54 protein-coding genes (1 of these 54 cut by a window edge) are annotated in these 56,482 nt (G+C 70.9%); 17 read left to right on the plus strand and 37 right to left on the minus strand.

The annotated features are described in order from the left end of the window. The 6 genes from KCH48_RS20220 to KCH48_RS20245 form a co-directional block, all read right to left on the minus strand. A partial coding sequence (locus KCH48_RS20220) for a lysine N(6)-hydroxylase/L-ornithine N(5)-oxygenase family protein (protein ID WP_210576019.1) occupies window positions 1-1,514 on the minus strand: 1,514 nt, incomplete at its 3' end. Beyond that, window positions 1,511-3,085, minus strand: coding sequence for an aminotransferase class V-fold PLP-dependent enzyme (locus KCH48_RS20225; protein ID WP_246885601.1), 1,575 nt, complete (start codon window positions 3,083-3,085; stop codon window positions 1,511-1,513). The genes KCH48_RS20220 and KCH48_RS20225, both read right to left, overlap by 4 nt. 150 nt (window positions 3,086-3,235) lie before the next feature. Then, window positions 3,236-5,761 carry an aminopeptidase N gene (gene pepN, locus KCH48_RS20230; protein WP_210576022.1) on the minus strand — a complete coding sequence of 842 codons (2,526 nt, stop codon included), beginning with the start codon at window positions 5,759-5,761 and terminating at the stop codon, window positions 3,236-3,238. Between the two features lie 57 nt (window positions 5,762-5,818). Continuing rightward, a complete protein-coding gene (locus KCH48_RS20235) occupies window positions 5,819-6,352 on the minus strand; it encodes a two-component system response regulator (RefSeq protein WP_210576024.1) in 534 nt (177 codons plus the stop codon). Between the two features lie 139 nt (window positions 6,353-6,491). Next, complete coding sequence (locus KCH48_RS20240; RefSeq protein ID WP_210576026.1) at window positions 6,492-6,842, minus strand: chorismate mutase; 351 nt, start codon at window positions 6,840-6,842, stop codon at window positions 6,492-6,494. A gap of 118 nt (window positions 6,843-6,960) precedes the next feature. Further along, window positions 6,961-7,845: an AraC family transcriptional regulator gene (locus tag KCH48_RS20245; protein WP_210576303.1), complete on the minus strand. Its 885-nt coding sequence runs from the start codon at window positions 7,843-7,845 to the stop codon at window positions 6,961-6,963. A gap of 181 nt (window positions 7,846-8,026) precedes the next feature. Between KCH48_RS20245 and KCH48_RS20250 the strand changes: the two genes are divergently transcribed. Both KCH48_RS20250 and KCH48_RS20255 read left to right on the plus strand, forming a co-directional pair. Next, entirely contained in the window at window positions 8,027-9,793 is a 1,767-nt protein-coding gene (locus KCH48_RS20250; protein WP_210576031.1) for a beta-galactosidase family protein, read from the plus strand. Between the two features lie 35 nt (window positions 9,794-9,828). Further along, on the plus strand, window positions 9,829-10,710 hold the full coding sequence (locus KCH48_RS20255) for a hypothetical protein (RefSeq protein WP_210576034.1): 882 nt from the start codon (window positions 9,829-9,831) through the stop codon (window positions 10,708-10,710). Window positions 10,711-10,790: 80 nt separating this feature from the next. Here KCH48_RS20255 and KCH48_RS20260 read toward each other — a convergent pair whose 3' ends face one another. Further along, complete coding sequence (locus tag KCH48_RS20260) at window positions 10,791-11,696, minus strand: SDR family oxidoreductase (protein WP_210576036.1); 906 nt, start codon at window positions 11,694-11,696, stop codon at window positions 10,791-10,793. A 48-nt stretch (window positions 11,697-11,744) separates the two neighbouring features. Then, window positions 11,745-12,512 (minus strand): SDR family oxidoreductase, encoded by a 768-nt coding sequence (locus KCH48_RS20265; RefSeq protein WP_210576037.1) that lies wholly within the window; start codon window positions 12,510-12,512, stop codon window positions 11,745-11,747. 125 nt (window positions 12,513-12,637) lie between these two features. On the opposite strand from KCH48_RS20265, the gene KCH48_RS20270 reads away from it, so the two are divergent. The 4 genes from KCH48_RS20270 to KCH48_RS20285 are packed head-to-tail and all read left to right on the plus strand — an operon-like array spanning window position 12,638 to window position 16,007. Then, window positions 12,638-13,396 carry an enoyl-CoA hydratase family protein gene (locus KCH48_RS20270; RefSeq protein WP_210576038.1) on the plus strand — a complete coding sequence of 253 codons (759 nt, stop codon included), beginning with the start codon at window positions 12,638-12,640 and terminating at the stop codon, window positions 13,394-13,396. Between the two features lie 24 nt (window positions 13,397-13,420). Beyond that, window positions 13,421-14,236, plus strand: coding sequence for a CoA transferase subunit A (locus KCH48_RS20275; protein WP_210576304.1), 816 nt, complete (start codon window positions 13,421-13,423; stop codon window positions 14,234-14,236). Then, a complete protein-coding gene (locus KCH48_RS20280; RefSeq protein ID WP_210576039.1) occupies window positions 14,233-14,961 on the plus strand; it encodes a CoA-transferase subunit beta in 729 nt (242 codons plus the stop codon). Before KCH48_RS20275 ends, KCH48_RS20280 begins: the two co-directional genes overlap by 4 nt. Next, the gene (locus tag KCH48_RS20285) at window positions 14,961-16,007 is read left to right on the plus strand and encodes a nitronate monooxygenase family protein (RefSeq protein WP_210576040.1); all 1,047 of its coding nucleotides are present in this window, start codon (window positions 14,961-14,963) and stop codon (window positions 16,005-16,007) included. Before KCH48_RS20280 ends, KCH48_RS20285 begins: the two co-directional genes overlap by 1 nt. A 98-nt stretch (window positions 16,008-16,105) precedes the next feature. Here the strand turns inward: KCH48_RS20285 and KCH48_RS20290 are convergent, their stop codons facing one another. Genes KCH48_RS20290 through KCH48_RS20300 form a run of 3 tightly spaced genes read right to left on the minus strand, consistent with a single transcriptional unit; the run spans window position 16,106 to window position 18,737 of the window. Continuing rightward, window positions 16,106-17,263, minus strand: a complete 1,158-nt coding sequence (locus KCH48_RS20290) for an acetyl-CoA C-acetyltransferase (RefSeq protein ID WP_210576041.1) — start codon at window positions 17,261-17,263, stop codon at window positions 16,106-16,108. 35 nt (window positions 17,264-17,298) lie between these two features. Continuing rightward, window positions 17,299-17,913 carry a TetR/AcrR family transcriptional regulator gene (locus KCH48_RS20295; protein WP_210576042.1) on the minus strand — a complete coding sequence of 205 codons (615 nt, stop codon included), beginning with the start codon at window positions 17,911-17,913 and terminating at the stop codon, window positions 17,299-17,301. Window positions 17,914-17,948: 35 nt separating this feature from the next. Beyond that, on the minus strand, window positions 17,949-18,737 hold the full coding sequence (locus KCH48_RS20300; protein ID WP_210576044.1) for an SDR family oxidoreductase: 789 nt from the start codon (window positions 18,735-18,737) through the stop codon (window positions 17,949-17,951). A gap of 74 nt (window positions 18,738-18,811) precedes the next feature. Between KCH48_RS20300 and KCH48_RS20305 the strand changes: the two genes are divergently transcribed. Both KCH48_RS20305 and KCH48_RS20310 read left to right on the plus strand, forming a co-directional pair. Further along, window positions 18,812-19,951: an acyl-CoA dehydrogenase family protein gene (locus KCH48_RS20305; RefSeq protein WP_210576046.1), complete on the plus strand. Its 1,140-nt coding sequence runs from the start codon at window positions 18,812-18,814 to the stop codon at window positions 19,949-19,951. A 120-nt stretch (window positions 19,952-20,071) separates the two neighbouring features. After that, the gene (locus tag KCH48_RS20310) at window positions 20,072-21,022 is read left to right on the plus strand and encodes an acyl-CoA dehydrogenase family protein (RefSeq protein ID WP_210576048.1); all 951 of its coding nucleotides are present in this window, start codon (window positions 20,072-20,074) and stop codon (window positions 21,020-21,022) included. Here the strand turns inward: KCH48_RS20310 and KCH48_RS20315 are convergent. The 5 genes from KCH48_RS20315 to KCH48_RS20335 all read right to left on the minus strand — a co-directional run bounded on the left by KCH48_RS20315 (window position 20,997) and on the right by KCH48_RS20335 (window position 30,785). Beyond that, a complete protein-coding gene (locus KCH48_RS20315; protein WP_210576050.1) occupies window positions 20,997-22,652 on the minus strand; it encodes a cytochrome bc complex cytochrome b subunit in 1,656 nt (551 codons plus the stop codon). The two genes, KCH48_RS20310 and KCH48_RS20315, sit on opposite strands and share 26 nt — an antisense overlap. 81 nt (window positions 22,653-22,733) lie before the next feature. Next, entirely contained in the window at window positions 22,734-23,459 is a 726-nt protein-coding gene (locus KCH48_RS20320) for a VWA domain-containing protein (RefSeq protein WP_210576052.1), read from the minus strand. A 169-nt stretch (window positions 23,460-23,628) separates the two neighbouring features. Continuing rightward, entirely contained in the window at window positions 23,629-25,089 is a 1,461-nt protein-coding gene (locus KCH48_RS20325) for a glutamate synthase subunit beta (protein ID WP_210576054.1), read from the minus strand. Next, the gene (gene gltB, locus KCH48_RS20330) at window positions 25,082-29,686 is read right to left on the minus strand and encodes a glutamate synthase large subunit (protein WP_210576056.1); all 4,605 of its coding nucleotides are present in this window, start codon (window positions 29,684-29,686) and stop codon (window positions 25,082-25,084) included. Before gltB ends, KCH48_RS20325 begins: the two co-directional genes overlap by 8 nt. Window positions 29,687-30,053: 367 nt before the next feature. Then, a complete protein-coding gene (locus KCH48_RS20335) occupies window positions 30,054-30,785 on the minus strand; it encodes a VIT1/CCC1 transporter family protein (RefSeq protein ID WP_210576058.1) in 732 nt (243 codons plus the stop codon). Between the two features lie 270 nt (window positions 30,786-31,055). Between KCH48_RS20335 and KCH48_RS20340 the strand changes: the two genes are divergently transcribed. The 7 genes from KCH48_RS20340 to KCH48_RS20370 are packed head-to-tail and all read left to right on the plus strand — an operon-like array spanning window position 31,056 to window position 38,945. Then, window positions 31,056-32,195, plus strand: a complete 1,140-nt coding sequence (locus tag KCH48_RS20340) for an ADP-ribosylglycohydrolase family protein (protein ID WP_210576060.1) — start codon at window positions 31,056-31,058, stop codon at window positions 32,193-32,195. Then, window positions 32,192-33,307, plus strand: coding sequence for an ADP-ribosylglycohydrolase family protein (locus KCH48_RS20345; protein ID WP_210576062.1), 1,116 nt, complete (start codon window positions 32,192-32,194; stop codon window positions 33,305-33,307). The genes KCH48_RS20340 and KCH48_RS20345 overlap by 4 nt, the downstream gene beginning before the upstream one ends. 8 nt (window positions 33,308-33,315) lie before the next feature. Then, window positions 33,316-34,491 (plus strand): ADP-ribosylglycohydrolase family protein, encoded by a 1,176-nt coding sequence (locus KCH48_RS20350; RefSeq protein WP_210576063.1) that lies wholly within the window; start codon window positions 33,316-33,318, stop codon window positions 34,489-34,491. Further along, window positions 34,479-35,972, plus strand: a complete 1,494-nt coding sequence (locus KCH48_RS20355) for an ADP-ribosylglycohydrolase family protein (protein WP_210576064.1) — start codon at window positions 34,479-34,481, stop codon at window positions 35,970-35,972. Before KCH48_RS20350 ends, KCH48_RS20355 begins: the two co-directional genes overlap by 13 nt. Continuing rightward, window positions 35,969-36,862: a ribokinase gene (rbsK, locus tag KCH48_RS20360; protein ID WP_210576065.1), complete on the plus strand. Its 894-nt coding sequence runs from the start codon at window positions 35,969-35,971 to the stop codon at window positions 36,860-36,862. The genes KCH48_RS20355 and rbsK overlap by 4 nt, the downstream gene beginning before the upstream one ends. Next, complete coding sequence (locus KCH48_RS20365) at window positions 36,859-38,136, plus strand: CaiB/BaiF CoA-transferase family protein (RefSeq protein ID WP_210576066.1); 1,278 nt, start codon at window positions 36,859-36,861, stop codon at window positions 38,134-38,136. The genes rbsK and KCH48_RS20365 overlap by 4 nt, the downstream gene beginning before the upstream one ends. Next, window positions 38,133-38,945 (plus strand): CoA ester lyase, encoded by an 813-nt coding sequence (locus tag KCH48_RS20370; RefSeq protein WP_210576067.1) that lies wholly within the window; start codon window positions 38,133-38,135, stop codon window positions 38,943-38,945. Before KCH48_RS20365 ends, KCH48_RS20370 begins: the two co-directional genes overlap by 4 nt. Window positions 38,946-39,021: 76 nt before the next feature. Here the strand turns inward: KCH48_RS20370 and lgt are convergent, their stop codons facing one another. The 11 genes from lgt to hisI all read right to left on the minus strand — a co-directional run bounded on the left by lgt (window position 39,022) and on the right by hisI (window position 47,822). Further along, entirely contained in the window at window positions 39,022-39,957 is a 936-nt protein-coding gene (lgt, locus tag KCH48_RS20375) for a prolipoprotein diacylglyceryl transferase (protein WP_210576068.1), read from the minus strand. 81 nt (window positions 39,958-40,038) lie between these two features. Beyond that, on the minus strand, window positions 40,039-40,812 hold the full coding sequence (locus tag KCH48_RS20380) for a thioredoxin domain-containing protein (RefSeq protein ID WP_210576069.1): 774 nt from the start codon (window positions 40,810-40,812) through the stop codon (window positions 40,039-40,041). A gap of 85 nt (window positions 40,813-40,897) precedes the next feature. Then, on the minus strand, window positions 40,898-41,713 hold the full coding sequence (gene trpA, locus KCH48_RS20385) for a tryptophan synthase subunit alpha (protein WP_210576071.1): 816 nt from the start codon (window positions 41,711-41,713) through the stop codon (window positions 40,898-40,900). Beyond that, window positions 41,710-42,996: a tryptophan synthase subunit beta gene (trpB, locus tag KCH48_RS20390; RefSeq protein ID WP_210576073.1), complete on the minus strand. Its 1,287-nt coding sequence runs from the start codon at window positions 42,994-42,996 to the stop codon at window positions 41,710-41,712. Before trpB ends, trpA begins: the two co-directional genes overlap by 4 nt. Before the next feature lie 59 nt (window positions 42,997-43,055). Further along, entirely contained in the window at window positions 43,056-43,277 is a 222-nt protein-coding gene (trpM, locus tag KCH48_RS43420; protein ID WP_374104696.1) for a tryptophan biosynthesis modulator TrpM, read from the minus strand. Between the two features lie 22 nt (window positions 43,278-43,299). Beyond that, window positions 43,300-44,109, minus strand: a complete 810-nt coding sequence (gene trpC / locus KCH48_RS20395) for an indole-3-glycerol phosphate synthase TrpC (RefSeq protein ID WP_210576075.1) — start codon at window positions 44,107-44,109, stop codon at window positions 43,300-43,302. Window positions 44,110-44,244: 135 nt separating this feature from the next. Then, on the minus strand, window positions 44,245-44,700 hold the full coding sequence (locus KCH48_RS20400) for a DUF2752 domain-containing protein (protein ID WP_210576077.1): 456 nt from the start codon (window positions 44,698-44,700) through the stop codon (window positions 44,245-44,247). An 80-nt stretch (window positions 44,701-44,780) separates the two neighbouring features. Beyond that, window positions 44,781-45,044 (minus strand): HGxxPAAW family protein, encoded by a 264-nt coding sequence (locus tag KCH48_RS20405; RefSeq protein WP_210576079.1) that lies wholly within the window; start codon window positions 45,042-45,044, stop codon window positions 44,781-44,783. A gap of 195 nt (window positions 45,045-45,239) precedes the next feature. Then, a complete protein-coding gene (locus tag KCH48_RS20410) occupies window positions 45,240-45,881 on the minus strand; it encodes a TIGR02234 family membrane protein (RefSeq protein WP_210576081.1) in 642 nt (213 codons plus the stop codon). Window positions 45,882-45,933: 52 nt separating this feature from the next. Further along, window positions 45,934-47,412, minus strand: a complete 1,479-nt coding sequence (locus KCH48_RS20415) for an anthranilate synthase component I (RefSeq protein ID WP_210576083.1) — start codon at window positions 47,410-47,412, stop codon at window positions 45,934-45,936. 11 nt (window positions 47,413-47,423) lie between these two features. Then, the gene (gene hisI / locus KCH48_RS20420; RefSeq protein WP_210576085.1) at window positions 47,424-47,822 is read right to left on the minus strand and encodes a phosphoribosyl-AMP cyclohydrolase; all 399 of its coding nucleotides are present in this window, start codon (window positions 47,820-47,822) and stop codon (window positions 47,424-47,426) included. A 110-nt stretch (window positions 47,823-47,932) separates the two neighbouring features. Here hisI and KCH48_RS20425 point away from each other — a divergent pair, with 110 nt between their 5' ends. Then, a complete protein-coding gene (locus KCH48_RS20425; RefSeq protein WP_210576087.1) occupies window positions 47,933-48,568 on the plus strand; it encodes a TIGR03085 family metal-binding protein in 636 nt (211 codons plus the stop codon). A gap of 4 nt (window positions 48,569-48,572) precedes the next feature. Here the strand turns inward: KCH48_RS20425 and KCH48_RS20430 are convergent, their stop codons facing one another. From KCH48_RS20430 to hisD, 10 genes are all read right to left on the minus strand, one after another. Next, on the minus strand, window positions 48,573-49,817 hold the full coding sequence (locus tag KCH48_RS20430) for an MFS transporter (RefSeq protein WP_210576089.1): 1,245 nt from the start codon (window positions 49,815-49,817) through the stop codon (window positions 48,573-48,575). Between the two features lie 43 nt (window positions 49,818-49,860). Then, the gene (locus KCH48_RS20435) at window positions 49,861-50,445 is read right to left on the minus strand and encodes a transcriptional regulator (RefSeq protein WP_210576091.1); all 585 of its coding nucleotides are present in this window, start codon (window positions 50,443-50,445) and stop codon (window positions 49,861-49,863) included. Between the two features lie 112 nt (window positions 50,446-50,557). Then, window positions 50,558-51,313, minus strand: a complete 756-nt coding sequence (gene hisF, locus KCH48_RS20440; RefSeq protein ID WP_210576093.1) for an imidazole glycerol phosphate synthase subunit HisF — start codon at window positions 51,311-51,313, stop codon at window positions 50,558-50,560. Next, a complete protein-coding gene (locus tag KCH48_RS20445) occupies window positions 51,310-51,705 on the minus strand; it encodes a RidA family protein (RefSeq protein ID WP_210576095.1) in 396 nt (131 codons plus the stop codon). The genes hisF and KCH48_RS20445 overlap by 4 nt, the downstream gene beginning before the upstream one ends. Beyond that, window positions 51,702-52,427 (minus strand): bifunctional 1-(5-phosphoribosyl)-5-((5-phosphoribosylamino)methylideneamino)imidazole-4-carboxamide isomerase/phosphoribosylanthranilate isomerase PriA, encoded by a 726-nt coding sequence (gene priA, locus KCH48_RS20450; RefSeq protein ID WP_210576096.1) that lies wholly within the window; start codon window positions 52,425-52,427, stop codon window positions 51,702-51,704. The genes KCH48_RS20445 and priA overlap by 4 nt, the downstream gene beginning before the upstream one ends. Further along, window positions 52,424-53,065 carry an imidazole glycerol phosphate synthase subunit HisH gene (gene hisH, locus KCH48_RS20455; RefSeq protein ID WP_210576097.1) on the minus strand — a complete coding sequence of 214 codons (642 nt, stop codon included), beginning with the start codon at window positions 53,063-53,065 and terminating at the stop codon, window positions 52,424-52,426. The genes priA and hisH overlap by 4 nt, the downstream gene beginning before the upstream one ends. After that, complete coding sequence (locus tag KCH48_RS20460) at window positions 53,062-53,226, minus strand: hypothetical protein (protein ID WP_210576098.1); 165 nt, start codon at window positions 53,224-53,226, stop codon at window positions 53,062-53,064. The genes hisH and KCH48_RS20460 overlap by 4 nt, the downstream gene beginning before the upstream one ends. Next, entirely contained in the window at window positions 53,223-53,816 is a 594-nt protein-coding gene (gene hisB / locus KCH48_RS20465; protein WP_210576099.1) for an imidazoleglycerol-phosphate dehydratase HisB, read from the minus strand. The genes KCH48_RS20460 and hisB overlap by 4 nt, the downstream gene beginning before the upstream one ends. Next, window positions 53,816-54,919 (minus strand): histidinol-phosphate transaminase, encoded by a 1,104-nt coding sequence (locus tag KCH48_RS20470; RefSeq protein ID WP_210576100.1) that lies wholly within the window; start codon window positions 54,917-54,919, stop codon window positions 53,816-53,818. Before KCH48_RS20470 ends, hisB begins: the two co-directional genes overlap by 1 nt. Then, window positions 54,916-56,241, minus strand: a complete 1,326-nt coding sequence (hisD, locus tag KCH48_RS20475; RefSeq protein ID WP_210576101.1) for a histidinol dehydrogenase — start codon at window positions 56,239-56,241, stop codon at window positions 54,916-54,918. The genes KCH48_RS20470 and hisD overlap by 4 nt, the downstream gene beginning before the upstream one ends. A 158-nt stretch (window positions 56,242-56,399) precedes the next feature. Here hisD and KCH48_RS20480 point away from each other — a divergent pair, with 158 nt between their 5' ends. Continuing rightward, window positions 56,400-56,482, plus strand: the 5' end (the start) of a protein-coding gene (locus KCH48_RS20480) for an oxidoreductase (RefSeq protein ID WP_210576102.1). Its footprint extends 1,495 nt past the window's final position; 83 of the gene's 1,578 nt are visible here — the first part of the coding sequence; the start codon lies at window positions 56,400-56,402; the stop codon falls past the right edge of the window.

Below are 56,482 nucleotides of genomic sequence, written 5' to 3' on the forward strand. Positions count from 1 at the left end.
GCGCGGGGGGGGGGGGGGGGGGGGCGGCGGGGGGGGGGGGGGGGTGGGGGGGGGCGGGGGGCGGGGGCGGGGCGGGGGCGGGGGGGGGGGCGGGGGGGGGGCTGGGGGGGGGGGGGGGGGGGGGGGGGGGGCGGGGGGGCGGATGGGATGTGGGGTTGGGGTTCGAGGCCGAAGGTGGTGAAGGCGGTGCGGCGAGGGAGGGGGTAGGTGTCCTTGCCGGTGAGGGAATTGAGGATGGTGGCGCTGCGCCAGGCGGCGAGGCCGAGGTCGGGGGTGCCTACGCCGTGGGTGTGGTGTTCGGCGTTCTGGATGTAGACGTGGCAGCCGGAGGCGGTGACGGCGGGGTCGAGGACGAGGCGGGAGTGTTCGTCGATGCGGGGGCGTTCGCGGCTGTCGCGGTGCAGGTAGGGGTCGAGGCCGGCGAGGAGGCGGTCGAGGGGGCGTTCGCGGTAGCCGGTGGCGAGGACGACGGCGTCGGTGGTGAGGCGGGAGCGGGTGTTCTGCTGGGTGTGTTCGAGGTGGAGTTCGACTTTGGTGGTGGCGACGCGTCCTGCGGTGCGGACGCGGACGCCGGGGGTGAGGACGGCGTCGGGCCAGCCGCCGTGCAGGGTGCGGCGGTAGAGCTCGTCGTGGATGGCGGCGATGGTGTCGGTGTCGATGCCTTTGTGGAGCTGCCATTGGGAGCTGACGAGGCGGTCGCGGACGGGTTCGGCGAGGGCGTGGAAGTAGCGGGTGTAGTCGGGGGTGAAGTGTTCGAGGCCGAGTTTGGAGTACTCCATGGGGGCGAAGGCTTCGGTGCGGCCGAGCCAGTGGAGTTGTTCGCGGCCGGCGGGGCGGTGGCGGAGCAGGTCGAGGAAGATTTCGGCGCCGGACTGTCCTGAGCCGATGACGGTGACGTGTTCGGCGGCGAGCAGGGTGTCGCGATGGTCGGTGTAGTCGGCGGCGTGGATGACGGGGACGGCGGGTGCGTCGACGAGGGGTTTGAGTGGTTCGGGGATGTGGGGTTCGGTGCCGATGCCGAGGACGATGTTGCGTGTGTAGGTGCGGCCGAGGGCGTCGGCTTCGCCGTCGGCGTCGAGTTTGGTGAAGTCGACTTCGAAGACGTCGCGTTCGGGGTTGAAGCGGACGGCGTCGACTTGGTGGCCGAAGTGGAGTGCGGGGAGGTTGTCGGCGACCCAGCGGCAGTAGGCGTCGTATTCGGCGCGCTGGATGTGGAAGCGCTCGGCGAAGTAGAAGGGGAAGAGCCGGTCGCGGGCCTTGAGGTAGTTGAGGAAGGTCCAGGGGCTGGCGGGGTCGGCGAGGGTCACCAGGTCGGCGAGGAAGGGGACTTGGATGGTGGCGCCGTCGATGAGCAGGCCGGGGTGCCAGGCGAAGGTGGGGCGTTGGTCGTAGAAGACGGTGTCGAGTTCGGCGCGGGGGTGGGCGAGGGCGGCGAGGGAGAGGTTGAAGGGGCCGATGCCGATGCCGACGAGGTCGCGGGTGGTGTCGGGCTCGTGGCGTGGGGGGTTGGTCATCGGGGGGTGGTTCCTTCCACGAGTTTCAGGAGCCCGGCGAGGTCGCTTGGCCGGGTGGCGGGGTTGAGGAGCGTTGCTTTGAGCCACAGTCGGCCGTCGAGGCGTGCTCGGCCGAGGACGGCCAGGCCGTCGGTGAGGAGTTGTCGGCGTACGGCGGCGACGGCGTCGTCGGTGGCTGTGGTGGGCCGGAACAGGACGGTGCTGAGGGTGGGTGTGTCGTAGAGCTCGTAGCCGGGGTGTTCCTGGACGAGTGCGGCGAATTCGCGGGCGCGGTCGCAGATGTGGTCGATGAGTGTGCCGAGTCCGGTGCGGCCGAGGGTTTTGAGGGTGACGGCGATTTTGAGGGCGTCGGGGCGGCGGGTGGTGCGCAGGGAGCGGCCGAGCAGGTCGGGGAGGCCGGCTTCGGTGTCGTCGTCGGCGTTGAGGTAGTCGGCGTGGTGGTGCAGGGCTGCGAGGTCGCGGGTGTCCTTGACGGCGAGGACTCCGGCGGGGACCGGTTGCCAGCCGAGTTTGTGCAGGTCGAGGGTGACGGTGTCGGCGGCTGCCAGTCCGGTGAGTTTGGCGCGGTGGCGGTGGCTGAACAGGAGGGGGCCGCCGTAGGCCGCGTCGATGTGGAGTCGTGCGCCGTGGGTTCGGCAGAGTGCGGCGATGTCCGGGAGGGGGTCGATGAGTCCGGCATCGGTGGTGCCCGCGGTGGCTGCTACGACGATCGGGGCGGGGAGTGCGGTGAGGGCTTGGTCGAGGGCGGCGGGGTCGAGGGTGCCGGCGGGGGCGGGTACGACGACGGGGTCGGGCAGGCCGAGCAGCCAGGCGGCGCGGGGCAGCGTGTGGTGGGCGTTGGCGCCGACGACCAGCCGCACGCTCGGGCCGTGTGCTTCGCGGGCGAGGAGGAGGGCGAGTTGGTTGGATTCGGTGCCGCCGGTGGTGATGAGGGCGTCGGGGTGGTGCTGTGCGGTGTGGGCTGCGGGCCGGTGGGGGCCGTTCGCGCAGTTCCTCGCGTCCGGGTAGACCTCGTTGGCGAGTGCTCGTGTCACCAGTTCCTCCAGCTCCGACGCGGCCGGTGCCTGGTCCCACGAGTCCATCGACGGATTGAGGGCGGACACGGCGAGGTCGGCGGCGGTGGCGACGGCGAGGGGTGGGCAGTGGAGGTGGGCGGCGCACAGGGGGTGCGCGGGGTCGGCGGCTCCTTCGGCGACGGCTTGCACGAGAACGCGCAGGGCGTCCGGGTCGCCCTCGTCGGGCAGTACGTCGCCCACCGCGTCCCGCACGCGCGCGGCGACCGCGTCCGGGCCTCCCGCGGGCAGCGGGCCGCTTCGGGCCCGCTCGCCGGCGTGGAGCGCGTCGAGGACGGTGTCGAGCAGTGGCCGCAGGGCGTGGGGGCCCTCGGGTCCTGAGGCGAGGCGGGTCCGAGGAAGTGGGAGTGCGTTCCCGCGTCGTTCGGTGCGTGCTCTCGGCGTGCCGGGCGAAGGCTCTACTTGGGCCTTTGGCTGGTGCGGCGAGAGTGCGTGCCGGGCGGCGTGGGGGCGTGCTGGCACTTCCTCGGGGTCGCCTTGGGGCAGCAGCGTGCTCATGGGTGTCCTCCGGGCGCCGGGCAGAGGGGGTTCCAGCTTGTACGCGGTTGCGTGGTGGCGCCCGAAAAGCCCAACGATCGGAACCCGTATGGGGGTACTTCCGTGCGGGGAAAACGTGTTGGGTGTGTCGGAGTTGCGAGGTGCGGGTTCCTATGCCTCCCGGACCCGCAAGGCCCGTGCCAGGTCGTCGAGCTGGTCGACCAGTTTGCGGCGCAGGGCGGGGATGGGGTCGCCGTCGCGCAGGCAGGTCTCGCCCAGACGCAGGGTGTCGGCGTCGACGGCGTGGACGGGGAAGGCCCAGCGGCCGGCGGCTTCGGCGATGGCGGGACCGCGGCGGGCGGCCACGGCGACGGCGTCCGCGTAGTAGCGCGGCACGTACTCCCGTACGAGGTCGGCCTGTTCGGGCTGCCAGAAGCCCCGGGCGGTTGCTGTGAAGAGGTAGTTGGAGAGGTCGTCGGTGGCGAACATCGCCTCCCAGGCCGTGCGCTTGGCGTCCGGGTCGGGCAGGGCGGCCCGGCAGCGGGCGGCGCCTTCCTGGCCGGTGGCGCTGGGGTCGCGGTCCAGTTCGGCGGCGATGGCCGATTCGTCGGTGGCGCCGAGGACGGCGAGGCGGGCCAGGACGCGCCAGCGCAGCTCGGGGTCGAGTTCGGGGCCGCCGGGCACGGTGCCGTCGGCGAGCCAGGCGGCGATGGTGTCGGGCTGGGCGGCGACGTCGATGAAGTGGCGTACGGCGATCAGGCGCAGGCCGGGGTGGTCGCCGTCCTCGGTGCGGCGCATCAGGTCGCGGCAGAGGTCGGAGAGGGTGGTCAGCGCGGCGGGCCGCTGCTCGGGGGTGAGGTAGCGGTCGGCGATCTGGCCGGCGGCGAAGGCGAGGACGCCCTGGACGATGGCGAGGTCGGTTTCGTGCGGGAGGTGGGCGCGGGCCGCTTCGAGGTAGGCGGTGGCGGGCTTCGCGGGTTCGGCGGTCTTCCCCGGGTGGGCGCTGACGCCGTCGCGTACGGCGTCCCTGAGGGCGTTCCAGACGACGGCTCGGGTGAGGGGGTCGGGCAGGCCGGACAGGCCGGCGTGCACGGCCTGGAAGGAGTCGGTGTCGAAGCGGACCTTGGCGTAGCTGAGGTCGCCGTCGTTGAGCAGGAGCAGTGCGGGGCGTTTGCCGATGGGCCGGGTGTCGGTCTGCGGGATGTCGAGGTCGAGGCGTTCGCGCAGGGTGAGGCGGCCTTCGTCGGTGAGGTCGAGGTCGTAGAGGCCGACGGCGATGTGGTGGGGGCGGCTGCCGGCGTGGTCGACGGTGAGGGTGCAGGTGCCGTCGTCGCCGGGGGTGATGTGGGGGGTGAGGGTGTCGACGCCGGTGGTGCGCAGCCAGGTGTCGGCCCAGGCGTGGACGTCGCGGTCGGTGGTGGCGGCGAGGGAGTCGATGAAGTCGGCGAGTGCGGCGTTGGCGAACTTGTGGCGGGCGAAGTGGGTGTTGATGCCGGCGAGGAAGTCCTTCTCGCCGAGCCAGGCGACGAGTTGGCGTAGTGCGGAGGCGCCCTTGGCGTAGGAGATGCCGTCGAAGTTGAGGAGGGCGGAGGCGGTGTCGTCGACGGCTTCGGGGGCGACGGGGTGGGTGGAGGGGCGCTGGTCGGCGTCGTAGCCCCAGGCCTTGCGGTTGACGCCGAACTCGACCCAGGTGTCCGTGAATCGGGTTGCTTCGATGAGGGTCTGGTAGCCCATGTACTCGGCGAAGGACTCGTTGAGCCAGATGTCGTCCCACCAGCGGAGGGTGACGAGGTCGCCGAACCACATGTGGGCCATCTCGTGGGCGATGACCATGGCGCGGGTCTGCCGCTCGGTGTCGGTGACGGCGGAGCGGTAGACGAACTCGTCGCGGAAGGTGACCAGTCCGGGGTTCTCCATGGCGCCGGCGTTGAACTCGGGGACGAATGCCTGGTCGTAGGAGTCGAAGGGGTAGGGCTCTTCGAACTTCTCGTGGTAGCGGTCGTAGCACGCGCGCGTGATCTCGAGGAGTTCCTCGGCGTCGGTGTCGAGGTGGGGGGCGAGGGAGCGGCGGCAGTGCAGGCCGAAGGGCAGGCCGCGGTGTTCGGTGCGCACGGAGTGCCAGGGGCCGGCGGCGACGGCGACGAGGTAGGTGGAGATCAGCGGGGTGGGGGCCGCCTTCCACAGGCCGTCGCCCTGGTGCTCGGTGATGCCGTTGGCGAGGACGGTCCAGCCTTCGGGGGCCTTGATCGACAGGTCGAAGACGGCCTTGAGGTCGGGCTGGTCGAAGGCGGCGAAGACGCGCTGGACGTCGTCCATGAACAGCTGGGTGTAGACGTAGGTCTCGCCGTCGGTGGGGTCGGTGAAGCGGTGCATGCCCTCGCCGGTGCGGGAGTAGCGCATGCCGGCGTCGATGTGCAGTACGTGCTCGCCCGGGGTGAGGTCCTTGAGGGGCAGCCGGTTCTCGTCCAGGGTGTCCAGGTCGAGGTGGCGTCCGTCCAGGCGGGCATTGCGCAGCTCAGCGGGCTTGAGCTCGACGAAGGTGTCCGAGGCCTCGAGATCGCTCCGTACCGTGAAGTGGATGACGGTGACGGAGTCGAAGAGCTCCTCGCCTCGCGTCAGATCGAGTTCGATCTGGTAGCGGTGGACGTCGAGAAGCCGGGCACGGGTCTGCGCTTCGTCGCGCGTGAGTACGGACATGCAGGCCATGCTGCCTGATGCCACTGACAACAGACAGGCTCGGATCGGTAACGCGGCCTATGTCCGGTCCTGTTCGAGTTTTCCGGTTTGGGTGCCTGGGGGCCGCTGGTTCGGTACGTGGGCGTCGGGGTGGGGCAGTGCGGGCCGCGGGGGGTGGTCCTGGACGAGGGCGCGCAGTGCGCGGACCTCGCGTTCGAGGGCGAGGTGGCGCTGGTGGGCGTCGTACAGGTAGCGGACCTTGGTGCGCAGGGCCCAGGGGTCGATGGGTTTCATGACGAGGTCGGCGACGCCGAGTCCGAAGGCGGTGGAGGTCAGTTCGTGGTCGGCGTCGAAGCCGGTGAGCAGGATGACGGGGATGTGCTGGGTCTGTTCCACGCGCCGCATGTAGCGGACCACGTCGAGGCCGCTGACGCCGGGCATGCGCACATCGAGCAGGAGGAGGCCGACCCGGCCGCGGAGCACCTGCTTGAGTGCCTCGTCGCCGCTGGTGGCGCGGGCCAGCAGATAGCCCAGCGGCGCCAGGGCGCTCTCCAGTGCGTAGAGCGTGTCCTTGTGATCGTCGACGATGAGGATCTTGGATTCCGACGGCATGGCCCGGCGTCCCTCCCGCGTGGACAACCAGCTTATGTCCGGGCGCTGACGGGGCGTGCTCGTCAGCTGACAAGGAGTGCACAGCGCAGCATGCCGCGCGCGGGCGCGCATGTCACGCCCCGGGGAGCGAAGGGCGAGGTCAATCGGCCGCCGGCGTAGAGCCGTTCACCGTGTCCTCGGCGATGATCTCGTGGTGTCTGATCACTTCGCCGATGATGAAATTGAGGAACTTCTCAGCAAAGGCGGGGTCCAGCTTGGCGCTCTCGGCGAGCGCGCGCAGCCGGGCGATCTGCCGGGCCTCGCGGGCGGGATCGGCGGGCGGCAGCTGGTGGGCGGCTTTGAGGTGGCCGACCTGCTGGGTGCATTTGAAGCGTTCGGCGAGCATGTGGACGACGGCCGCGTCGATGTTGTCGATGCTGTCGCGCAGCCGGGCGAGTTCCTCGCGGACGGCGGGGTCGACGTCACCGGTCGAGGTGTTGCTGGTGGTCATGGGCGAAACCCTACGGGGCACCCGGGCCGCGGCCCGAAGGGGCGCGGGGAACTGCGCGACCAGCCACGACGGCGCCGCAGACGAAAGACGGCCCAACTGCGTGCTTCCAGCGGAGCGCTCAGCGCGGGCGTTCGATGACGGGTGGGTCGTCGGGGTCGGGGATGCGGTCGCTCCAGCCGCCGGGGACGGTGCGGCCCTCCTGGGCGCGGAAGCGGATGGGGGCCATGCCGACGCGGCGGGTGAACAGGCGGGAGAAGTAGGCGGGGTCGTCGTAGCCGACGCGGCGGGCGACGGCGGCGACGGGCAGTTCGGTGGCGGCGAGGAGTTCCTTGGCGCGGCCCAGGCGGATGCCGAGCAGGTAGTCCTTGGGGCTGCAGCCGGCCACGCGGCGGACGGCGGTGCGCAGTTCGGCGGTGGTCATGCCGTGCCGGGCGGCGTGATCGGCGACCGACATCGGCTGACAGGCGTCGCGGGCGAGCGCCTTGAGGACCTGGTTTCCGGCGGGGGTCAGGTCGGCGCGGGCGCGGCGCAGGGCGACGAGGAGTTCGTGGACGGCGGCGCCGGTCTCCACTTCCAGGAGCGGGTTGTCGCGGCGGGCGGCGCGCACGATGCGGGCGATGACGGCGCGCGGTCCGGTGGCGTCCGCGAGGGGCACCACGGGGCGGCCGGGTTCGATGTAGCCGAGTTCGGTGTAGGTGGCGGTGGCGGGCCCGGCGAAGCCGACGAAGCCCTCGTCCCATCCGGTGTCGGGGTCGGGCCCGTAGTGGTGCGGGACGCCGGGTGTGAGCCACAGCAGGGCGGGCGCGGTGACGGTGGTACGGCGGCCGTCGGGTGCGGCGTACCAGCCGCCGCCGGTGCTGATCACGACGGCGACGTGGCTGTCGAGGGTGCGCGGTCCGACGGTGGGCAGGGCGCCGTACTGGAGGCCGACGCCGAGGCAGACCAGGCCGAGCCGGTGGTGGGCAGGGCCGGGCGTGAAGAACCGCATCCAGGTGTGGTACATCCGCGGCCGACTCCGCTCCGTGTCGTGTACGTCCAGGTCGTGTGCGTCCAAGTCGTGTACGTCCAAGTCGTGTGCGTCCAGGTCATTTGTGTCCCGGTCGCTTACGTCCCGGTCGTTTCCGTCCAACCAGCGCCGATCTTTGTCCATGGACGTGATCGCCGCCAGGGGTGAGGGTGACGGCATGAGCGACTTCACGGTGGGGGACACGGATTTCCTGTTGGACGGGCGGCCGGTGCGGTTGCTGTCCGGTGCGCTGCACTACTTCCGCGTGCACGAGGAGCAGTGGGGGCACCGGCTGGCGATGCTGCGGGCGATGGGCCTGAACTGTGTGGAGACATACGTCCCGTGGAATCTGCATGAGCCCGGTCCCGGCCGTTTCCGGGACGTGGGTGCGCTGGGCCGTTTCCTGGACGCGGCGCGGGAGGCGGGCCTGTGGGCGATCGTGCGGCCGGGGCCGTACATCTGCGCCGAGTGGGAGAACGGCGGGCTGCCGCACTGGGCGCCGGGGCATGCACGCACGCGTGACGAGCGTTTTCTGCGTCCCGTGGAGCGCTGGTTCGGCCGGCTGCTTGAGGAGGTCGTGCCCCGGCAGATCGACCGGGGCGGCCCGGTGATCATGGTGCAGGTGGAGAACGAGTACGGCAGCTACGGCTCGGACGCGGAGTATCTGCGCCTGCTCGCCGAGCTGCTGCGGGACCAGGGTGTCACGGTGCCGTTGTTCACCTCGGACGGCCCGGAGGACCACATGCTCTCCGGCGGCTCCGTGCCCGGTGTCCTCGCCACGGTCAATTTCGGCTCCCACGCGCGCGTGGCGTTCGAGACGCTGCGTAGGCACCGCCCCGAGGGTCCGCTGATGTGCATGGAGTTCTGGTGCGGCTGGTTCGACCACTGGGGCGGGCAGCACACCGTGCGCGACGCCCAGAATGTGGCCGAATCCCTGCGCGAGATCCTGGAGTGCGGTGCCTCCGTCAACATCTACATGGCGCACGGCGGCACCAACTTCGCCGGCTGGGCGGGCGCCAACCGGGGCGGCGGCGACATGCACGACGGGCCGCTGGAGCCGGACGTCACCTCCTACGACTACGACGCGCCGATCGACGAGTACGGCCGCCCCACGGAGAAGTTCTGGCGCCTGCGCGAGGTGCTCGCCGAGTACGCCGACGGTCCCCTGCTCGAACCGCCGCCGACGCCTGAGCCGTTGGGCGCCCCGGCCGACGTGGACCTCGCGGGCTGGGCGCCCCTGAGTGCCGTACTGGAGACGCTCGGCGGCCCGGAGACCACCTCTCCCCTCCCGCCGTCCTTCGAGGAGCTGGATGTCGACCGGGGGCTCGTGCGGTACGAGGTCGCCGTGCCGGGGCCGCGGCAGCCGTATCCGTTGATCGCGCGCGGGCTGCGGGATGTGGCGGTGGTGTACGTCGACGGGGAGCGGGCCGGGGTGCTCACCGAGGGCGACGAGCAGCTGAAGGAGCCGGTTGCCGGGCACGCGCGCGTGGAGCTGTGGGTGGAGTCCTTGGGGAGGGTCAATTACGGGCCGCGGTCCGGGGAGCCCAAGGGCATCACCGGGGGCATCCTGCACGAGCGGCAGTTTCTGCACGGGGTACGCGCGCGTGCGCTGCGCCTGGACGCCTTCGACGCGGGCGTGGACGGCGTGCCCTTCGAGCTGCCGTCCGGGGCGGGTGCCCCCGGCCTGTACCGGGGTACCGTCACGGTCCGCGGCGCCGGGGACGCCTGCCTGGAGCTGCCGGGCTGGACGCGCGGGTTCGTGTGGATCAACGGCTTCAACCTCGGGCGTTACTGGTCCGCGGGCCCACAGCACACGCTGTACGTCCCCGGGCCGGTGCTGCGGGAGGGCGGCAACGAGGTGTGGGTGCTGGAGTTCGAGGGGCCGTCGCCGGATGCCGGGCTCCGCCTGATGTCCGACCCGCGAAACCCGCTCAGACCCTCGTAGAGTGGAATCGGGTCAGGGCGTCTTGGGGGTACGGCGTGGCGAACGACGGACCGGTCGAGCACGGCTACCCACACCTGGAGACGGTGCGGGAGTCGATCACCGCGCTCTACAAGCGGCTGTCGTACGACACCATCCAGACGTTCGCGACCAGTGTGGCCCCCGTCGACGTGGCGTTCTGCGACACCGACGACCTGCATCTGGGCGCCCAGCGAGTGGCCCGGGAGCTGGTGCGGCACTACCGGCTCCCGGACGCCCGCGTGATCGTCAGCTTCCGTGAGATGAAGCACGCCGCGAACGTCGAACTCGCCGCGGGCCCGGAGTACTTCGTCGAGCTGAACGACCGCTTCCGCACCCACCGGCGGGACATCGGCGCGGCCCTCGCCCACGAGATCATGCATGTCTATCTGCACCGCCTCGACCTGTCGTTCCCGGGCACCCGCGACAACGAGATCCTCACCGACACCGCGACCACGTATCTGGGCGCCGGCTGGCTGCTCCTCGACGCCTACCGGGAAGACGCGGCATCGTCGCAGAAGCTCGGCTATCTGACACCGGAGGAGTTCGGGTACGTCCTGGCCAAGCGCGCCCTGGTGTTCGGCGAGGATCCGTCCGTGTGGTTCACCAGTCCGCAGGCCTACACCGCGTACACGAAGGGCATGGTCCAGGCCCGCCACGACGAGCAGCAGCCCCCACTGACAGCGGCCGGCTGGGCGGGCCGCCGCCGCTACGCCCGCGACCGCCGCCACGTCCACGGCCCCCAGCCCGGCGTCCCGTACACCTTCAGCCCCGACGGCGGCGGCCACCTCCGCGTCACGTTCCCCTGCCCAACCTGCCACCAGCGGATCAGGGTGCCGGTGCGGGGGCGGATGCGGGCGCGGTGTTCTTTGTGCCGGACGGTGCTGGAGTGCGATACGTGAGCACTGCGCTGGCAGGTTCTTCGTCTGCGGGTCCGTTGAGGCTGGTCGCGCAGTTCCCCGCGCCCCTTCGGGGCGCTGATCTACGCCCCGTATACCGCGCCCGGCCTCTCCGCCCGCGTCAACAGCTTCAGTACCGTCTCCCCCACCTCCCCCGCACCCCACCGCGCCCCCTTGTCGGCGGTCGGTCCCGGGCGCCAGCCCTCCATGACCGTGATCCTGCCGCCCTCCGCCTCGAAGACCCGCCCGGTCACCCCCGCGCTCCCCGCCGAGCCCAGCCAGACCACCAGCGGCGAGACGTTCTCCGGGGCCATCGTGTCGAAGCCGGCGTCCGGTGCCGCCATGGTCTCGGCGAAGGTGCGTTCAGTCATTCGCGTGCGGGCCGCGGGGGCGATCGCGTTGACCTGAACCCCGTAGCGCCCCAGCTCGGCCGCGGCGACCAGTGTCAGACCGACGATTCCGGCCTTCGCCGCGCTGTAGTTGCCCTGTCCGACCGAGCCGAGCAGGCCTGCACCGCTGCTGGTGTTGACGATCCGCGCGTCGGGCAGACGGCCCGCCTTGGCCTCGGCGCGCCAGTGCGCAGCGGCGTGCTTCAGCGGCAGGAAGTGACCCTTGAGGTGGACGCGTACGACGGCGTCCCAGTCGTCCTCGTCCAGGTTGACCAGCATCCGGTCGCGCAGGAAGCCCGCGTTGTTGACGAGGGTGTCGAGCCTGCCGTAGGTCTCCAGGGCGGTCCGGATCAGTGCGGCGGCGCCGTCGGTCGTGGCGATGTCGCCGCCGTGCGCGACCGCCTCGCCGCCCGCCGCGCGGATCTCGTCGACGACCTGGCCGGCGGGGCTGTCGGGGCCCGGTGTGCCGTCCAGGCCGACGCCGAGGTCGTTGACGACGACCCGCGCGCCCTCGGCGGCGAACGCCAGCGCGTGGGCGCGGCCGAGGCCACGGCCCGCGCCGGTGACGATCACGACGCGTCCGTCGCAGATTCCGGTCATGGTGCGTCTCCTTGTCGACTCATCGCTCTTGTCTCCCCGGCGCTCATCTCACGTCTCTTTGTTGGCGGTTGCGGCGTCCAGGAAGGCGGGCCGCTCTCCTCCCCCGTGCACCAGCAGGCTCGCCCCGCTGATGTAGGCGGCAGCGTCGGAAGCGAGGAAGACCGCGGCGGCGCCGACGTCGGCGGGATCGGCGAGGCGGCCGAGCGGGACGGTGCGGCCGACCGCTTCGATGCCGTCGTCGCCGCCGTAGTGCAGGTGGGACAGCTCCGTGCGGACCATGCCGACGACGAGGGTGTTGACGCGGACCTCCGGCGCCCACTCCACGGCCATGGACCGGGCGAGGCTCGCCAGGCCCGCCTTGGCCGCGCCGTACGCCGCCGTGCCGGGTGAGGGGCGGTCGCCGCTGACGCTGCCGATCATGACGACGGCGCCACGGGACCGCTTGAGGTGCCCGTACGCGGCGAGGGAGGCGGTCAGTGGAGCGATCAGGTTCAGCTCGACGACCCGTGCGTGCCGCTCGGCGTCCGCGTCGGCCAGCCGCCGGAAGGGGCTGCCGCCCGCGTTGTTGACCAGTACGTCGAGCCGGGGCAGTCCGCCGAAGAAGGCGCGCACGGCGTCCGGGTCCCGCAGGTCCACGGGCACGAACTCGGTTCCCTCGACGGGGACTTCGGGTGGCCTGCGTGCGCAGGTGACGACCTCCGCGCCCGCCTCGACGAACGCCTTCGCGATGCCCGCGCCGACGCCGCGGGTGCCGCCGGTGACGACGGCGAGGCGGCCGCCGAGGGGCCGGTCGCGGGGATGGCCGGAGTTTTCCACAGGGTCTGGCGCTTGGTTTTCCACAGGGCCTCCCGCCGCGATCCGCCTGCTGCTAGCTTCGAAGCCTCACACCTAACAAATGTTTGGTGGAAAGGCAGCTGAGTGCGAAGGTAGCTGATGCGTCCATGGGTGTCTCCACCTCGTCCCCGGAAAAAGGGTCCGAAAAAGACGGAATCGCCGTTGTCACAGTCGACTTCCCGCCGGTGAACGCCCTTCCGGTGGACGGCTGGTTCGCACTGGCCGACGCGGTGCGCGCGGCCGGCCGTGACCCGGAGGTGCGGTGCGTTGTGCTGGCCGCCGAGGGGCGGGGATTCAACGCGGGCGTGGACATCAAGGAGATACAGGCGCGCGGGCAGAGCGCGCTGGTCGGCGCCAACCGGGGCTGCTTCGCGGCGTTCTCGGCGGTGTACGAGTGCGAGGTGCCCGTGGTGGCGGCGGTGCAGGGCTTCTGCCTGGGAGGGGGCATCGGTCTTGTGGGGAACGCGGATGTGATCGTGGCGAGCGAGGACGCCGCTTTCGGGCTGCCCGAGCTGGACCGTGGAGCGCTGGGCGCAGCCACCCACCTGGCCCGGCTGGTCCCGCAGCACCTGATGCGCGCCCTGTACTACACCTCGCGGACGGCGACGGCGGCCGAGCTGCACGCGCACGGCTCGGTGTGGCGGGTGGTGCCCCGCGAGGAACTCCCTTCCGCCGCCCTGGAGCTGGCCCGCGAGATAGCCGCGAAGGACGGGGAGCTGCTCCGGCTGGCCAAGGCCGCCATCAACGGCATCGACCCGGTGGACGTGCGCCGCAGCTACCGCTTCGAGCAGGGCTTCACCTACGAGGCGAGCGTGAGCGGCGTGGGCGACCGGGTCCGCGACGCCTTTGGAAAGGACGGTGACTGAATGGGCGACACGACGATGACCACCGTGGGCGACAAGACGATGACCGCCGACGAGGCCGTTTCCGGGCTGGAGAGCGGCATGACCCTCGGCATCGGAGGCTGGGGCTCGCGCCGCAAACCGATGGCCCTGGTGAGGGCGGTGCTCCGGTCCGGCATCACCGACCTCACCGTCGTGTCGTACGGCGGCCCGGACGTCGGCATGCTCGCCGCCGCCGGCCGGATCCGCAAACTGGTCGCCCCCTTCGTCACCCTGGACTCGATCCCCCTCGAACCGCACTACCGGGCGGCCCGCGAGCGGGGGGAGCTGGAGCTGATGGAGATCGACGAGGCGATGTTCATGTGGGGGCTGCACGCGGCGGCGAACCGGCTGCCCTTCCTGCCGGTGCGGGCCGGCATCGGTTCGGATGTGATGCGGGTCAACCCGGGTCTGCGGACGGTGACGTCGCCGTACGACGACGGGGAGACGTTCGTGGCCATGCCCGCCCTGCGCCTGGACGCGGCCCTGGTCCACGTGAACCGCGCCGACCGGCGGGGCAACGGCCAGTATCTGGGGCCCGACCCGTATTTCGACGACTTGTTCTGCGAGGCGGCGGACGCGGCGTTCGTCTCCTGCGAGCGGATCGTGGACACCGCCGAGCTGACGAAGGAGGCGGCACCCCAGACCTTGCTGATCAAGCGTCATGTGGTGACGGGCGTGGTGGAGGCGCCGGGCGGCGCGCACTTCACGTCCTGCGCCCCCGACTACGGGCGCGACGAGGCCGTGCAGAAGGAGTACGCGACCACACCCTGGGCGGAGTTCGCCGAGCGGTTCATCAACGGGCCGGAGGAGGAGGGGACATGACCGTGACGCGGAGTGAGTTCTGTGTGATCGCCTGCGCCGAGGCCTGGCGCGGTGCCGGTGAGATCCTGGCGAGCCCCATGGGCCTGATCCCCTCCGTCGGCGCGCGTCTCGCCCGGCTCACCTTCGCACCGGACCTGTTGCTGACCGACGGTGAGGCGATGCTGGTCGACGTGGACGGCACCGTGGAGGGCTGGCTGCCGTATCGGCAGCATCTGGCCCTCGTCACCGGCGGCCGGCGGCACGTGATGATGGGCGCGAGTCAGATCGACCGCTTCGGCAACCAGAACATCTCCTGCATCGGCGACTGGGAGAAGCCGAAGCGGCAGCTTCTGGGGGTGCGGGGGGCGCCGGTCAACACCCTCAACAACCCGACCAGTTACTGGATCCCGAAGCATTCCCGGCGGGTGTTCGTGGAGAAGGTCGACATGGTGTGCGGGGTGGGGTACGACCATGCGGCCGGTGCCCGCCATCACCGCATCCCCCGGGTCGTCTCCGACCTCGGCGTCTTCGACTTCGACACCCCGGACCGCTCGATGCGGCTGGCCTCGCTGCATCCGGGGGTGACCGTCGAGGAGGTCAGGGATGCGACGGGGTTCGCGCTGACGATCCCGGACGAGGTGCCGTCCACCCGCGAGCCGACGCCCACCGAACTGCGGCTGATCCGCGAGGTGATCGACCCGGACAACCGGCGCGCGCGTGAGGTCCCCGAGGAGGCGAGGGCCTGATGGACACCGCGCTCACCCGGCTGGTCGGGGTCCGCCACCCGATCGTGCAGACGGGCATGGGCTGGGTGGCGGGCCCACGTCTGGTCTCGGCGACGGCGAACGCGGGCGGGCTGGGCATCCTGGCCTCGGCGACGATGACGACCGACCGGCTGCGCGAGGCGATACGCGAGGTCGCATCCCGTACGACGGCGCCCTTCGGGGTCAACCTCCGCGCCGACGCCTCCGACGCAGGCGACAGGGCACGGATCCTGATCGAGGAGGGCGTCCGGGTCGCCTCCTTCGCGCTGGCGCCCTCCCCCGAGCTGATCGGCACGCTCAAGGACGCGGGCGTGGTCGTGATCCCGACGGTAGGCGCCCGGCGCCATGCCGAGAAGGTCGCGGCCTGGGGCGCGGACGCGGTGATCGTGCAGGGCGGGGAGGGCGGCGGACACACCGGCGAGGTGGCGACGACGGTGCTGCTGCCGCAGGTCGTGGACGCGGTGCGCATACCCGTCGTGGCGGCGGGCGGCTTCTTCGACGGCCGGGGCCTGGTCGCGGCGCTGGCCTACGGAGCGGCGGGCGTCGCCATGGGCACCCGCTTCCTGCTCACCTCGGACTCGACGGTGCCGGACGCGGTCAAGGCGCGATACCTGACGGCGAGCGTCCGGGACGTCACGGTCACCAGAGCGGTCGACGGCCTGCCCCACCGCATGCTCCGCACGGAACTGGTCGACTCACTGGAGAACTCCGGCCGCGCCAGAACCCTCCTCCGAGCCATGAGCCACGCGGCCCGCTTCCGCAAGCTGTCCGGCATCGGCTGGCCGACGATGCTCCGCGACGGACTCGCCCTCAAACACGGCAAGCACCTGTCCTGGAGCCAGGTCCTACTCGCCGCGAACACCCCGATGCTGCTCAGAGCATCGATGGTGGACGGACGCACGGACCTCGGGGTAATGGCGTCCGGACAGGTCGCCGGAGTCATCGACGACCTGCCGACATGCGCAGAACTAATCGACCGGATCATGAAGGAGGCAGAGGAGACACGGCAACGACTGACGACCCCCTAGCAACAGCGCCCCGTAAGGGGCGCGGGGAACTGCGCGACCAGCCACAACGAAGCCGCAGACAACCCACGACCCATCACAGCCCCCCAGCAAAACGCCCGTCACAGCCTCTCAATGATCGTCACGTTCGCCTGCCCCCCACCCTCACACATCGTCTGCAACCCGAACCGCCCACCCGTCCGCTCCAGCTCATGCACCAGCGTCGTCATCAGCTTCGCCCCGGTCGCACCAAGCGGGTGTCCAAGGGCAATCGCACCACCGTTGACGTTGACCTTCTCCGGATCCGCGCCCGTCTCCTTGAGCCAGGCCAGGACGACGGGAGCGAAGGCCTCGTTGATCTCGACGAGGTCGATCGCGTCGATGGAGAGGCCGGTCTTCTTCAGGGCGTGGGCGGTGGCCGGTATCGGCGCGGTCAGCATCCGGATCGGGTCCTCGCCGCGCACCGAGAGATGGTGGACTCGGGCGCGCGGCGTCAGCCCGTGCTCGCGCACCGCCCGCTCGGAGGCCAGCAGCATGGCAGCCGCGCCGTCGGAGACCTGCGAGGAGCAGGCGGCCGTGATCGTGCCGCCGTCGATGACCGGCTTGAGCCCGGCCATCTTCTCCAGGGAGGTGTCCCGGCGCGGCCCCTCGTCGACGGTCACGTCCCCGTACGGCACGGTCTCGCGCTGGAAGCGGCCCTCGTCGATCGCCCGTAGCGCCCGCCGGTGCGAGCGCAGCGCGAACTCCTCCTGGTCCTCCCTGCTGATTCCCCACTTGCCGGCGATCATCTCGGCGCCGACGAACTGGTTGACCGCACGGTCCCCGTACCGCGCCCGCCAGCCCTCGCTGCCCGCGAAGGGGCCCTGGGTGAAGCCCAGCGGCTCGGCGGCCTGCCGGGTCGCATAGGCGATCGGGATCTGCGACATGTTCTGCACACCGCCCGCGACGACCAGGTCCTGCGTCCCGGAGAGGACGCCCTGCGCCGCGAAGTGCACGGCCTGCTGCGAGGACCCGCACTGCCGGTCCACCGTCACGCCCGGCACCTCCTCCGGCAGCCCGGCGGCCAGCCAGCAGGTGCGGGCGATGTCGCCGGCCTGCGGCCCGACCGCGTCCAGGCAGCCGAAGACGACGTCCTCGACGGCGGCGGGATCGATGTCCGACCGCGCGACCAGTTCCTTCAGCACATGCGCGCCCAGGTCGGCCGGATGGACCCCGCTCAGTCCTCCCCCGCGCCGCCCCACGGGCGTACGGACCGCTTCGACGATGTAGGCCTCGGCCATGGCAACTCCCCAGACTTCCGGACTCCAGCAGTGGGTTAGGTACGTACGGCGATCCCGTCCAGCACCATCGACAGGTACTGCCGGGCGATCTCCTCGGGGCTGTGGTGTCCGCCGGGCCGGTACCAGGACGCGGCGACCCACACCGTGTCCCGGACGAACCGGTAGGTGAGCCGGACGTCGAGGTCGGACCGGAAGACCTCGGCCGCGACCCCGCGCTCCAGCGTGGACAACCACGCCTTCTCGAACTTGCGCTGCGATTCGGCGAGGAACGCGAACCGCTCCTGCGCCACGAGGTGCTTGGACTCCTTCTGGTAGATCGCGACGGCGGCGCGGTGCCGGTCGATCTCCCGGAACGACTCGGTGACCAGGGCCTCCAGCGTCTCGCGCGGGCCCAGTTCGGCGGCGCCCAGGACGGCGTCGTACCCGTTCCAGAGCTCGTCGAGGAAGGTTCGCAGGATCTCCTCCAGCATCGATTCCTTGGAGTCGAAGTGGTAGTAGAGGCTGCCGGCCAGCATCCCCGCGTGGTCCGCGATCTTGCGGACGGTGGTGGCGTTGTAACCCTGCTCGGCGAAGACCTCGGCGGCGGTGTCGAGGAGCTCGCGCCGGCGCTCGGGGGCGGCGGTCACCTGGGGCTTCTTCTTCGTAGGCACAAGCACATTGTGGGCCGCTCCATGGTCCTTCGTGATCAGGGATGCCGGCTGCTGACGGAGACGACCTCTCCGGTCATGTACGAGGAGTAGTCCGACGCCAGGAACACGATCACGTTGGCCACCTCCCAGGGCTCGGCGTACCGCCCGAAGGCCTCCCGCCGGGTCAGCTCGGCCAGCAGGTCGGGGCTGGTCACCTTCACCAGATGCGGATGCATGGCGAGGCTCGGTGAGACCGCGTTGACCCGCACGCCGAACTCGGCGGCCTCCACCGCCGCGCACCGGGTCAGCGCCATCACCCCGGCCTTCGCGGCCGCGTAGTGCGCCTGTCCGGCCTGGGCACGCCAGCCGACGACGGACGCGTTGTTGACGATCACTCCGCCGTCACCGCCGGCCCGGAACAGCCGTAGGGCCGCCCGGGTGCACCGGAACGTCCCGTTCAGCGTCACATCGAGCACCTTCGACCACTGCTCGTCGGTCATGTCGACAAGGTCCGAAGTCCCGCCGAGCCCGGCGTTGTTGACGACGACATCCAGCCGACCGTGCTGCTCGACCGCCGCCTCGAACAACGCGCTGACCTGCGTCTCGTCGGTGACATCGCACGCCAGCGCGGCGACGGCCGCCCCGAACTCCCCGGCCAGCTCGGCCTCGTACTCCTTGAGCCGCCGCACATGCGCGTCGCTGATCAGCACGCGCGCACCCTCCTCCAGGAAGCGCCGCGCGGTCGCCCCGCCGATCCCCGCCCCGGCCGCCGCGGTGATGACGGCGGTGCGGCCCTTCAGCAGCCCGTGCCCGGGGACGTAGGCCGGACTCTCGACGCCTGTCATAGGGACACGCTAACCTACCAAACACTTGTTAGGGAAGACCGCCGAGGAGATCACGGCTGAGGGGGACGCCACCGATGGATCTCGCCTTCACACACGAAGAGGACGCCTTCCGGGCCGAAGCCCGAGCCTGGCTGCAGGCCCACGTGCCGTCCGCCCCGCTCCCCTCCCTGGAGACCGAGGAAGGCTTCCGGGCTCATCGCGCGTGGGAGGCCGAACTGGCCGCGGACCGCTGGTCGGTGGTGGACTGGCCGAGCGCGTACGGCGGCCGGGACGCGGGCCTGATCAGATGGCTGGTCTTCGAGGAGGAGTACTACGCGGCGGGCGCACCCGGCCGCGTCAGCCAGAACGGCATCAGCCTCCTCGCCCCCACCCTCTTCGACCACGGCACGGAGCGACAACGCGCGCGCGTGCTGCCGCCGATGGCCTCCGGCGAGGTGATCTGGGCCCAGGCCTGGTCGGAGCCCGAGGCCGGTTCGGACCTGGCGTCCCTGAAGGCCAGGGCCGTCCGCACGGACGGCGGCTGGCTGCTGACCGGGCAGAAGACCTGGTCGTCACGGGCCGCCTTCGCCGACCGCGCGTTCGGCCTGTTCCGCACCGAGCTGGACACCCCGAAGCCCCACCAGGGCCTGACCTACCTGATGTTCGACCTGCGCGCACCGGGCGTCACCGTCCGCCCCATCGGCCGCCTCGACGGAAAACCCGCCTTCGCCGAGCTGTTCCTGGACGAGGTGTTCGTGCCGGACGAGGACGTGATCGGCGACCCCGGGCAGGGCTGGCGGATCGCCATGTCGACAGCGGGTAACGAACGCGGGCTGAAGCTGCGCTCCCCGGGCCGTTTCCTGGCGAGCGCCGACCGCCTGCTGACGCTCTGGCAGGCGCAAGGAGAACCGGAATCCACGAAACCCCGTGTCGCCGACGCCCTGATCGGCGCCCGCGCCTACCAGCTCTTCACCTACGCCGCCGCCTCCCGCTTCCTCGACGGCCAGGAACTCGGCCCGGAGTCCAGCCTGAACAAGGTCTTCTGGTCCGAGTACGACATCGCGCTGCACGAGACGGCCCTCGATCTCCTGGGCGAGGAGGGCGAGTTCGCGGACACGGACTGGTCGGAGCGGTACGTCTTCGCCCTCGCCGGCCCGATCTACGCCGGCACGAACGAGATCCAGCGGGACATCGTCGCCGAACGCCTGCTGGGCCTCCCGAAGGGACGCCGCTGATGCGCGAGGGCTCCACCGACGCCGAACGAAGCGCGCCACACAGCGACGCACAGGGACGCACAGGAAAGAGGCCGCGTTGATGCCCGAAGGAACGCCCTCGATGCCGAAAGGACACCGCTGATGCGCTTCCTCCTCGACGCCGAGCAGCGCGCGTTCGCCGCCTCGCTGGACGCGATGCTGACCTCCGCGGACACGCCGTCGGTGGTACGGGACTGGAGTCGCGGCGAGCACGGCAGCGGGCGCGCGCTGTGGGGCCGTATCGCCGAAGCGGGCGTGTTCGCACTGGCGGTACCGGAGGAGTACGAAGGGCTGGGCCCCCGGCCCGTCGAACTCGCCGTCGCTTTCGTCGAGTTGGGGCGACACGCGGTGCCCGGCCCGCTGGTGGAGACCGTGACCGCGGCAGTCCTGCTCACCAAGGCCGAACGCCTGCTCCCGCCCCTCGCCGCCGGCGAGACCATGGCGACGGTCGCGTACGACAGCCCGTACGCCCTCGACGGCGACGCGGCCACGATCCGTCTCGCTCTCGCCCCCGACGCCCTCCACCTGTCCCCCGGCCACGGCCCCGTCCGCCCTTCCCTCGACCCCGCCCGCCGCCTCACCCCCCTCACCCCGGGCGGCGAACTCCTCACCCCCACCCCGCCCGTCGAGCAAGCCCTCACCTGGGCCCGCCTCACCACCGCCGCCCAGGCGCTGGGCGTCGGACTCGCCCTCCTCGACAAGACCGTCGCCTATGTCAGGCAGCGCACCCAATTCGGCGCCCCCATAGGCTCGTTCCAAGCCGTCAAGCACAGACTGGCCGACGCGAAGATCGCCCTGGAGTTCGCCCGCCCCCTGCTCTTCGGCGCCGCGCTGACCATGGAGCCCGCTGACGTCGCCGCAGCCAAGGTCACGGCCTGCGAGGCGGCGTACGCGACGGCGCGGACCGCGCTGCAACTGCATGGCGCGATCGGCTACACCGCGGAGTACGACCTGTCGCTGTGGCTGACCAAGGCCCGCGCCCTGCGCACCGCCTGGGGCACTCCGGACGCGTGCCGGGCCCTGGTCGTCAGGGGTGGTGGTCGCCGCTGGTGACTTCCCGGTACTCCTCCACCGTCGGCTTCTCGATCCGCTTGTCGGGCCCGAACATGGCCCGCGACAGCCGGGCCCGCAACCGCTGGGACGGTTTCACCCGGCGCCGGACGCCGCCCGCGTCGACGAGCGGACCGAGCTCGTACGGCGCGTTCTGCTCGTGCTGGGTGAGGGTGAACAACTGCCCCTGCGAGACGGGTTCATGGATCTCGATGTACTCGCCGTTCGGCAGCCGCTTGATGGTGCCCGTCTCCCTGCCGTGCAGCACCTTGTCCCGGTCGCGGCGCTGGAGGCCGAGACAGATCCGCTTGGTGATGCTGTAGGCGAGGACCGGCACCACGAAGACCGCGACCCGCACGAACCAGGTGATGTCGTTGATGGACAGATGCAGATGGGTGGCCACGATGTCGTTGCCGCCGCCGATCAGCAGCACCGCATACAGGCTGAGCCAGGCCACGCCGAGGCCGGTGCGCACGGGCGCGTTGCGCGGCCGGTCCAGGATGTGGTGTTCGCGTTTGTCGCCGGTGACCCATGCCTCGATGAAGGGATACACGCCGATGGCGAGCATGACCAGGGGGAACAGCGCGAAGGGGATGAACACGCCCAGCGCGAGGGTGTGGCCCCAGAGGTTGATCTCCCATCCCGGCATCACCCGGATCAGCCCCTCGGAGAAGCCGAGATACCAGTCGGGCTGGGCGCCGGTCGTGACCAGATCGGGGCGGTAGGGCCCGAAGGCCCACACGGGGTTGATGCTGGCGATGCCGCCCATGATCGTCAGCACGCCGAAGACGAGGAAGAAGAAGCCGCCCGCCTTCGCCATGTAGACCGGCAGGAAGGGCATGCCGACCACCGACCTGTTGTCGCGGCCGGGGCCGGGATACTGCGTGTGCTTGTGGTAGAAGACCAGGATCAGATGGGCGGCCACCAGCCCCAGCATGATCCCGGGCAGCAGCAGGACGTGGATCGGGAACAGGCGCGAGATGATGTCGTGCCCGGGGAACTCCCCGCCGAAGAGGAAGAACGACAGATACGTCCCCACGATCGGGACGGACAGGATCGCGCCCTGGGCGAAGCGGATACCGGTGCCGGAGAGCAGGTCGTCGGGGAGCGAGTAGCCGGTCAGGCCGGTGATGATGCCGAGCATCAGCAGCGTCCAGCCGAAGAGCCAGTTGAGCTCGCGCGGCTTGCGGAACGCGCCGGTGAAGAAGATCCGCATCATGTGCACGAGCATGGCGATGACGAAGACCAGCGCCGCCCAGTGGTGGATCTGCCGGATCAGCAGCCCGCCGCGCACATCGAAGCTGATCTCCAGCGTGGACTCGAACGCCCTGGTCATCATGACGCCGTTGAGCGGTTCGTACGAGCCGTGGTACTCGACCTCGGCCATGCTCGGCTCGAAGAACAGGGTGAGGTAGACGCCGGTGAGGATCAGGACGATGAAGCTGTAGAGCGCGATCTCGCCCAGCATGAAGGACGGGTGGTCCGGGAAGACCTTGCGCATGTTGGCCTTGGCCAGGGCGTAGAGCCCGAGCCGCCCGTCGGCCCAGTCCGCGAGTTTCTCGCCCCTGCCGGGAGCCTGCCTGCGCGAGCGGGCCGACCCGGCCGCCTGGTCCACCGATCGTGCGCCGTCCATGCGTCGTCGCCTCCCCGTGGGATCTCACTCAGGGTGGCACGGCAGTCACGGCTCAGCCAACGGTGCGTGCAGACGGGTGTCTCAGGCCGGTCCCACGATCCCCGCGGCCCGCGCCGCGACCAGCCACTTCGGGAACTCGTCCACGAGACGGTCGTACAACTCGCCGTCGGACACCTTCCGCGGATCCTGCCCTGCGTGGAAGAACCCGGCGTTGTCGACGGCCCGCTTGTCCGGCACCGCCAGCTCGTCGAGCTTGCGCAGATACTCGAACTGACGGCTCTTCGGATCGCCGAAGCCGATGAACTGCCAGAAGATCGGCAGCCTGGCCGCCTTGCACAGATACCGTTCCGCGGCGAGCTTGTTGATCGGGCCGCCGTCGGTCTGGAAGACCACCAGGGCCGGGTCCTTGGAGCCGCTGTCGAGGTAGTGGTCGATGACCGCGTCCATGGCGAGGTGGTAGCTGGTCTTGCCCATGTGCCCGAGCCCGGCCACGATCCGGTCGATCCGGCCGCGATGGTCGGCGAGGGCGATGTCGGTGACCGCGTCGACGTCCGTGGAGAAGAACACCACGGGCACGGTTCCGTCGTCGTCGAGGTGCGCGGACAGCCCCAGCACCCGGTCGGCGAGCGCCTGCACACTGCCGTCCTTGTAGTACGGCTTCATCGACCCGGAGTAGTCGACCACCAGATAGACCGCCGCCCGCTGCCCGTCCAGGCCGTGCTTCGTGAGCGACACCCCGGCGCTCTTGTAGAGACTGACCAGCGCGGGCGCGGTCTCCTCCACCTTGCTGAGACTGATCGCGGCCATGCCGACTCCCCCATCGCTCACCAGAACTGACGCCGAGGCTACGGCACCGCACCCCCACGCACCGGCGTGAGAAAAGCCGCGGCGCCTGCCCAGTCGTCCGGTCGGGGACTGGAGGGCAGGCGCCGTCGGGTGTACCGCACGCCTTTGTGCGGGACGTTTCTGGGGCCGATCAGACCATGAGCGAGCGGTCCGTCGGACGGATCGGCGAGGGCAGGTCGCTCACGCCGGTCAGGAAGCGGTCGCACCCGCGGGCGGCCGAGCGGCCCTCCGCGATCGCCCAGACGATCAACGACTGACCACGGCCCGCGTCACCGGCGACGAAGACTCCGGGGACGTTGGTCTGGAAGTCGCCGTCACGGGCGATGTTGCCGCGCTCGTCGAGGTCCAGGCCGAACTGCTCGACCAGGCCGTTGTCCCGGTCGGTGCCGGTGAAGCCCATCGCCAGCGTGACCAGCTGGGCGGGGATCTTGCGCTCCGTGCCCGGCTTCTGCGTCAGCTTGCCGTCGATGAACTCGACCTCGGTGAGGTGCAGCCACTGGACGTTGCCGTCCTCGTCGCCCTCGAAGTGGGTGGTGGAGACGGAGTAGACCCGCTCACCGCCCTCCTCGTGCGCGGACGTGACCTTGTACAGCATCGGGAAGGTCGGCCACGGCTGGTTCGGCGCGCGGTCCTCGCCCGGCCTGGGCATGATCTCCAGCTGGGTGACGGAGGCCGCGCCCTGGCGGTGGGCGGTGCCCACGCAGTCCGCGCCGGTGTCACCGCCGCCGATCACGACGACGTGCTTGCCTTCGGCCGTGATGGGGGGCGTCACGAAGTCGCCCTCCTGGACCTTGTTGGCCAGCGGCAGGTACTCCATGGCCTGGTGGATGCCCTTGAGTTCGCGGCCGGGGACCGGCAGGTCACGCGCGGTCGTCGCACCGGCGGCGATGACGATCGCGTCGTACCGCTTCTTCAGGTCGGTCGCCTTGAGGTCGCGGCCGATCTCGATGCCCGTACGGAAGCGGGTGCCCTCCGCACGCATCTGCTCGATACGGCGGTTGATGTGCCGCTTCTCCATCTTGAACTCGGGGATGCCGTAACGGAGGAGGCCGCCGATGCGGTCCGCGCGCTCGTAGACGGCGACGGTGTGGCCGGCCCGGGTGAGCTGCTGGGCGGCGGCGAGACCCGCCGGGCCCGAGCCGATGACCGCGACCGTCTTGCCGGACAGGCGCTCCGGGATCTGCGGGGCGACGTCACCGGTCTCCCACGCCTTGTCGATGATCGAGACCTCGACGTTCTTGATGGTGACGGCCGGCTGGTTGATGCCGAGCACACACGCCGACTCGCACGGGGCCGGGCAGAGGCGACCGGTGAACTCCGGAAAGTTGTTGGTCGCGTGCAGGCGCTCGGACGCGGCGGCCCAGTCCTCGCGGTAGGCGTAGTCGTTCCACTCGGGGATCAGGTTCCCCAGCGGACAGCCGTTGTGGCAGAACGGGATGCCGCAGTCCATGCAGCGGCTGGCCTGCTTGCTGATGATCGGCAGCAGCGAGCCGGGGACGTAGACCTCGTTCCAGTCCCTGACGCGCTCCTCGACGGGGCGGGACTTGGCGACCTCGCGGCCGTGGTTGAGAAAGCCCTTGGGATCAGCCATTGGTCGCCGCCTCCATCATCTTCTCGGTGATCTCGGTCTCGGAGAGACCGGCTCGCTCGGCGGCGTCCTTGGCGGCGAGCACTGCCTTGTACGTACTGGGGATGATCTTGCTGAAGCGGTCCACCGACTCGGACCACTCGGCGAGGAGCTTCCCGGCGACCGTGGAGCCGGTCTCCTCCGCGTGCCGGCGCACCACGTCGTGCAGCCACTGCTTGTCGGTGTCGTCCAGCTTCTCGATGGCGCCGACGTTGCCGACGTTCACGTTGTCGCGGTCCAGGTCGATCACGTAGGCGATACCGCCCGACATACCGGCCGCGAAGTTGCGGCCCGTCTCGCCGAGGACCACCGCGTGACCGCCGGTCATGTACTCGCAGCCGTGGTCGCCCACGCCCTCGGAGACGACCGTCGCGCCGGAGTTGCGGACGCAGAAGCGCTCGCCCGTACGACCGCGCAGGAACAGCTCGCCGCCGGTCGCGCCGTACGCGATGGTGTTGCCCGCGATGGTCGAGAACTCGGCGAGGTGGTCGGCGCCCCGGTCGGGACGCACGATCACACGGCCGCCGGAGAGGCCCTTGCCGACGTAGTCGTTGGCGTCGCCCTCCAGGCGCAGCGTGATGCCGCGCGGCAGGAAGGCACCGAAGGACTGGCCGGCCGAGCCGGTGAAGGTGATGTCGATGGTGTCGTCGGGCAGGCCCGCGCCACCGAACTTCTTGGTCACCTCATGGCCGAGCATGGTGCCGACCGTGCGGTTGATGTTGCGGATGGCGACCTGGGCGCGCACCGGCTGGGCGTCGGTCGCCGAGTCGGCGGCCAGGGCGTCGGCGGCGAGCTTGATCAGCTCGTTGTCGAGCGCCTTCTCCAGGCCGTGGTCCTGCTCGATCACCTGGTGGCGCACCGCGCCGCCGGGCAGGTCGGGCACGTGGAACAGCGGCTCCAGGTCCAGGCCCTGCGCCTTCCAGTGGTCGATGGCCCGCGTGACGTCCAGCGTCTCGGCGTGGCCGACGGCCTCCTCGAGGGTGCGGAAGCCCAGCTCGGCGAGGATCTCGCGGACCTCCTCGGCGATGAACTGGAAGAAGTTCACGACGTGTTCGGCCTTGCCCGCGTACCGGTCGCGCAGCACCGGGTTCTGGGTGGCGATGCCGACCGGGCAGGTGTCCAGGTGACAGACGCGCATCATGACGCAGCCGGAGACGACGAGCGGCGCGGTCGCGAAACCGAACTCCTCGGCGCCGAGCAGCGCGGCGATGACGACGTCACGGCCGGTCTTCAGCTGGCCGTCGGTCTGTACGACGATGCGGTCGCGCAGGCCGTTGAGCAGCAGGGTCTGCTGGGTCTCGGCGAGGCCGAGCTCCCAGGGACCGCCGGCGTGCTTCAAGGACGTCAGGGGAGAAGCGCCCGTGCCACCGTCGTGACCCGAGATGAGCACGACGTCCGCGTGCGCCTTCGACACACCCGCGGCGACCGTGCCGACGCCGACCTCCGACACCAGCTTCACGTGAATCCGCGCCTGCGGGTTCGCGTTCTTCAGGTCGTGGATCAGCTGGGCCAGGTCCTCGATGGAGTAGATGTCGTGGTGCGGCGGCGGGGAGATGAGGCCCACGCCCGGCGTCGAGTGCCGGGTCTTCGCCACCCACGGGTACACCTTGTGGCCGGGCAGCTGGCCGCCCTCGCCGGGCTTGGCGCCCTGGGCCATCTTGATCTGGATGTCGTCCGCGTTGACCAGGTACTCCGACGTCACGCCGAAGCGGCCGGAGGCGACCTGCTTGATCGACGAACGGCGGGCCGGGTCGTACAGCCGGTCGGCGTCCTCGCCGCCCTCACCGGTGTTGGACTTGCCGCCCAGCTGGTTCATGGCGATGGCGAGCGTCTCGTGCGCCTCCTTGGAGATGGAGCCGTACGACATGGCGCCCGTCGAGAAGCGCTTGACGATCTCGGAGACCGGCTCGACCTCGTCGATGGAGATCGGCTGCCGGTCCGACTTGAAGCCGAAGAGGCCGCGCAGCGTCATCAGGCGCTCGGACTGCTCGTTCACGCGCTCCGTGTACTTCTTGAAGATGTCGTAGCGCGCGGTGCGGGTGGAGTGCTGGAGGCGGAAGACCGTCTCCGGGTCGAACAGGTGCGGCTCCCCCTCGCGGCGCCACTGGTACTCGCCGCCTATGTCGAGCGCGCGGTGCGCGGGCGCGATGCCGCTCGCCGGGTACGCCTTCGCGTGGCGGGCGGCGACCTCCTTGGCGATGACGTCGATGCCGACGCCGCCGATCTTGGTGGCGGTGCCGTTGAAGTACTTCTCGACGAAGGCCTGGTCGAGACCGACGGCCTCGAAGACCTGGGCGCCGCGGTAGGAGGCGACGGTCGAGATGCCCATCTTGGACATGACCTTGAGGACGCCCTTGCCGAGCGCGTAGATCAGGTTGCGGATGGCGTGCTCGGCCTCGATGCCGGGAAGGAACGTGCCCGCGCGGACCAGGTCCTCGACGGACTCCATCGCCAGGTACGGGTTGACGGCCGCGGCGCCGAAGCCGATGAGCAGGGCGACGTGGTGGACCTCGCGGACGTCACCGGCCTCGACCAGCAGGCCCACGTGGGTGCGCTGCTTGGTGCGGATGAGGTGGTGGTGAACGGCCGCGGTGAGCAGCAGCGACGGGATCGGCGCGTGCTCGGCGTCGGAGTGGCGGTCCGAGAGGACGATCAGCCGGGCGCCGTTGTCGATGGCGGCGTCGGCCTCGGCGCAGATCTCGTCGATGCGCGCGGCGAGGGAGTCACCGCCGCCGGAGACCCGGTACAGGCCGGACAGGGTCGCGGCCTTCATGCCGGGCATGTCGCCGTCGGCGTTGATGTGTATGAGCTTGGCCAGCTCGTCGTTGTCGATCACCGGGAAGGGCAGGGTGACGCTGCGACACGAGGCGGCCGTCGGCTCCAGCAGGTTGCCCTGCGGGCCGAGGGAGCTGCGGAGCGAGGTGACCAGCTCTTCGCGGATGGCGTCCAGCGGCGGGTTGGTGACCTGTGCGAACAGCTGGGTGAAGTAGTCGAAGAGCAGGCGCGGGCGGTCGCTCAGCGCGGCGATCGGCGAGTCCGTACCCATCGAACCGATCGGTTCGGCACCGGCCTTGGCCATCGGCGCCAGGATGACGCGCAGCTCTTCCTCGGTGTAGCCGAAGGTCTGCTGGCGGCGGGTGACCGAGGCGTGCGTGTGCACGATGTGCTCGCGCTCGGGCAGGTCGGACAGCTCGATCTCGCCGGCCTCGAGCCACTCCGCGTACGGCATCTCGGTGGCGAGCTGGGCCTTGATCTCGTCGTCCTCGATGATGCGGTGCTCGGCGGTGTCGACGAGGAACATCCGGCCGGGCTGCAGCCGGCCCTTGCGGACGACCTTGGCGGGGTCGATGTCGAGGACGCCGACCTCGGAGCCGAGGACGACGAGGCCGTCGTCGGTGACCCAGTAGCGGCCGGGGCGCAGGCCGTTGCGGTCGAGCACGGCGCCGACCTGGGTGCCGTCGGTGAAGGTGACACAGGCCGGGCCGTCCCAGGGCTCCATCATCGTGGCGTGGAACTGGTAGAAGGCGCGTCGGGCCGGGTCCATGGAGTCGTGGTTCTCCCACGCCTCCGGGATCATCATCAGCACGGAGTGCGGGAGGGACCGGCCGCCGAGGTGCAGCAGTTCCAGCACCTCGTCGAAGGACGCGGAGTCCGACGCCTCGGGCGTACAGATCGGGAAGACCCGGTCGATCTTGTCCTGCTCACCGAACAGGTCGGAGACGATCTGCGACTCGCGGGCCGCCATCCAGTTGCGGTTGCCCTTGACCGTGTTGATCTCGCCGTTGTGCGCGACGAAACGGTACGGGTGGGCGAGCGGCCAGGACGGGAAGGTGTTGGTGGAGAACCGGGAGTGCACGAGCGCGATCGCGGAGGCGAAGCGGCGGTCGGACAGGTCCGGGAAGAAGGGCTCCAGCTGGCCGGTGGTCAGCATGCCCTTGTAGACGATGGTCCGCGCGGACAGCGACGGGAAGTAGACGTCGGCCTCGCGCTCGGCGCGCTTGCGCAGCACGAAGGCCTTGCGGTCGAGGTCGATACCCGTGGCGGGCGCGGCGGCGCCGTCGGCGACGAAGATCTGCCGGAAGGCGGGCATCGTCGAGCGGGCGGTGGCACCGAGGAGTTCGGGGGCGACCGGCACCTCGCGCCAGCCGAGGACCGTCAGCCCCTCGTCGGCCGCAATCGTCTCGATCCGTGAGACGGCCTCGTCCGCGCCGGCCTCGGGCAGGAAGGCGATACCGACGGCATACCCACCGGCCTGCGGCAGTTCGAATTCGGCCACCTCACGGAAGAAGGCGTCCGGAACCTGGGAGAGGATGCCGGCGCCGTCACCCGAGTCGGGCTCCGAGCCGGTGGCGCCGCGATGCTCCAGGTTGCGCAGAACCGTGAGCGCCTGTTCGACCAGCGCATGGCTCGCCTCGCCGGTGAGGGTGGCCACAAAGCCGACGCCACAGGCGTCGTGCTCGTTGCGGGGGTCGTACATACCCTGCGCAGCAGGGCGAGCATCCATGAACGACCAGTTCTGGCCATTCCCGGAGTGCTGGGACGGCTGGCGCGGCGTACGCATCGGCTCTCCCGTCGTCGTCAACTTGGCATATGCAGGTGCCGAGGGACGACGCTGGCCCTCTGCGTGAGTGCAAAATTTCGTGCAGGTTACATGATGGGGCGGTTCTCGGGAACCGGATACCGCGTTCCAACATGCGGACGCCGCGGTCGCGGCGGGGGTACCGCGCACGGCGGCGGAAGCAATGGGGACCGAAGCGGACAGATCGATGTCCGTCAGCCCGAGGGCCAGGGAGGCGTCGTCATCGACCCCGAGGGTGCGCGGCAGGCCTCATTGCCCACAGCGCTTACGGCTCATGCCCGGTGGTTAAGCAATCGAAACCAGCGAGTAACGGCTACTTATGCGGCCCAACGCATAAGTGCGAGTCCCCCTATCCTACGGCGGTTCCCAGCAGGCTGCCCAGGGCGTACGTCACACCGGCCGCCGCACCACCGAGCGCGAGCTGCCTGAATCCGCTGAACCACCAGGTCCGCGCCGTCACCTTGGCCACCACGGCACCACACGCGAACAGCCCCACCAGCGCAAGCAGCACGGCCGGCCACAGAGCACTGGCGCCCAGCAGATAAGGCAGTACGGGAAGCAGGGCGCCCAGCGCGAAGGAGCCGAACGACGAGACGGCGGCGACCAGCGGCGACGGCAGATCACCGGGGTCGATGCCCAGTTCCTCGCGGGCGTGTATCTCCAGGGCCTGCTCGGGATCGCGCGAGAGCTGCCCCGCCACTTCCCGCGCCAGCCGGGGCTCGACCCCGCGCGCCTCATAGAGCGCCGCGAGTTCGGCCTCCTCGTCCTGGGGGTGCTTGCGCAGCTCGCGCCGCTCCACGTCCAGTTCCGCCTCGACGAGTTCCCGCTGCGAGGCGACGGACGTGTACTCGCCGGCGGCCATGGAGAAGGCCCCGGCGGCGAGACCCGCGAGCCCGGCGATCACAATGGTCCGCGGACCGGCCGCGCCGCCCGCGACACCGGTCATCAGGGCGAGGTTGGAGACCAGGCCGTCCATCGCGCCGAAGACGGCGGGGCGCAGCCAGCCGCCGTTCACATCCCGGTGGGTGTGGTTGTCGCGGTGCGCCTCGTGGAGCGCCGCTTCGGTTTCGATGATGGCCATGCCGGATCCCCCAGAGCTAAGGTGAGGCTGAGTTTAGACCGATTCCAGTCTTTGACAACACCAAACTTACGCTCCGGATTCCTCTCCTGCCAGCAAGGAAAGGCTCGTCTAACCTGCGCTTTTACCATCGAGCGCTCATTCGGCATCGCGTATGCACAGATGTCGACTGGGTGACCTTGAGGCCCCCGACGCTCTTCCGGACCCCTCCGGTGGGACACATCCGCAAAGGGCTCCGCGCCCTGGGAGGAGCCCCCGGAGGAGAGGCCCCCTATGGCATCGATCGCCTGCGTTCCCTCGGCCCCGGCGCCCGGGAACGCCGCCGAACTCCGCGACCGGGCACGCGGCGCGCTGCTCGGCCTCGCCGTCGGCGACGCCCTCGGAGCCCCCGCCGAGAACATGAAGCCCTCCGAGATCCGCGCCCGCTGGGGCCGTATCACCGGTTACGTCGCCGACAAACCGGCCGGCACGGACGACACGGAGTACGCGATCTTCTCGGGCTTGCTGCTGGCCCGTCACGGCAGTGCCCTCACCCCCTCCCATGTGGAAACGGCCTGGCACAAATGGATCGCCGACCGCGACGAGGGCCCCTTCCGCGGCGCCGGCTTCAGCGAACGCGGCACCCTGGAGAACCTCCGCCGCGGCCTCGCCGCCCCCATCTCCGCCCAGCACCGCCACGCCTGGAGCGACGGCCTCGCCATGCGCGCGGCCCCCTTCGGCGTCTTCGCCCCGGGCCGCCCCGCCGAAGCGGCCCGTCTGGTCGCGATCGACGGCTCGGTCAGCCATGACGGCGAGGGCATCTACGGAGGCCAGGCGGTCGCGGCCGGCGTCGCCGCGGCGATGGCCGGCGCCCCGACGATCGCGGTGGTGGCGTCCGCCCTCGCCGTCGTCCCGGACGACTCCTGGACGGCCCGCTCCCTGCGCCGCGCCGTCGCCGTCGCCCACCGCGGCGAACGCGCGGTCCGCTCCGCGGTCGTCATCGGCGGCTACCCCTGGACCGACCTCGCTCCCGAAGCCGTCGCCCTCGCCTTCGGCGCCTACGCGGCAGCCGACGGCGACTTCGTCCAGGCCGTACTGACCGCCGTGAACATGGGCCGCGACGCCGACACCACGGCGGCGGTCGCGGGCGCCCTCGCCGGCGCGACCCAGGGCGCATCCGCCATCCCCGCCGACTGGGCCGCCGCCATCGGCCCGGCCCACGGCAGCTGCCTGCCGTCGATGAGGGGCCACCATGTGCTGGATGTGGCGGACCTGCTGACGGGAGACGAGGACGCGGAGGCAGAGACAGAGACAGAGGAACGGCAGGACGATCTCGTACGACCGGATGATCTCGTACGACATGAGGGGCGGGCGGCGTGCAACCCCGTGGCCCTCTATGTCCTCGCCGCCGACGAGGACGAGGTGCGGCCGTGACCCGGCGGGTGGAGGGGCTGCTGCTGGGGCTGGCCGCGGGGGACGCCGCCGGTTGGCCGGCCGCCCGGCACCGGGCGGCCCGGATGCCGGAGTGGACGCGGCGCCTGACGCGCGAACTGGACACGTTCGCGGAGCAGAACGCGACGACCACGCTTCCCGTGCCGATCGCGCTGAACCAGCCCCCGGAGCCCCTCCGCCTCGGCCCGTCCGACGACGCGGAGTGGGCGGTGTTCGCGGCGGAGGCCGTGCTGCGGGCCGGGGACGACAGTGCGCTGGGCGACCTGAGCCGGGAGCGCCGTACGCGGGCCGCCATCGATCTGACCTGGAACGCGGTCGCGAGCGAAGTCGCGGCGGCGGCCGAACGCGCCCCCGAGATCGAGTCGGCGGTGCTCCCGCTGCGCGCCCGTATCTCGGTCCGGGCCGGTCTCGGCAACCTGGCCACCGGACTGCGCCCGCCCGCGACCGGCCACGACAACCCGCACTACTTCGACGACGCGGCATGCGTACGGGCCTGTGTGCTGGCCGTCGCCCACCCCGGCGACCCCCAACTCGCCGCCTCGCTCGCCGAGTTCGACGCCCGCTACACCCAGGACGGCGACGGAGTGCACGGCGCGCGTGCGATGGCGGCGGCACTTTCGCTGGCGCTGGTCGGAGCGGAGGTCGAGGCGTGCGCGCGGGCGGCCCTCGCGGAACTCCCCGAGTCCACCGAGGTCGGCCGCAACGCCCGCCACGCGCTGAAGCTGGCGGCCGACACGGACAGCGCCTTCGCGCTGATCCCGCTCCTGGAGCACCAGATCGTCGACCACGTCTACAGCTACGGCATCGCCGCCGCCGAAACCGTCCCGGTCGCCCTGGCCCTGGCGACCGCGGCACACGGCAGGATCGCCGAGGCGGTCCCCGCGGCGGCCTGTCTGTCCCGGGTCGCGGACTCGGCCCCGGCGCTCGTGGGCGCCCTGACCGGCGCGCTGGGCGGCGGCGCGGCGATCCCGGCGACCTGGCGGGACACCTGCCGCACCCTCTCCGGCTGTGTCCTCCCCCGCCTGACCGGCACCGACCTGGTGGAACTCGCCGAACTCCTGGAAGCCGCGCAACCGGCCCCACCGGGGGGATGATTCTGGGCATGACGCCCAAAGGAGAAGAAACTTCAGCGATCACTCTGCCGGACCGGATCACCGGCGCCCTGGTCGGAGCGGCCGTCGGCGACGCACTCGGCGGCCCCGTCGAGGGCTACTCCCCCGCCCAGATCCTCGAACGCCACGGCGGCCGCGTCCACGGCATCGTCGGCCCCTGGCACGGCGACGCCTGGCGCACCGCCCGCCCCATCGCCCCGTACCACAAGGGCGACGGCCACATCACCGACGACACCTTGCTGACCCACGCCCTGGTACGGGTGTACGCCCAGGTCCGCGACCACCTGGACGCCTACGCGATCGCCGAGTACCTGGTGCCGGACCTGATGACGAACCCGCGCTGGATCCCGGAGCTGGAGACGGAGACCCTGCCGCTGCACCGGGTCTTCCTGGCGGAGAAGTGGCTGGTCGCGAGGTTGCACTACGGCCATGTCGACCCGCGAGAGGCCGGCGTCGGCAACATCGTCAACTGCGGTGCGGCGATGTACATGGCCCCGGTCGGCCTGGTCAACGCGGCCAACCCGGCGGGCGCGTACACCGAGGCCCTGGACATCGCGGGCGCCCACCAGTCCTCGTACGGCCGCGAGGCGGCGGGCGTCTTCGCGGCGGCGGTCGCCGCGGCCTGCACGCCGGGCGCGACACCGGACTCGGTCGTCACGACCTGCCTGTCCCTGGCGAAGGACGGCACGCGCGCCGCGATCGAGAAGGTCTGCGAAGTGGCTTCCGCCCATTCGGACTTCGAGTCGGCGCTGAGCCCGCTACGGGAGGCGGTGGCACCGTACGACACAGTGGGCCCCGACTACCGGCAGCCCTCCCTGGGCGCCCGCCGCCCGTCCCGCCTCCACGCGATCGAGGAACTCCCCGTAGCGCTGGGCATGTTGCTGGTCTCCGACGGCGACTACCGCGGGGCTGTCCTCGGCTCCGTGAACTACGGCCGCGACTGCGACTCCATCGCCACGATGGCGGGCGCACTCTCGGGCGCCCTGGGTTCCCCGATCCCGGAGGACTGGTCCAAGACCGTCTCGGAAGCCAGCCGCCTGGACCTCTGGGAACCGGCGACGACACTGACCCACGTCACGCAAGAGATCTTCGAACGGGACGTACGACGACGCCGAGCCCATGAACAGGCCCTGACCGAGCTCGGAGTCCCGGCATGCTCCGACTGACCTGGGTCCAGCCGGAGGACTTGGTCGGCCACGAGCTGCGTCAGGCAACCCTGGACGGCCGCGAACCTTCGAGAATCGCGGCGCGGTGGCGAGCGGCGGGCGGGAACGAGGCTCCACCCCGGTCCGGTGCATCTCCGGATCGGGCATCGCGCTACCTGCGACAACTGGCAGAAGACTTGCTGGACGAACTGGCGGACCTGCCAAGCGCGTTGGAGGAACAAGAACCGACGGAACTGGAGAAGATCAGAGCCCTGTGCCCCCAGCTGCGGGCAGCTGTCCCGCCCAAGCTGCAGGCAACTGTCCCGCCCAAGCTGCGGGCATGCGTGCCGCCTGGGGCGGCACGGGTGGGCGCAGGCGGCACCCCGCCAGCGCCGGGCTGCGCGACCCACCCCGCCCCAGCCCCCACGCAGGCCCGCTTGGAAGCAGCCTGGCTCGGCCGAGCAGCAGGGTGCCTCCTCGGCAAACCAGTCGAGAAGCTCCCCCTGACCGCCATCCGCCACCTCGCCAAGGCCACCGGCAACTGGCCCCTCACCACGTACTTCACAGCCAAGGGCCTCCCCGCGGACCTCGCCACGAAATACCCCTGGAACCGCAGATCCGCACCAACCTCCCTCGCCGAGAACATCGACGGCATGCCAGAGGACGACGACCTCAACTACCCCCTCCTCAACCTCCTCCTGCTCCAACGCCACGGCAAATCCTTCACCACCGAAGACGTAGCCACCCTCTGGCTGGACGAACTCCCCGCAGGCCGCACGTTCACCGCCGAACGCATCGCCTACCGCAACCTCCTCACCGGCATCGCCCCTCCACAAACGGCCCGCCACCGCAACCCCTTCCGCGAATGGATCGGCGCCCTGATCCGCGCCGACGTCCACGGCTGGACCAACCCCGGCAACCCGGCCGCCGCAGCGGAACAGGCCCACCGCGACGCCACCCTCACCCACACGGCGAACGGCGTCTACGCGGCGATGTTCACCGCGGCCGTCATCGCCACGGCCGCCACCGGCACGCAGAACATCCACACCTGCCTGCGCACCGGCCTCACGGTCATCCCCCCGGACTCCCGCCTCACGAAGGCCATCCACTACGCCCTCCAACTGGCCGAAGACCACACCGACTTCGACACCGTCGTAGATGAACTCCACATCACCTACGCCGACCACCACTGGGTCCACGCCATCCCCAACACCGCCCTGATCACCGCCGCCCTCACCCACGCGAACGGCGACTTCACCACCTCCATCTGCCGTGCCGTCTCCGGCGGCTGGGACACGGACTCCAACGGCGCCACGACCGGCAGCATCGCCGCCCTCCTCGCCGGTTCCCCCACCGCACTCCCCGACCGCTGGACGACCCCTCTCAAGAACCGACTGTCCACCTCCGTCGGCGACTTCAACGGCACCGGCTTCGACACCCTCGCCCACCTCACCCAAGCGCTCACCCAAGCCCTCACCCCCCTGGAGGCTTCTCGCCCATGACCCACATCGCCGTACTCGGCAGCACGAACATGGACCTGGTGGCCTACGTCGAGAAGGCTCCACAACGCGGCGAAACAGTCACCGGCCGCGCGTTCCGCACGATCCCCGGCGGCAAGGGCGCCAACCAGGCGATCGCCGCCGCCCGCGCGGGCGCCACCGTCTCGATGATCGGCGCGGTCGGCAACGACGGCTTCGGCGCCCGCCTCCGTTCCGCCCTCGAACACTCCGGCGTGGCCACCGACCATCTGCGCACCACGGAGGGCCCGTCCGGCACCGCCCACATCGTGGTGGACGACGACGGCAGCAACGCGATCGTCGTGGTCCCCGGAGCCAACGGCACCCTCGACCACCTCACCCCCGGCGACGAGGGCCTGATCGCCTCCGCCGACGCCCTGCTCCTCCAACTGGAGATCCCGCTCACCACGGTCCTCGCGGGCGCCGAAGCGGCACGCGCCCATGGCGTCCGTACGATCCTCACGCCCGCCCCGGCCCAGCCTCTGCCCCCCGAACTCCTCGCCGCCACCGACCTGTTGGTCCCGAACGAACACGAGGCGGCCACGCTCACCGGCATCCCCGACCCCCACGCCGCCGCGTACGTCCTGCTCGACCAGGTACCGGAAGTGGTCATCACGCTCGGCGCCTCCGGCAGCCTCTACACGGCCCGCGGCCAGGAGCCGGTCACCGTCCCGGCCCCGAAGGTCACCGCCGTGGACTCGACCGGCGCGGGCGACACCTTCGTCGGCGCCCTGGCGGTGGCGATCACCGAGACGCGCCCCATGCGGCAGGCCCTGGCGTGGGCCGCCGCGGCAGCCGCACTGTCCGTACAGCGAGCGGGAGCGTCGGCGTCGATGCCGACCCGCCAGGAGATCGAAGCGCAGTTCGCCTCATGACCACACCCGAATCCACACCCCGAGCCACATCCCACCCCACACCCCGAACCGCACCCCGAGCCACACCCCACCCCACACCCCGCACCGCGCCCCCACTGACCGGCCTCCGCGTCCTCGACCTGGCCACCCTCTTCGCCGGCCCCCTCGCCGCCACCCTGCTCGGTGACTTCGGTGCCGAGGTCATCAAGGTCGAGCACCCGACGAAACCGGACCCCGCCCGAGGCCACGGCCCGGCGAAGGACGGAGTCGGCCTGTGGTGGAAACTCCTCGGCCGCAACAAGCGCACGATCACCCTGGACCTCTCCAAGCCCGGCGGCCGCACCACCCTCCTGCGCCTCGCCGCCACCGCCGACGTCGTCATCGAGAACTTCCGCCCCGGCACCCTGGAGAAATGGGACCTCGGCTGGCCGGAATTGTCGGCCGCCAACCCCCGCCTGGTCCTCACCCGCGTCACCGGCTTCGGCCAGTTCGGCCCCTACGCCCACCGCCCCGGCTTCGGCACCCTCGCCGAGGCGATGAGCGGCTTCGCCGCGATCACCGGCGAGCCCGACGCGCCCCCGACGCTCCCGCCGTTCGGCCTCGCCGACTCGATCGCGGGCCTGGCGACGTCGTACGCCGTGATGACCGCACTCGCCGCCCGCGACCGCACCGGCGCCGGTCAAGTCGTCGACATGGCCCTCATCGAACCGATCCTGACGGTGCTCGGCCCCCAGCCGACCTGGTACGACCAACTCGGCTACGTGCAGGAACGCACCGGCAACCGGTCCGCCAACAACGCCCCGCGCAACACCTACCGCACCGCGGACGGCACCTGGGTCGCCGTCTCGACCTCGGCCCAGTCGGTCGCGGAACGCGTGCTGCGTCTCGTCGGCCGCCCGGACCTGATCGACGAACCCTGGTTCGCGACCGGCGCCGACCGGGCCAGCCACTCCGACGTTCTCGACGAGGCGGTCGGCACCTGGATCGCCGAACGCCCCCGCGCCGAGGTACTGGCCGCCTTCGAGAAGGCGGAGGCGGCAGTGGCCCCGATCCAGGACGTACGGGATGTACTGACCGACCCGCAGTACCAGGCCCTCGGCACGATCACCACGGTCGACGACCCGGAACTGGGCCCCCTCCGCATGCAGAACGTCCTCTTCCGCCTCTCCGAAACCCCCGGCGCGATCCGCTGGCCGGGTCGCCCGCACGGCGCGGACACGGAGCAGGTCCTCACCGAACTCGGCCTGACAGCCACCGAGTTGGAGGCATTGCGCGAAGAAGGGGCCGTACGGTGATCTTCCCCCTGACCTGGCTCTACGTCCCCGGCGACCGCCCGCATGTCGTCATCAAGGCCCTCGCCTCGGGCGCCGACGTGGTCGTGATCGACCTGGAGGACGCGGTAGCCCCGGACCGCAAGGCCTACGCCCGCGCGGCAGCGGCCGAACTCCTCTCCGACCCCCAGCCGACCCCGGTCCACGTCCGCGTCAACGCCCTGGACGGCCCGTTCGCGGCGGCCGACCTCACCGCACTGGCATCTCTCCCGGGCCTGTCCGGCCTGCGCCTCCCGAAGGTGTCCACCCCCGAACAGGTCGTCCACATCGCGGAACTCCAACCCGGCCCACCCCTGTACGCCCTCCTGGAATCCGCCCTCGCCGTCGAACACGCCTACGCGATCGCGTCCGCCCACCCCGCACTCCACGGCATCGCCCTGGGCGAGGCGGACCTCCGAGCCGACCTGGGTGTACGGCACGACGCGGGCCTGGACTGGTCCCGCTCCCGCGTGATCGTCGCCGCCCGCGCGGCCGGCCTCCCGCCACCACCCCAGTCGGTCCACCCCGACACCCGCGACCTGAACGGCCTGACCGCATCCTGCGCCCACGGCCGCACCCTCGGCTTCCTGGGCCGCGCCGCCATCCACCCCCGCCAACTCCCCGTCATCGAACGCGCCTACCTCCCCACGGAGAAGGAACTGGAACACGCGGAGACGATCATCAAGGCAGCCACAGGAGATCAGGGCGCCCAGGCCCTCCCGAACGGAACATTCATCGACGCGGCGGTAGTGGCGGCGGCGCAACGAACCCTGTCCCTGGCATGCCGCCGCTGATCCCTTCCCCTGCCCCGGACACAACGAGGGCGCCCGCACAAGCGCGCGGGCGCCCTCATCGACGTACAACCGACCCTCAGGTCTTCTTCGCGGACCCCGACTCGGATTCGGTCTCGGCCTTGTCCTTCACGTCGTCATCGGCGGCATCGTCACCGTCGGCCGAACCGCCGGAGGCATCCGCATCCGCGGCGGCCTCCGGATCCGGCTCGATGATCTCTTCCTGCCCCGGCCGCTTCTTCGCCGACACCACGATGTAGGCCACCGCGAGCAGGAACAGGAGCAGGGCGGTCCAGTTGTTGAGGCGGAGGCCCAGGATGTGGTGGGCCTCGTCGACCCGCATGTACTCGATCCAGAACCGGCCGACGCAGTACGAGGCGACGTACAGCGCGAAGGCCCGCCCGTGCCCGAGCTTGAAGCGGCGGTCGGCCCAGATGACGAGGACCGCGACGCCGATGCACCACAGCGACTCGTACAGGAACGTCGGGTGGTAGTACCCGGGCACCCGGCCGTCCGCCGTGGACGTGATGTGCAGGGCCCAGGGCAGGTCGGTCTCCCGCCCGTACAGCTCCTGGTTGAACCAGTTGCCCCAGCGTCCGATGGCCTGCGCGAGGGCGATGCCGGGGGCGACGGCGTCGGCGTAGGCGGGCAGCGGGAGGCCACGACGGCGGCAGCCGATCCACGCACCCAGCGCGCCGAACGCGATCGCGCCCCAGATGCCGAGGCCGCCCTCCCAGATCTTGAAGGCGTCCACCCAGTCGCGGCCTTCGCTGAAGTACAGCTGGTAGTCCGTGATCACGTGGTAGAGCCGACCGCCGACGAGGCCGAAGGGCACGGCCCAGACAGAGATGTCGGCCACCGTGCCGGCCCGCCCGCCCCGGGCGACCCAGCGCCTGCCGCCGAGCCAGACGGCGACGAAGACGCCGATGATGATGCAGAACGCATAGCCGCGCAGCGGAATGGGGCCGAGGTGGATCACCCCGCGCGACGGGCTGGGAATGTAGGCAAGTTCCATGGCAAGGTCGACGCTACCCTGCCGGGCCGCGCCCACGGCAGGTGGCCCGGCAACGGGTGCGTAACGGGCGGGCGCCCCGGCTCACGCCTTGTTCGCCTCCTGCACCAGCTGCTTCAGCTTCGCCGGCGTCATCGACTGCTCCTGCAGGATGTTCTTCCCGTCGAGCAGCACGGTCGGCGTGCCGCTGAAGCCGCCGTCCTGGAAGGCGGCCGCGGACTTCTCGACCCAGTTGTTGTAGGTGCCCTTCTCCACGCAGGTCCGGAAGGCGGGAGTGTCGAGGCCGTCGACCTTGGCGGCCAGCTCGATGAGCTTGCTGTTCTCGCCGAAGGCGTCGTCGGTCTCCGGCGGCTGGTTGTCGAACAGCACGTCGTGGTACGCGGGGAACTTTCCGGCGTCCTGGGCACAGGCCGCCGCGTTGGCCGCGTTGCGGGAGCCGGTGCCGCGCATGTTGCCGTCGATGATCGTCGCGAGGCGGTACTCGACTCTGAGCTGTCCGGAGCCGGTCAGTTCATGGATGGCCGAGCGGTACACCGTCTCGAAGGACTTGCAGGCCGGGCAGCGGAAGTCCTCCCACACCGTGAGCGTCGACTTGGCGCTGTTCTTGCCGACCGGGATGGCGAGATTGCCCTCGCCGTTCGCCCCCGAGGGCGCCACGAGCGGGCCCGAGCTCTCGCTGTCGTCCTTGCCCGCGTTGGCCGCGACGACGCCGATCACCGCCGCGAGCCCCAGGACGCAGACGACGCTCGCGCCCACGATCAGGGCCCGTCGGCGCTTGTCCGCGGCATTCTGCTTCTCACGCTCGACCGCCAGCCGCTCACGGGCGGTGCGCTTTCCCTCACGGTTCTTCTCGCTCACACCCACAGAACGAACCGGGGAGGCGCACCGCGCCTCCCCGGTCCCAGGTCCACCCGGAAGAGGGACCTGTATGACATCCCGGTTGTTACGCCTGCCCGCGCACGCCCTTCGCCAGCTCACCGGCGAGGCCGCGGACGGCCTCGACACCGGCCGCGTCGTCCGGCGCGTCCAGCATTCGCTTCACGAAGGCCGAGCCGACGATCACGCCGTCGGCGAAGCCGGCGACCTCGGCGGCCTGTTCGGCGTTGGAGACGCCGAGGCCGACGCAGACGGGCAGCGCGCTGGTGGCCCTCGTGCGATCGACCAGGTCCTCCGCCTGCGCGCCCACCGATTCACGGGTCCCCGTGACGCCCATCAGCGACGCCGCGTACACGAATCCTGAGCCCGCCGCGGTGATCTCGGCGAGCCGGGCGTTCTTGCTGCTGGGTGCGACGACGAAGACGGTCGCCAGGCCGTGCTTCTCGGCGTGCTCCCTCCACAGGGCCGACTCCTGGACCGGGAGGTCGGGCAGGATGCAGCCCGCGCCGCCGGCCGCCGCCAGCTCGGCGGTGAAGCGCTCGACGCCGTAGCGGTCGATCGGATTCCAGTACGTCATCACGAGCACCGGCTTCCCGGTCGCCTCGTACGTCTCGCGCACCGTGCGCATCACGTCGGCGATCTTGACGCCGCCGCGCAGGGCGATGTCGTCGGCGGTCTGGATGACCGGGCCGTCGAGGACGGGGTCGCTGTGCGGCAGACCGACCTCGACGACGTCGGCGCCGCCGTCGAAGGCGGCCTTGATCGCCTCGATACCGCCGTCGACGGTCGGGAACCCGGCCGGGAGGTAGGCGATCAGCGCGGACCGGCCCTCCGCCTTCGCGCCGGCGAGGGTGTCCGTCAACAGCTGGATGTTCCCGCTCACTTGGCGTCCCCCTCGATCTCGGCGGTCTCGCTGCCGGCGTCGGCGGCGACCTCGGCGTCGGTGTCGTACAGCCCGAAGTAGCGGGCGGCGGTGTCCATGTCCTTGTCGCCGCGGCCCGACAGGTTGACCACGATCAGCCCGTCCTTGCCCAGCTCCCGGCCGACTTCGAGCGCGCCGGCGAGCGCGTGCGCGCTCTCGATCGCCGGGATGATGCCCTCGGTCCGCGACAGCAGGCGCAGGGCCTGCATGGCGGCGTCGTCGGTGACCGCGCGGTACTCGGCGCGACCGGTGTCCTTGAGGTAGGAGTGCTCGGGTCCGATGCCGGGGTAGTCCAGACCGGCCGAGATCGAGTACGGCTCCGTGATCTGGCCCTCCTCGTCCTGGAGGACATAGCTCCGGGAACCGTGGAGGATGCCGGGCTCACCCGCGGTCAGGGTCGCCGCGTGCTCACCGGTCTCGACGCCGTGGCCCGCGGGCTCGCAGCCGATGAGGCGTACGTCCGGGTCGGGGATGAAGGCGTGGAAGAGGCCGATGGCGTTGGAGCCGCCGCCGACGCAGGCGATGGCGGCGTCGGGGAGACGGCCCGCGCGCTCCAGCAGCTGGCGGCGGGTCTCGACGCCGATCACGCGGTGGAAGTCGCGGACCATGGCGGGGAAGGGGTGCGGGCCGGCGACCGTGCCGAAGAGGTAGTGGGTGTGGTCGACGTTCGCCACCCAGTCGCGGAACGCCTCGTTGATGGCGTCCTTGAGGGTGCGCGATCCCGACTTCACGGCGATGACCTCGGCGCCGAGCATGCGCATACGGGCCACGTTGAGGGCCTGGCGCCGGGTGTCGATCTCGCCCATGTAGATGGTGCACTCGAGGCCGAACAGCGCGCAGGCGGTGGCGGTCGCGACGCCGTGCTGGCCGGCGCCGGTCTCGGCGATCACTCGGGTCTTGCCCATGCGCTTGGTGAGCAGGGCCTGGCCGAGCACGTTGTTGATCTTGTGTGAGCCGGTGTGGTTCAGGTCTTCCCGCTTGAGGAAGATGCGGGGGCCTCCGGCGTGCTCGGCGAAGCGGGGGACTTCGGTGAGGGCACTGGGGCGGCCGGTGTAGTTGACCAGGAGGTCGTCGAGTTCTCGGGCGAACTCGGGGTCGTGCTTGGCCTTGTCGTACTCGACGGCTACCTCGTCCACGGCGGCGACGAGGGCCTCCGGGATGAACTTGCCGCCGAATGCGCCGAAGTAGCCTTCGGGGCTGGGGAGTTGACCCTGGGGGTCGGGGATGAAGAAGTCGCTGGGCATGCGGATACCTCACGGTGAGTGCGTGGAAAAGACACTAATCGCCGTGGGGGCGGAGATGATCAGTTGGCTGCGGGACCGTTGTGGCTGGTCGCGCAGTTCCCCGCGCCCCTGACGGGGCGCTGCCATCGACGGCCGTTCACCTGTCCCGGTTCGTCTCCGATGACGTAGCGGACCCGCCGTCCGTGCACCCTGCGTGCCGGTGCGCGGCAGCCGCGGGGGCGGCAGCCGCGTGCTAGGCGGGCGTGGCGGTCCACGGTTGTCACGGTCAGCGAGAGAGTCATCGGCGTTAACCCTACCGGGTGATCAGCCGCGGCCGTGGCGGAGTGCGGGGTGGGCGCCCGCTGCCACCAGGTCGGCCACTGCTGTCTTCGGGTCCTTGCCGGTGACGAGGGACTCGCCGACGAGGACGGCGTCGGCGCCGGCGTTGGCGTAGGCGATGAGGTCGTGGGGGCCGCGGACGCCGGATTCGGCGATCTTGACGATGCCTTCGGGGATCTCGGGGGCGACCCGCTCGAAGGTGCCGCGGTCGACCTCGAGGGTCTTGAGGTCGCGGGCGTTGACGCCGATGATCTTGGCGCCGGCCTCGACGGCACGGTCGACCTCGTCCTCGTCGTGGACCTCGACGATCGGGGTGAGCCCGATGGACTCGGCGCGCTCGACGAGGGACTCCAGGGCGGGCTGGTCGAGGGCGGCGACGATCAGCAGGACGAGGTCGGCGCCGTAGGCCCGGGCCTCCCACAGCTGGTACGACGTGACGATGAAGTCCTTGCGCAGGACCGGGATGTCCACGCGGGCGCGGACGGCCTCCAGGTCGGCCAGCGAGCCGCCGAAGCGGCGCTCTTCGGTGAGGACGGAGATGACGGCGGCGCCGCCCGCCTCGTAGTCCGCGGCGAGTCCGGCCGGGTCGGCGATCGCGGCCAGCGCGCCCTTGGAGGGGCTGGAGCGCTTGACCTCGCAGATGACCTTGACGCCGTCCCCGCGCAGGGCGGCCAGACCGTCCTTGGCCGCGGGAGCCTTCGCCGCGCGCTCCTTGAGCTCGTCGAGGCTGACGCGCGCCTGCCGCTCCGCGAGGTCGGCACGGACTCCGTCGATGATCTCGTCGAGCACACTCACGCGAGCGGCCCCCTTCCAGACGGTTGACTGTGAAAGCGGTTCAAAACCTATGGCCACTGCGATGGTATCCGCAGGAGGGCGTAGGCCTCGCATCCGGTTGACGCCGGTCCCACTACCTGGACATTCACCAGTTGATCAAGGGTGGAGCCAGCCACCGAACGGCAGGTTCCGGACAACCGTGAAGACCAGCAGCAATGCCCCGACGGTCCACAGGTGTGCGGACCCGAGTTCGATACGGAAGGGCCGGCCCCGTGCCGCGCGGACCACCCAGACGGTCCATACGACGGCGAAGAGCGCGTAGCCGACGACCGCGACCGCGTTGTTCTGCAGCGCCCCCAGGAAGTCCCCGTGGACGACGGCGTGCGCGCTGCGCAGGCCGCCGCAGCCGGGACAGTAGATGCCGGTGTACTGCAGGAGCGGACAGGCGGGGTAGTGGCCGGGCTCGTTCGGGTCCACGGACCCGACGTAGGCGAAGGCCCCGGCGACGGCCGCGAGCAGTCCCGCGGGCACCGCCAGCCGCCCGAGCACGGCTCGGGGTCCGGTTCCGGCGGGCGGTGTGGCCTTCCGGCTGTCGAGGTTCACGTCTTGCATTGTGCCCCGCGCACGCGTGAGGGGCGGCCCCGGCGTCATACCGGTCCGCCCCTCACACGGTGCCTGCGCGGTACGGGACTTCAGCCCTTGACCCCGGTGACACCGGCCGGCCGGTGCTTCTCCGAGAGAGTCTGGTACGCCGAGTGCTGGTCCTTCGACTGGCCCAGGCCCATGCCCTTCATGATCCAGCCGACGACGCCACCGAGGACCGTGACTCCCACACCGGCCCAGAAGCCCACGGGGCTGGCCAGCACCATGAAGGCGCCCGAGACGCAGAAACCGATGAACGCGATAGTGACACCGGTCCAGGCGGCCGGGGTGTGACCGTGGCTGCTGCCCGCCATTGCTTGCTCCTCGTTGCTGTGTGCCGTTGCTGTGTGCCTGTGTGAGCCGAACGCTCGCCATCATTGTCCAGCACGCCCGCCCGTCTCGTGATCAGGGGTAGCTGCAGCGCCCCGTTAGGGGCGCGGGGAACTGCGCGACCAGCCACGACGGACCCGCACCCGACCGCGCCCCATAGCGGCACCCACAGCTGAGCGTCACGCTCCCGTGGGGTCCTCGCCGCGGTCCAACGCCTTCCACAGGTCCTCAGGACGATCCGGGTCGACGACAGGGGCCTTACGACGCGGCCGAGGCGCCCCGGACCGCTCGTACCGACCGGACATCGCAGGCCACAGCCGCCCATAGCGCAGGGCGAGCAGTCCGGCGAGCAGAATCAGGACACCGCCGACCGCCGCCACGTACGGCCACGCGGTGTGGGTGAGCGCGTCGACCCCCGCGGCGGTGTCCCCGGTGGTCTCCGCGGCCTTCTCATCGAGCGCGGAGCTGTCGGACGCGCCGAACACGGCCGCCACGACGATCCCGGCGCCGGACAGCGCGAGCAGCGCGGAGACCAGCAGCCGCCCGGACTTGCGGACGGCGAAGACGGCGACGAGCGCGGCGAGGCCCACTATGGCGAGGGCCGCGGGCACGCCCGTGACGTCGCTGCCCTTCGCGGTCAGCGGGAAGGAGCCGCCGGCCACGGTCGCGGTGCCCTCCGACCACTGCTGGCGGGTGGCCAGCAGCGCCACGGCCGCGCCGAGCGCGCCGGCGAGCAGGGCGACGGCGAGGCTGAGGCGGCCCGCCCGGGCGGGTCCTGCGGCTTCGGAACGGGGGTGAGGAACAGCAGTCACGTACTCCACTATCGCGCGAACCCCGGGCGAACCGTCACCCGGGGTTCACGTGAGAACCGTCCTACTTTCCGAGCCGGTTCGCCGTGTGCACCGCGCGCAGCACCGCCGCCGCCTTGTTGCGGCACTCGGTGTCCTCGGCGACCGGGTCGGAGTCGGCGACGATGCCCGCGCCGGCCTGGACGTAGGCGGTGCCGTCGCGCAGGAGTGCCGTACGGATGGCGATGGCGGTGTCGGAGTCGCCGGCGAAGTCGAGGTAGCCGACGCAGCCGCCGTACAACCCCCGCCGGGACGGCTCGAGTTCGTCGATGATCTGCATCGCGCGGGGCTTGGGGGCGCCGGAGAGGGTGCCGGCCGGGAAGCAGGCGGTGAGGACGTCGAAGGCGGTGCGGCCCGCGGCGACCCGGCCGGTGACCGTCGAGACGATGTGCATCACGTGCGAGTAGCGCTCGATGGACATGAAGTCCACGACCTCCACCGAGCCGGGTTCGCAGACCCGCCCGAGGTCGTTGCGCCCGAGGTCGACGAGCATCAGGTGCTCGGCGCGCTCCTTGGGGTCGGCGAGCAGTTCGTCGGCGAGGGCCTGGTCCTCCTGCGGGGTGGCCCCGCGCCACCGGGTGCCGGCGATGGGGTGGACCATGGCCCGCCCGTCCTCGACCTTGACGAGCGCTTCGGGGGACGAGCCGACGACGTCGAAGCCCTCGAAGCGGAACAGGTACATGTACGGGGAGGGGTTGGTCGCCCGCAGCACCCGGTAGACGTCCAACGCGCTGGCCGTGCACGGCGTTTCGAAGCGCTGGGAGGGGACCACCTGGAAGGCCTCGCCGGCCCGGATGCGCTCCTTGATGTCCTCGACGGCGTCCTGGAAGTCGGGGCCGCCCCAGAGTGCCGTGTACTCGGGGAGTTCGGAGGGCGGGAGCACGGCGGGCGGCTGGGCGACCGCGCGCGTGAGGTCGGCCTCCATGGCGTCGAGGCGGGCGACCGCGTCGGCGTGGGCCTCGTCGACGCCGGTGTCGAGGTCGTTGTGGTTGATCGCGTTGGCGATCAGCAGGACGGAGCCCTCCCAGTGGTCCATGACGGCGAGGTCGCTGGTGAGGAGCATGGTCAGCTCGGGCAGCTTGAGGTCGTCCCGCTCGCCGGGGCCGATCTTCTCCAGGCGGCGCACGATGTCGTAGCCGAGGTAGCCGACCATGCCGCCGGTGAAGGGCGGCATGCCCTCCTGGTGCGGGGTGTGCAGGGCCTCGATGGTGGCGCGCAGGGCGGCGAGGGGGTCGCCGCCGGTGGGGACGCCGACGGGCGGGGTGCCGAGCCAGTGAGCCTGGCCGTCCCGCTCGGTGAGCGTCGCGGCGGAACGCACGCCGACGAAGGAGTAGCGGGACCAGGAGCGGCCGTTCTCCGCGGACTCCAGCAGGAAGGTGCCGGGGCGCTCGGCGGCGAGCTTGCGGTAGAGCGCGACCGGGGTGTCGCCGTCGGCGAGGAGCTTGCGGGTGACGGGGATGACTCGCCGGTCGGTGGCCAGCTTGCGGAACGTCTCGAGGTCCATGGCGGCTGACCTTACTGATGCGGGGCGGACGGGCCGGAGTCGGCGCCGTCCTTGAGCAGGACGTCGGCGTCGAAGCAGGTGCGGGCGCCGGTGTGGCAGGCGGCGCCGACCTGGTCGACCCTGACCAGCACGGTGTCGGCGTCGCAGTCGAGGGCGACGGACTTGACGTGCTGGAAGTGGCCGGAGGTGTCGCCCTTGACCCAGTACTCCTGGCGGCTGCGCGACCAGTAGGTGCAGCGGCCGGTGGTGAGCGTCCGATGCAGCGCCTCGTCGTCCATCCAGCCGAGCATCAGCACCTCACCGGTGTCGTACTGCTGGGCGATGGCGGGCAGGAGTCCGTCGGCGCTGCGCTTGAGCCGCGCGGCGATCTCCGGGTCGAGGCGGCTGGACTGCCGGGGCGAGCTGGTCATGCCGACCATTGTGCCGCGCGGCACTGACAGTCCTGATGGAGTGTCCAGTACCCGGACCGTACAGGTGCTGTCCATTGGGCGGACCCGGTGCGTGGTCGTACGCTGACTGCATGTCGACTTTCGCCAAGCGTGAACGACTTCTCCTGGCCGACCTCCTGGAGGCCGAGGGCCCCGACGCCCCCACCCTCTGCGAGGGCTGGCGGACCCGTGACCTCGCCGCGCACGTGGTGGTGCGCGAGCGTCGCCCCGATGCCGCCGGCGGCATCCTCATCAAGCAGCTGGCGCCGCGCCTGGAGCGGGTGATGGCGGAGTTCACCGCCAAGCCGTACGAGGAGCTGATCCAGCTGATCCGCACCGGCCCGCCGCGCTTCTCGCCGTTCGCGCTCAAGCAGCTCGACGAGATGTCCAACACGATCGAGTACTACGTCCACACCGAGGACGTACGCCGCGCCCAGCCCGACTGGACCCCGCGCGAGCTCGACCCCGTCTTCCAGGACGCCCTCTGGTCCCGCCTGGAGCGCTCCGCCCGCCTGATGGGCCGCGGCGTCCCGACCGGCCTCGTCCTGCGCCGCCCCGACGGCCAGACAGCGGTCGCCCACCGCGGCACCCCGGTCGTCACGGTGACCGGCGAGCCCTCGGAACTGCTGCTCTTCGCGTACGGCCGGCAGAACGCCGCCAAGGTGGAGCTGGAGGGCGAGGAGGACGCGATCACCAAGCTGCACGAGACGAAGCAGCTGGGGATCTGAGGGATCACTTGGGGAGCTCTGCGCGGCGCAGTGAGCCCGCGCAGAGCGCGATGACGCCACCCAGGGCACTGACCACGGCGCCCACCACGAAGACCGGTCCGGTGCCCCACAGCTCGGCCGCCCAGCCGACCACCGGGAATGTGAGCGGCGCGACGCCGAAGCCGACGAGCGTGGAGGCGGCGGTGACCCGGCCGACGTAGGCCGGGCCGGCCGCGGCCTGTGTCAGCGCCCCGTACAAGGCCCCGGAGAGCCCGAGGGACAGGCCTATGAGCAGGGCCACCCCGACCGCGCCCGGGACGGACGTCACCTGCGCCAGCGCCCCGATCGCCGCGGCCCCGAGGAGGCTCGTCACCGCGGCCACGGCTCCGGCCCGGGGCACCCGGCCGCGCCAGGTGAGCAGGAACGAGGCCGCGCCGGCGCCGGTCCCGAAGCCGGCCAGCACCCAGCCCATGCCGGACGAGCCCCAGCCGCGCTCCTGCGCGAGGAGGGTCAGGCCGAGGTTCATCGGGCCGACGAAGCCGAGGTCGGTGAGGGCCGCGGCGATCACCAGCGGGCGCAGCACCGCGTTCCGCCGGATGTGGCGCAGCCCGTCCCGCAGCTCGGCCAGGACCGCGCCCCGGGGCGACGCGTCGTCCGGCGGCAGCGTGCCGACCCGGACCGCCAGCAGCAGCGGCAGGGACACCCCGACGAGCAGCGCGGCGAGCCCGAACGCGCCCGCCGTACCGCCGACGGCGACACCGAGGCCGCCCAGTGGTCCGCCTAGGACGTTCGCGAGCCGGGTGGCGAGGCCGCGCATGCCCTGGACGCGGGCGAGCTGGCCGCGTCCGGTGATCCGCGCGGGCAGGGCGCCGGCGGCGGGCAGGAACACGGCGTCGACGACACCGAAGAGCACGGCCACCGCACCCAGCACCCACAGCCCCGGGCTGGTGGCGAGGAGCAGGACGGCCGCGGTCAGCACAAGGGCGGCGCGCGCGGCAGTGCTGGCGAGCACGGTCCGGCGCGGCCCATAACGGTCGGCCACCACTCCCCCGCCGAGCATCAACAGGGCACGCGGCAGCGCACTGGCCGCCGTGACCAGTCCGGCCTGGGCGGGCGTGCCGGACTGGACGGCGGCCCAGGACAGGGCGATGAAGTAGACGTTGTCGCCGACCGCGGACGAGACGTACGCACCGAGCCATCGCAGGACGTTGGGGTCACGGTGAGCCGATCTCTCCTTCAGGCCGCCCCCGGGCACGAGCGTGCTGGTCACGGCGGACCGTCCTCTCAGATAGGGACTCTCAGGTACCGGGCTCTCAGGTACGGAAAGGGAAGCCGTACGTGTGCACCGCGACGTTCTCGCGGCCCTCGGTGTCGCCCGCGGCAACGGCGGCCCGGCCGCGCTCCTCGTACCTGCGGACCAGGGCGTACATCTCCTTGGACAGCGTGGAGAGTTCGTCGGGGGTGAGCCTGAGCAGCCACTCGGAGGAGTCGGACGCCGTCGTCCACGCGTCGCTCCAGTGGGCCCGCTCGTCGAGGTAGCGGCGGTACATGTCGGCGCGCTGCTCGAAGAAGAGGCGGCTCGCCGCTGTGTGCGCGGCGGCCTTCTCCGGGGCGTCCCTGAAGTCCTCGTCGTGGATGGACACCCCTTCGGAGGCAGGCTGCCACCAGCGCTCCCGACCGTCCGCGCTCTGCGCCTCCGACTCCTCGATCAGCCCGTGTTCGGCGAGTTTGCGCAGGTGGTAGCTGACCAGAGAGACGGCCTCGTCCACCTGGTCGGCGAGCTGGGACGCGGTCGCCGAACGCGCGATGATCAGGCACCGGTACAGCTGGGCCCGTAGCGGATGCGCGAGCGCCTTGAGGGTGCCCACGTCCTTGATGCGCCTCTCCCTGTCCGTCATGCCCCTCACGCTAGATAGGAAAGAAAAGTTGCACAACATATTTTGCGCAACTTCCCTTTCCTATCTCTCCATGAGAAAGCCCCGGCCGGGACCGACCGGGGCTCAGCTCCCGCTAGCGGACGGGGTGCCCCGCCCCCCGCAACGTCTCCTTCACCTCACCGATCCGCAGGTCGCCGAAGTGGAAGACGGACGCCGCGAGGACCGCGTCCGCGCCCGCCTCGATGGCCGGTGGGAAGTGGGCTAGCCGGCCCGCGCCGCCGGAGGCGATGAGGGGGACGGTCACGTGTTTGCGGACGGCCTCGATCATCTCGATGTCGTAGCCGTCCTTCGTGCCGTCCGCGTCCATCGAGTTGAGCAGGATCTCGCCGGCGCCCAGCTCGGCGGCCCGGTGCGCCCACTCGATCGCGTCGATGCCGGTGCCCTTGCGGCCGCCGTGGGTGGTGACCTCGAAGGTGCCTTCGGGAGTGCGGCGCGCGTCCACCGACAGGACCAGCACCTGCCGGCCGAACCGCTCCGCGATCTCGCGGATCAGGTCAGGACGGGCGATGGCCGCCGTGTTGACGCCCACCTTGTCCGCGCCCGCCCGCAGCAGCTTGTCCACATCCTCGGCCGTGCGGACGCCGCCGCCGACCGTGAGCGGGATGAACACCTGCTCGGCGGTGCGGCGCACCACGTCGTACGTCGTCTCGCGGTTGCCGGACGACGCGGTGATGTCCAGGAAGGTCAGTTCGTCGGCGCCCTCGGCGTCGTACACCTTGGCCATCTCGACGGGGTCGCCCGCGTCGCGCAGGTTCTGGAAGTTGACGCCCTTGACGACCCGGCCGTTGTCCACGTCCAGGCAGGGGATGACTCGTACGGCCAGGGTCATGCGGATGCTCCTCGGAACGCCTCCACCTCGACCTCGACGACCAGGCTGGGGTCCACGAAGCCGGAGACGATGATCATGGATGCTGCGGGCCGGACGGAGTCGAACAGCTCCTTGTGAGCACGTCCGATGTCGTCCACGTCCCGGGCGTGGGTGATGTACATACGCGTGCGTACGACGTCGTCCCGGCCGAGACCCAGCTCCCCCAGCGCCGCGAACGCGACCTCGAAGGCGTTGACCGTCTGCTCGTACGGACCGCCGCCGGCGATCTCACCGTCCACTATGGACGTGCAACCGGACACCAGCACCAAGCCGTTCGGCAGCTCCACCGCGCGGGAGTAGCCGAAGGTCTCCTCCCAGGGCGCACCGGTCGTGACACGCCGTAGGTCGCTCACTGGGCTACCGCCTCCAAGGCCTCTTCCAAGGTGAACGCCTTCGCGTACAGGGCCTTCCCTACGATCGAGCCCTCCACGCCCAGCGGTACGAGCTCGGCGATGGCCCGCAGGTCGTCCAGCGAGGACACGCCGCCGGAGGCCACGACCGGGCGGTCGGTCGCCGCGCAGACGTTCTTCAGCAGCTCCAGGTTCGGGCCCTGCAGCGTGCCGTCCTTCGCGATGTCGGTGACCACGTACCGCGCGCAGCCCTCCGTGTTGAGGCGCTCCAGCGTCTCGTAGAGGTCGCCGCCGTCGCGGGTCCAGCCGCGCCCGCGGAGCGTGGTGCCCCGTACGTCCAGACCCACCGCGATCTTGTCGCCGTGCTCAGCGATGACCTTGGCGACCCACTCCGGGGTCTCCAGGGCGGCCGTCCCCAGATTCACCCGGGTGCAGCCCGTGGCCAGGGCGGCGGCGAGGGAGGCGTCGTCCCGGATGCCGCCGGACAGCTCGACCTTGATATCCATCGCCTTCGTGACCTCGGCGATCAGCGCGCGGTTGTCGCCGGTGCCGAACGCGGCGTCCAGGTCGACCAGGTGCAGCCATTCGGCGCCCGCCCGCTGCCAGGCGAGGGCGGCCTCCAGGGGGGAGCCGTACGACGTCTCTGTCCCGGACTCTCCATGCACGAGGCGGACGGCCTGGCCGTCGCGGACGTCGACGGCGGGGAGGAGTTCGAGCTTGCTCACAGTGTTCCGATCCAGTTGGTGAGGAGCTGGGCTCCGGCGTCGCCGGACTTCTCAGGGTGGAACTGCGTCGCCCACAGGGCGCCGTTCTCCACGGCGGCCACAAAGGGCTTGCCGTGCGTCGACCAGGTCACCTTGGGGGCCGTCAGCGTCGGGTTGCGGACCTCGAGGCTCCAGTCGTGGACGGCGTACGAGTGCACGAAGTAGAAGCGCGCGTCCGCGTCCAGACCGGCGAACAGCTCGGAGCCGGGCGCCACGTCCACGGTGTTCCAGCCCATGTGGGGCACGATGTCGGCCTGCAGCGGCTCGACCGAGCCGGGCCACTCGTCGAGGCCGCCGGTCTCGACGCCGTGCTCGATGCCGCGCGCGAACAGGATCTGCATGCCGACGCAGATGCCCATGACGGGACGGCCGCCGGCCAGGCGACGGTCGACGATCCAGTCGCCGCGGGCCTCGGTCAGCCCCTTCATGCAGGCGGCGAAGGCCCCGACGCCGGGCACGAGGAGACCGTCGGCGTTCATGGCCTTGTCGTAGTCACGGGTGATCTCGACGTCGGCCCCCACACGCGCGAGGGCACGCTCGGCCGACCTCACATTGCCGAAGCCGTAGTCGAAGACCACGACCTGCTTGGGCGCACTCAATTCCACACCTCCAGCCGCATGACGCCCGCGACCAGACACATCGCGGCGCCGATCGAGAGCAGCACGATGAGGCTCTTCGGCATCTCCTGCTTGGCGAAGGAGATGATCCCGCCGACCAGGAAGAGCCCGACGACGATCAGGACGGTCGACAGCCCGTTCACAGCGCGCCCTTCGTGGAGGGCAGGATTCCGGCGGCGCGCGGGTCTCGCTCACTGGCGTACCGCAGGGCCCGGGCCAGCGCCTTGAACTGGCACTCCACGATGTGGTGCGCGTTGCGCCCGTACGGCACGTGCACGTGCAGCGCGATCTGGGCCTGGGCGACGAAGGACTCCAGGATGTGCCGGGTCATCGTGGTGTCGTACTCGCCGATCATCGGCGCCATGTTCTCGGGCTCGGTGTGCACGAGGTACGGGCGGCCGGACAGGTCGACGGTGACCTGGGCGAGGGACTCGTCCAGCGGGACCGTGCAGTTGCCGAACCGGTAGATGCCCACCTTGTCGCCGAGGGCCTGCTTGAAGGCGGCGCCCAGCGCGAGGGCGGTGTCCTCGATGGTGTGGTGCGAGTCGATGTGCAGGTCGCCCTCGGTCTTCACGGTCAGGTCGAACAGACCGTGCCGGCCGAGCTGGTCGAGCATGTGGTCGTAGAAGCCGACGCCCGTCGACACATCGACCTTGCCGCTGCCGTCGAGATCGATCTCGACGACCACCGACGTCTCCTTGGTGACGCGCTCCACGCGTCCTACGCGGCTCATCAGCTCTGCTCCTTCTTGAGTTCACGGACCGCGTCGAGGAACGCGTCGTTCTCCTGTGGGGTTCCGGCGCTGACCCGCAGCCACCCCGCGATGCCGTTGTCACGGACCAGGACGCCCTGGTCGAGGATCCGCCGCCAGGCCGTGTGAGAGTCCTCGAACCGGCCGAACTGCACGAAGTTCGCATCGGACTCGACGACTTCGTAGCCGGCCGCCCGCAACTCGCTCACCAGCCGGTCCCGCTCGGCCTTCAGCTGCTCGACGTACTTCAGCAGCGTGTCGGTGTGCTCCAGGGCCGCGAGCGCGGTCGCCTGGGTGATCGCCGAGAGGTGATAGGGCAGCCGTACGAGCTGGACGGCGTCGACGACGGCCGGGTGCGCGGCGAGGTAGCCGAGGCGGAGTCCGGCCGCGCCGAACGCCTTCGACATCGTCCGCGACACGACGAGATACGGCCGGCCTTCGAGCAGCGGCAGCAGCGAGTCGCCGTGGCTGAACTCGATGTACGCCTCGTCGACCACCACCATCGAGGGCTTGGCGGCCTGCGCGGCCTCGTACAGCGCGAGGACCGTCTCGGGCGGAACCGCGTTGCCCGTGGGGTTGTTGGGGGTGGTGATGAAGACGACGTCCGGCCGGTTCTCGGCGATCGCCTTCTCGGCGGCGGCGACATCGATCGTGAAGTCGTCGTCGCGGGGGCCCGAGATCCAGCCCGTTCCGGTGCCGCGCGAGATGAGCGCGTGCATCGAGTACGACGGCTCGAAGCCGATCGCGGTACGGCCAGGCCCGCCGAAGGTCTGCAGCAGTTGCTGGATGACCTCGTTGGAGCCGTTGGCCGCCCAGACGTTCGCCAGGCCGACCTCGTGACCGGACGTGTCGGTCAGGTACTTGGCGAGCTGGGTGCGCAGTTCGACCGCGTCCCGGTCCGGGTAGCGGTTGAGGTTCCGGGCCGCCTCGCGGACGCGCTCGGCGATCCGTTCGACCAGGGGCTCGGGCAGGGGGTACGGGTTCTCGTTGGTGTTCAGCCGTACGGGGACGTCCAACTGGGGCGCGCCATAAGGGGACTTGCCGCGCAGCTCGTCCCGTACGGGGAGATCGTCGATGCCAGTCACTGGTCCTCGGGTACCTTCCAGCCGAACCTCGCCTTGATCGCCGCACCGTGCGCCGGCAGGTCCTCCGCCTCCGCCAGCGTCACCACGTGCCGCGCCACGTCGGCCAGCGCGTCCCGCGTGTAGTCGACGATGTGGATGCCACGCAGGAAGGACTGGACCGACAGGCCCGAGGAGTGGCAGGCGCAGCCACCGGTGGGCAGGACGTGGTTGGACCCGGCGGCGTAGTCGCCGAGCGAGACCGGCGCCCAGGGGCCGATGAAGATGGCGCCGGCGTTCTTCACGCGGTCCGCGACCGCGGCGGCCTCGGCCGTCTGGATCTCCAGGTGCTCGGCACCGTACGCGTCCACCACCCGCAGCCCCTCGTCGACGCCGTCGACGAGCACGATCGCGGACTGCCGCCCCTTCAGCGCCGGAACGATCCGGTCCTCGATGTGCTTGGTGGCCGCGACCTGCGGCTCCAGCTCCTTCTCCACCGCGTCCGCCAGCTCCACGGAGTCGGTGACCAGGACGGCCGCGGCCAGCGGGTCGTGCTCGGCCTGGCTGATCAGGTCGGAGGCGACGTGCACCGGATCGGCGGTGGCGTCGGCCAGGACCGCGATCTCGGTCGGGCCCGCCTCGGCGTCGATGCCGATCTTGCCGGTGAAGTAGCGCTTGGCGGCGGCGACCCAGATGTTGCCGGGGCCGGTGACCATGTTGGCGGGCGGGCAGGACTCAGTGCCGTACGCGAACATCGCGACGGCCGTAGCGCCACCGGCGGCGTACACCTCGTCGACGCCGAGCAGCGCGCACGCGGCGAGGATCGTCGGGTGCGGGAGGCCCCCGAACTCGGCCTGCGCCGGGGAGGCGAGCGCGATCGACCCGACGCCGGCCTCCTGCGCGGGCACCACGTTCATGATCACGGAGGACGGGTAGACCGACCGGCCGCCGGGCGCGTAGAGCCCGACCCGCTCGACCGGCACCCACTTCTCGGTGACCGAGCCGCCGGGCACGACCTGGGTCGTGTGCGTCGTACGGCGCTGCTCGCGGTGGACGAGACGGGCGCGCCGGATGGACTCCTCCAGGGCGGCACGCACGGCCGGGTCGAGTTCTTCGAGTGCCTTGTCGAGTGCCTCGGCCGGGACCCGTACGGAATCCAGACGCACCCCGTCGAACTTCTCGGCGAAGTCGATCAGCGCCGCGTCACCCCGATGATGCACGGCCTCGCAGATCGGACGCACCTTCTCAAGGGCGGCCGCAACGTCGAAGTCGGCTCGGGGCAGCAGGTCGCGCAAGGCGGGACCCTCCGGGAGGGCGTCGCCGCGCAGATCGATTCGGGAGATCACGGGCTCAATTCTCGCAGACCGGAGTCGGGCGTTGTCCTCGCGTTTCAGTAGCTGATACACGACACGGAAGATCCTCTTCACTGTTGGTGTTCGAGGCGTCACTCAGCGGGCATGAACGGTTGTACGAAACCTATGAGTAACAGGAGGAAGGAACCACCGTGACCGAGGGGGCCGGCATCCGCGCCGGGGAGTTGCCGGACGATCTGACCGCCGCCGAGGCCGGCATGTGGCAGGCCTTCCG

It is taken from the genome of Streptomyces sp. GESEQ-4, assembly GCF_017948455.1.
Taxonomy (GTDB): Bacteria; Actinomycetota; Actinomycetes; order Streptomycetales; family Streptomycetaceae; genus Streptomyces.

What these genes read in the sequence shown, in the direction of transcription:
- KCH48_RS20225 (WP_246885601.1), bottom strand. Translation starts at nt 3,085, where the DNA reads ATGAGCACGCTGCTGCCCCAAGGCGACCCCGAGGAAGTGCCAGCACGC.
- pepN (WP_210576022.1), bottom strand. Translation starts at nt 5,761, where the DNA reads ATGTCCGTACTCACGCGCGACGAAGCGCAGACCCGTGCCCGGCTTCTC.
- KCH48_RS20235 (WP_210576024.1), bottom strand. Translation starts at nt 6,352, where the DNA reads ATGCCGTCGGAATCCAAGATCCTCATCGTCGACGATCACAAGGACACG.
- KCH48_RS20240 (WP_210576026.1), bottom strand. Translation starts at nt 6,842, where the DNA reads ATGACCACCAGCAACACCTCGACCGGTGACGTCGACCCCGCCGTCCGC.
- KCH48_RS20245 (WP_210576303.1), bottom strand. Translation starts at nt 7,845, where the DNA reads ATGTACCACACCTGGATGCGGTTCTTCACGCCCGGCCCTGCCCACCAC.
- KCH48_RS20250 (WP_210576031.1), top strand. Translation starts at nt 8,027, where the DNA reads ATGAGCGACTTCACGGTGGGGGACACGGATTTCCTGTTGGACGGGCGG.
- KCH48_RS20260 (WP_210576036.1), bottom strand. Translation starts at nt 11,696, where the DNA reads ATGACCGGAATCTGCGACGGACGCGTCGTGATCGTCACCGGCGCGGGC.
- KCH48_RS20270 (WP_210576038.1), top strand. Translation starts at nt 12,638, where the DNA reads ATGGGTGTCTCCACCTCGTCCCCGGAAAAAGGGTCCGAAAAAGACGGA.
- KCH48_RS20280 (WP_210576039.1), top strand. Translation starts at nt 14,233, where the DNA reads ATGACCGTGACGCGGAGTGAGTTCTGTGTGATCGCCTGCGCCGAGGCC.
- KCH48_RS20285 (WP_210576040.1), top strand. Translation starts at nt 14,961, where the DNA reads ATGGACACCGCGCTCACCCGGCTGGTCGGGGTCCGCCACCCGATCGTG.
- KCH48_RS20290 (WP_210576041.1), bottom strand. Translation starts at nt 17,263, where the DNA reads ATGGCCGAGGCCTACATCGTCGAAGCGGTCCGTACGCCCGTGGGGCGG.
- KCH48_RS20300 (WP_210576044.1), bottom strand. Translation starts at nt 18,737, where the DNA reads ATGACAGGCGTCGAGAGTCCGGCCTACGTCCCCGGGCACGGGCTGCTG.
- KCH48_RS20305 (WP_210576046.1), top strand. Translation starts at nt 18,812, where the DNA reads ATGGATCTCGCCTTCACACACGAAGAGGACGCCTTCCGGGCCGAAGCC.
- KCH48_RS20310 (WP_210576048.1), top strand. Translation starts at nt 20,072, where the DNA reads ATGCGCTTCCTCCTCGACGCCGAGCAGCGCGCGTTCGCCGCCTCGCTG.
- KCH48_RS20315 (WP_210576050.1), bottom strand. Translation starts at nt 22,652, where the DNA reads ATGGACGGCGCACGATCGGTGGACCAGGCGGCCGGGTCGGCCCGCTCG.
- KCH48_RS20320 (WP_210576052.1), bottom strand. Translation starts at nt 23,459, where the DNA reads ATGGCCGCGATCAGTCTCAGCAAGGTGGAGGAGACCGCGCCCGCGCTG.
- KCH48_RS20325 (WP_210576054.1), bottom strand. Translation starts at nt 25,089, where the DNA reads ATGGCTGATCCCAAGGGCTTTCTCAACCACGGCCGCGAGGTCGCCAAG.
- gltB (WP_210576056.1), bottom strand. Translation starts at nt 29,686, where the DNA reads ATGCGTACGCCGCGCCAGCCGTCCCAGCACTCCGGGAATGGCCAGAAC.
- KCH48_RS20335 (WP_210576058.1), bottom strand. Translation starts at nt 30,785, where the DNA reads ATGGCCATCATCGAAACCGAAGCGGCGCTCCACGAGGCGCACCGCGAC.
- KCH48_RS20340 (WP_210576060.1), top strand. Translation starts at nt 31,056, where the DNA reads ATGGCATCGATCGCCTGCGTTCCCTCGGCCCCGGCGCCCGGGAACGCC.
- KCH48_RS20350 (WP_210576063.1), top strand. Translation starts at nt 33,316, where the DNA reads ATGACGCCCAAAGGAGAAGAAACTTCAGCGATCACTCTGCCGGACCGG.
- KCH48_RS20355 (WP_210576064.1), top strand. Translation starts at nt 34,479, where the DNA reads ATGCTCCGACTGACCTGGGTCCAGCCGGAGGACTTGGTCGGCCACGAG.
- rbsK (WP_210576065.1), top strand. Translation starts at nt 35,969, where the DNA reads ATGACCCACATCGCCGTACTCGGCAGCACGAACATGGACCTGGTGGCC.
- KCH48_RS20365 (WP_210576066.1), top strand. Translation starts at nt 36,859, where the DNA reads ATGACCACACCCGAATCCACACCCCGAGCCACATCCCACCCCACACCC.
- lgt (WP_210576068.1), bottom strand. Translation starts at nt 39,957, where the DNA reads ATGGAACTTGCCTACATTCCCAGCCCGTCGCGCGGGGTGATCCACCTC.
- trpB (WP_210576073.1), bottom strand. Translation starts at nt 42,996, where the DNA reads ATGCCCAGCGACTTCTTCATCCCCGACCCCCAGGGTCAACTCCCCAGC.
- trpM (WP_374104696.1), bottom strand. Translation starts at nt 43,277, where the DNA reads ATGACTCTCTCGCTGACCGTGACAACCGTGGACCGCCACGCCCGCCTA.
- KCH48_RS20400 (WP_210576077.1), bottom strand. Translation starts at nt 44,700, where the DNA reads ATGCAAGACGTGAACCTCGACAGCCGGAAGGCCACACCGCCCGCCGGA.
- KCH48_RS20405 (WP_210576079.1), bottom strand. Translation starts at nt 45,044, where the DNA reads ATGGCGGGCAGCAGCCACGGTCACACCCCGGCCGCCTGGACCGGTGTC.
- KCH48_RS20415 (WP_210576083.1), bottom strand. Translation starts at nt 47,412, where the DNA reads ATGGACCTCGAGACGTTCCGCAAGCTGGCCACCGACCGGCGAGTCATC.
- hisI (WP_210576085.1), bottom strand. Translation starts at nt 47,822, where the DNA reads ATGACCAGCTCGCCCCGGCAGTCCAGCCGCCTCGACCCGGAGATCGCC.
- KCH48_RS20425 (WP_210576087.1), top strand. Translation starts at nt 47,933, where the DNA reads ATGTCGACTTTCGCCAAGCGTGAACGACTTCTCCTGGCCGACCTCCTG.
- KCH48_RS20435 (WP_210576091.1), bottom strand. Translation starts at nt 50,445, where the DNA reads ATGACGGACAGGGAGAGGCGCATCAAGGACGTGGGCACCCTCAAGGCG.
- hisF (WP_210576093.1), bottom strand. Translation starts at nt 51,313, where the DNA reads ATGACCCTGGCCGTACGAGTCATCCCCTGCCTGGACGTGGACAACGGC.
- hisB (WP_210576099.1), bottom strand. Translation starts at nt 53,816, where the DNA reads ATGAGCCGCGTAGGACGCGTGGAGCGCGTCACCAAGGAGACGTCGGTG.